62 protein-coding genes, 2 other RNA genes, 1 pseudogene and 1 riboswitch (2 of these 66 cut by a window edge) are annotated in these 57,671 nt (G+C 37.0%); of the genes and pseudogenes, 47 read left to right on the top strand and 18 right to left on the bottom strand.

The genetic code is table 11. From position 1 onward, the window contains the following. From miaB to mutL, 5 genes are all read left to right on the top strand, one after another. Positions 1–1,296: the 3' portion of a tRNA (N6-isopentenyl adenosine(37)-C2)-methylthiotransferase MiaB gene (miaB, locus tag PDT38_RS03670; RefSeq protein ID WP_270799087.1), read on the top strand. It extends 234 nt beyond the left edge of the window; only the last 1,296 of its 1,530 coding nucleotides appear in the window; the start codon falls outside the window, past its left edge; its stop codon occupies positions 1,294–1,296. Between the two features lies 1 nt (position 1,297). Beyond that, positions 1,298–1,729 (top strand): RicAFT regulatory complex protein RicA family protein, encoded by a 432-nt coding sequence (locus tag PDT38_RS03665; RefSeq protein ID WP_270799086.1) that lies wholly within the window; start codon positions 1,298–1,300, stop codon positions 1,727–1,729. A 205-nt stretch (positions 1,730–1,934) separates the two neighbouring features. Further along, a complete protein-coding gene (gene cotE, locus PDT38_RS03660; protein ID WP_172294989.1) occupies positions 1,935–2,483 on the top strand; it encodes an outer spore coat protein CotE in 549 nt (182 codons plus the stop codon). Between the two features lie 93 nt (positions 2,484–2,576). Continuing rightward, a complete protein-coding gene (gene mutS / locus PDT38_RS03655; RefSeq protein ID WP_270799085.1) occupies positions 2,577–5,159 on the top strand; it encodes a DNA mismatch repair protein MutS in 2,583 nt (860 codons plus the stop codon). A 16-nt stretch (positions 5,160–5,175) separates the two neighbouring features. Continuing rightward, positions 5,176–7,041: a DNA mismatch repair endonuclease MutL gene (mutL, locus tag PDT38_RS03650; RefSeq protein ID WP_270799084.1), complete on the top strand. Its 1,866-nt coding sequence runs from the start codon at positions 5,176–5,178 to the stop codon at positions 7,039–7,041. A gap of 436 nt (positions 7,042–7,477) precedes the next feature. Here the strand turns inward: mutL and PDT38_RS03645 are convergent. After that, positions 7,478–8,079: pseudogene (locus PDT38_RS03645) on the bottom strand (T7SS effector LXG polymorphic toxin); the annotation flags it as partial. A 431-nt stretch (positions 8,080–8,510) separates the two neighbouring features. On the opposite strand from PDT38_RS03645, the gene PDT38_RS03640 reads away from it, so the two are divergent. Further along, complete coding sequence (locus tag PDT38_RS03640; protein ID WP_270799083.1) at positions 8,511–9,281, top strand: collagen-like protein; 771 nt, start codon at positions 8,511–8,513, stop codon at positions 9,279–9,281. 19 nt (positions 9,282–9,300) lie between these two features. Next, positions 9,301–9,636 carry a transthyretin-like family protein gene (locus PDT38_RS03635; protein ID WP_270799081.1) on the top strand — a complete coding sequence of 112 codons (336 nt, stop codon included), beginning with the start codon at positions 9,301–9,303 and terminating at the stop codon, positions 9,634–9,636. A 352-nt stretch (positions 9,637–9,988) separates the two neighbouring features. On the opposite strand, the gene PDT38_RS03630 is transcribed toward PDT38_RS03635, so the two are convergent. Beyond that, complete coding sequence (locus PDT38_RS03630; protein ID WP_270800117.1) at positions 9,989–10,840, bottom strand: ferritin family protein; 852 nt, start codon at positions 10,838–10,840, stop codon at positions 9,989–9,991. A gap of 210 nt (positions 10,841–11,050) precedes the next feature. On the opposite strand from PDT38_RS03630, the gene PDT38_RS03625 reads away from it, so the two are divergent. After that, positions 11,051–11,761 carry a DUF421 domain-containing protein gene (locus PDT38_RS03625; protein WP_270799080.1) on the top strand — a complete coding sequence of 237 codons (711 nt, stop codon included), beginning with the start codon at positions 11,051–11,053 and terminating at the stop codon, positions 11,759–11,761. A gap of 260 nt (positions 11,762–12,021) precedes the next feature. Beyond that, positions 12,022–12,693 (top strand): flagellar brake protein, encoded by a 672-nt coding sequence (locus PDT38_RS03620; protein ID WP_270799078.1) that lies wholly within the window; start codon positions 12,022–12,024, stop codon positions 12,691–12,693. A gap of 542 nt (positions 12,694–13,235) precedes the next feature. Here PDT38_RS03620 and PDT38_RS03615 read toward each other — a convergent pair. Beyond that, the gene (locus PDT38_RS03615) at positions 13,236–13,463 is read right to left on the bottom strand and encodes a hypothetical protein (RefSeq protein ID WP_270799077.1); all 228 of its coding nucleotides are present in this window, start codon (positions 13,461–13,463) and stop codon (positions 13,236–13,238) included. A gap of 392 nt (positions 13,464–13,855) precedes the next feature. Here PDT38_RS03615 and PDT38_RS03610 point away from each other — a divergent pair, with 392 nt between their 5' ends. Beyond that, positions 13,856–14,545: a VOC family protein gene (locus tag PDT38_RS03610; RefSeq protein WP_270799075.1), complete on the top strand. Its 690-nt coding sequence runs from the start codon at positions 13,856–13,858 to the stop codon at positions 14,543–14,545. A gap of 145 nt (positions 14,546–14,690) precedes the next feature. Here the strand turns inward: PDT38_RS03610 and PDT38_RS03605 are convergent, their stop codons facing one another. Further along, the gene (locus PDT38_RS03605; RefSeq protein WP_270799073.1) at positions 14,691–15,908 is read right to left on the bottom strand and encodes an ROK family protein; all 1,218 of its coding nucleotides are present in this window, start codon (positions 15,906–15,908) and stop codon (positions 14,691–14,693) included. Between the two features lie 266 nt (positions 15,909–16,174). Between PDT38_RS03605 and PDT38_RS03600 the strand changes: the two genes are divergently transcribed. The 5 genes from PDT38_RS03600 to PDT38_RS03580 all read left to right on the top strand — a co-directional run bounded on the left by PDT38_RS03600 (position 16,175) and on the right by PDT38_RS03580 (position 20,161). Next, positions 16,175–16,993, top strand: a complete 819-nt coding sequence (locus PDT38_RS03600) for a purine-nucleoside phosphorylase (protein WP_270799072.1) — start codon at positions 16,175–16,177, stop codon at positions 16,991–16,993. Between the two features lie 201 nt (positions 16,994–17,194). Continuing rightward, entirely contained in the window at positions 17,195–18,451 is a 1,257-nt protein-coding gene (locus PDT38_RS03595) for a nucleoside permease (RefSeq protein WP_270799071.1), read from the top strand. A gap of 37 nt (positions 18,452–18,488) precedes the next feature. Continuing rightward, positions 18,489–19,415, top strand: a complete 927-nt coding sequence (locus tag PDT38_RS03590; RefSeq protein WP_270799069.1) for an EamA family transporter — start codon at positions 18,489–18,491, stop codon at positions 19,413–19,415. A gap of 183 nt (positions 19,416–19,598) precedes the next feature. Further along, complete coding sequence (locus tag PDT38_RS03585; RefSeq protein WP_270799068.1) at positions 19,599–19,730, top strand: DUF1648 domain-containing protein; 132 nt, start codon at positions 19,599–19,601, stop codon at positions 19,728–19,730. A gap of 206 nt (positions 19,731–19,936) precedes the next feature. Continuing rightward, a complete protein-coding gene (locus PDT38_RS03580; protein WP_317134943.1) occupies positions 19,937–20,161 on the top strand; it encodes an SdpI family protein in 225 nt (74 codons plus the stop codon). A gap of 152 nt (positions 20,162–20,313) precedes the next feature. Here the strand turns inward: PDT38_RS03580 and PDT38_RS03575 are convergent, their stop codons facing one another. Next, positions 20,314–21,447 carry a GGDEF domain-containing protein gene (locus PDT38_RS03575; protein WP_270800114.1) on the bottom strand — a complete coding sequence of 378 codons (1,134 nt, stop codon included), beginning with the start codon at positions 21,445–21,447 and terminating at the stop codon, positions 20,314–20,316. A gap of 342 nt (positions 21,448–21,789) precedes the next feature. Between PDT38_RS03575 and PDT38_RS03570 the strand changes: the two genes are divergently transcribed. The 3 genes from PDT38_RS03570 to PDT38_RS03560 all read left to right on the top strand — a co-directional run bounded on the left by PDT38_RS03570 (position 21,790) and on the right by PDT38_RS03560 (position 24,121). Continuing rightward, the gene (locus PDT38_RS03570) at positions 21,790–22,473 is read left to right on the top strand and encodes a YoaK family protein (protein WP_270800113.1); all 684 of its coding nucleotides are present in this window, start codon (positions 21,790–21,792) and stop codon (positions 22,471–22,473) included. Positions 22,474–22,868: 395 nt separating this feature from the next. Continuing rightward, positions 22,869–23,738 (top strand): alpha/beta fold hydrolase, encoded by an 870-nt coding sequence (locus PDT38_RS03565; protein ID WP_394356212.1) that lies wholly within the window; start codon positions 22,869–22,871, stop codon positions 23,736–23,738. 71 nt (positions 23,739–23,809) lie between these two features. Continuing rightward, positions 23,810–24,121, top strand: coding sequence for a YbjQ family protein (locus PDT38_RS03560; RefSeq protein WP_172295031.1), 312 nt, complete (start codon positions 23,810–23,812; stop codon positions 24,119–24,121). Positions 24,122–24,165: 44 nt separating this feature from the next. Here the strand turns inward: PDT38_RS03560 and PDT38_RS03555 are convergent, their stop codons facing one another. From PDT38_RS03555 to PDT38_RS03525, 7 genes are all read right to left on the bottom strand, one after another. Continuing rightward, on the bottom strand, positions 24,166–24,813 hold the full coding sequence (locus PDT38_RS03555; protein ID WP_270799063.1) for a TVP38/TMEM64 family protein: 648 nt from the start codon (positions 24,811–24,813) through the stop codon (positions 24,166–24,168). A 24-nt stretch (positions 24,814–24,837) separates the two neighbouring features. Beyond that, complete coding sequence (locus tag PDT38_RS03550; RefSeq protein ID WP_270799061.1) at positions 24,838–25,854, bottom strand: serine hydrolase domain-containing protein; 1,017 nt, start codon at positions 25,852–25,854, stop codon at positions 24,838–24,840. Between the two features lie 197 nt (positions 25,855–26,051). Next, positions 26,052–26,351, bottom strand: coding sequence for a spore coat protein (locus PDT38_RS03545; protein ID WP_172295037.1), 300 nt, complete (start codon positions 26,349–26,351; stop codon positions 26,052–26,054). Then, a complete protein-coding gene (locus tag PDT38_RS03540; protein WP_270799059.1) occupies positions 26,348–26,548 on the bottom strand; it encodes a hypothetical protein in 201 nt (66 codons plus the stop codon). Before PDT38_RS03540 ends, PDT38_RS03545 begins: the two co-directional genes overlap by 4 nt. Before the next feature lie 106 nt (positions 26,549–26,654). Then, the gene (locus PDT38_RS03535) at positions 26,655–27,914 is read right to left on the bottom strand and encodes a glycosyl hydrolase family 18 protein (RefSeq protein WP_270799057.1); all 1,260 of its coding nucleotides are present in this window, start codon (positions 27,912–27,914) and stop codon (positions 26,655–26,657) included. Between the two features lie 136 nt (positions 27,915–28,050). Continuing rightward, entirely contained in the window at positions 28,051–28,341 is a 291-nt protein-coding gene (locus tag PDT38_RS03530) for a hypothetical protein (protein ID WP_270799056.1), read from the bottom strand. Between the two features lie 88 nt (positions 28,342–28,429). Then, complete coding sequence (locus PDT38_RS03525; protein WP_270799054.1) at positions 28,430–28,666, bottom strand: hypothetical protein; 237 nt, start codon at positions 28,664–28,666, stop codon at positions 28,430–28,432. Between the two features lie 129 nt (positions 28,667–28,795). On the opposite strand from PDT38_RS03525, the gene PDT38_RS03520 reads away from it, so the two are divergent. The 9 genes from PDT38_RS03520 to PDT38_RS03480 all read left to right on the top strand — a co-directional run bounded on the left by PDT38_RS03520 (position 28,796) and on the right by PDT38_RS03480 (position 35,686). Next, complete coding sequence (locus PDT38_RS03520) at positions 28,796–29,197, top strand: YmaF family protein (RefSeq protein ID WP_270799052.1); 402 nt, start codon at positions 28,796–28,798, stop codon at positions 29,195–29,197. Between the two features lie 90 nt (positions 29,198–29,287). Then, entirely contained in the window at positions 29,288–30,235 is a 948-nt protein-coding gene (gene miaA / locus PDT38_RS03515) for a tRNA (adenosine(37)-N6)-dimethylallyltransferase MiaA (protein WP_270799050.1), read from the top strand. 40 nt (positions 30,236–30,275) lie between these two features. Next, positions 30,276–30,497, top strand: coding sequence for an RNA chaperone Hfq (gene hfq / locus PDT38_RS03510; protein ID WP_006640257.1), 222 nt, complete (start codon positions 30,276–30,278; stop codon positions 30,495–30,497). 168 nt (positions 30,498–30,665) lie between these two features. Then, entirely contained in the window at positions 30,666–30,878 is a 213-nt protein-coding gene (locus tag PDT38_RS03505; RefSeq protein WP_270799048.1) for a hypothetical protein, read from the top strand. A 242-nt stretch (positions 30,879–31,120) separates the two neighbouring features. After that, positions 31,121–31,516, top strand: coding sequence for a class Ib ribonucleoside-diphosphate reductase assembly flavoprotein NrdI (gene nrdI, locus PDT38_RS03500; protein WP_270799047.1), 396 nt, complete (start codon positions 31,121–31,123; stop codon positions 31,514–31,516). Next, a complete protein-coding gene (gene nrdE, locus PDT38_RS03495) occupies positions 31,473–33,575 on the top strand; it encodes a class 1b ribonucleoside-diphosphate reductase subunit alpha (RefSeq protein ID WP_270799045.1) in 2,103 nt (700 codons plus the stop codon). Before nrdI ends, nrdE begins: the two co-directional genes overlap by 44 nt. A gap of 20 nt (positions 33,576–33,595) precedes the next feature. Then, positions 33,596–34,573 carry a class 1b ribonucleoside-diphosphate reductase subunit beta gene (gene nrdF, locus PDT38_RS03490; RefSeq protein ID WP_270799044.1) on the top strand — a complete coding sequence of 326 codons (978 nt, stop codon included), beginning with the start codon at positions 33,596–33,598 and terminating at the stop codon, positions 34,571–34,573. A gap of 86 nt (positions 34,574–34,659) precedes the next feature. Further along, on the top strand, positions 34,660–35,277 hold the full coding sequence (locus tag PDT38_RS03485) for a hypothetical protein (protein WP_270800111.1): 618 nt from the start codon (positions 34,660–34,662) through the stop codon (positions 35,275–35,277). 88 nt (positions 35,278–35,365) lie between these two features. Beyond that, a complete protein-coding gene (locus PDT38_RS03480) occupies positions 35,366–35,686 on the top strand; it encodes a SunI/YnzG family protein (protein ID WP_270799043.1) in 321 nt (106 codons plus the stop codon). A gap of 141 nt (positions 35,687–35,827) precedes the next feature. Here the strand turns inward: PDT38_RS03480 and PDT38_RS03475 are convergent, their stop codons facing one another. Then, the gene (locus tag PDT38_RS03475) at positions 35,828–36,586 is read right to left on the bottom strand and encodes an N-acetylmuramoyl-L-alanine amidase (protein ID WP_270799042.1); all 759 of its coding nucleotides are present in this window, start codon (positions 36,584–36,586) and stop codon (positions 35,828–35,830) included. Positions 36,587–36,702: 116 nt separating this feature from the next. Between PDT38_RS03475 and ssrS the strand changes: the two genes are divergently transcribed. Further along, positions 36,703–36,886: non-coding RNA, 6S RNA (gene ssrS / locus PDT38_RS03470), on the top strand. A gap of 126 nt (positions 36,887–37,012) precedes the next feature. Here ssrS and PDT38_RS03465 read toward each other — a convergent pair. After that, complete coding sequence (locus PDT38_RS03465; protein WP_270799040.1) at positions 37,013–37,465, bottom strand: YrvL family regulatory protein; 453 nt, start codon at positions 37,463–37,465, stop codon at positions 37,013–37,015. 247 nt (positions 37,466–37,712) lie between these two features. Here PDT38_RS03465 and PDT38_RS03460 point away from each other — a divergent pair, with 247 nt between their 5' ends. From PDT38_RS03460 to rnpB, 5 genes are all read left to right on the top strand, one after another. Next, a complete protein-coding gene (locus tag PDT38_RS03460; protein ID WP_270799039.1) occupies positions 37,713–37,856 on the top strand; it encodes a hypothetical protein in 144 nt (47 codons plus the stop codon). A gap of 1,241 nt (positions 37,857–39,097) precedes the next feature. Further along, positions 39,098–39,325 carry a CotD family spore coat protein gene (locus tag PDT38_RS03455; RefSeq protein WP_270799038.1) on the top strand — a complete coding sequence of 76 codons (228 nt, stop codon included), beginning with the start codon at positions 39,098–39,100 and terminating at the stop codon, positions 39,323–39,325. 97 nt (positions 39,326–39,422) lie between these two features. Further along, entirely contained in the window at positions 39,423–39,980 is a 558-nt protein-coding gene (locus PDT38_RS03450) for a DUF1273 domain-containing protein (RefSeq protein ID WP_270799037.1), read from the top strand. Positions 39,981–40,060: 80 nt separating this feature from the next. Further along, a complete protein-coding gene (gene gpsB / locus PDT38_RS03445; protein WP_076763994.1) occupies positions 40,061–40,357 on the top strand; it encodes a cell division regulator GpsB in 297 nt (98 codons plus the stop codon). Between the two features lie 52 nt (positions 40,358–40,409). Then, positions 40,410–40,795, top strand: an RNA gene (rnpB, locus tag PDT38_RS03440) — RNase P RNA component class B. A 2-nt stretch (positions 40,796–40,797) separates the two neighbouring features. Here rnpB and PDT38_RS03435 read toward each other — a convergent pair. Then, positions 40,798–41,085 carry a hypothetical protein gene (locus tag PDT38_RS03435; RefSeq protein WP_270799036.1) on the bottom strand — a complete coding sequence of 96 codons (288 nt, stop codon included), beginning with the start codon at positions 41,083–41,085 and terminating at the stop codon, positions 40,798–40,800. 627 nt (positions 41,086–41,712) lie between these two features. Between PDT38_RS03435 and PDT38_RS03430 the strand changes: the two genes are divergently transcribed. Next, positions 41,713–42,852: a THUMP domain-containing class I SAM-dependent RNA methyltransferase gene (locus tag PDT38_RS03430; protein WP_270799034.1), complete on the top strand. Its 1,140-nt coding sequence runs from the start codon at positions 41,713–41,715 to the stop codon at positions 42,850–42,852. Between the two features lie 94 nt (positions 42,853–42,946). Continuing rightward, complete coding sequence (safA, locus tag PDT38_RS03425) at positions 42,947–43,549, top strand: SafA/ExsA family spore coat assembly protein (protein ID WP_270799032.1); 603 nt, start codon at positions 42,947–42,949, stop codon at positions 43,547–43,549. Positions 43,550–43,596: 47 nt separating this feature from the next. Here safA and PDT38_RS03420 read toward each other — a convergent pair whose 3' ends face one another. Next, positions 43,597–44,190: a hypothetical protein gene (locus PDT38_RS03420; protein WP_270799031.1), complete on the bottom strand. Its 594-nt coding sequence runs from the start codon at positions 44,188–44,190 to the stop codon at positions 43,597–43,599. 186 nt (positions 44,191–44,376) lie between these two features. On the opposite strand from PDT38_RS03420, the gene PDT38_RS03415 reads away from it, so the two are divergent. From PDT38_RS03415 to PDT38_RS03360, 12 genes are all read left to right on the top strand, one after another. Further along, complete coding sequence (locus tag PDT38_RS03415; protein WP_270799029.1) at positions 44,377–44,754, top strand: MFS transporter; 378 nt, start codon at positions 44,377–44,379, stop codon at positions 44,752–44,754. Between the two features lie 550 nt (positions 44,755–45,304). Continuing rightward, a complete protein-coding gene (locus tag PDT38_RS03410) occupies positions 45,305–45,493 on the top strand; it encodes a hypothetical protein (RefSeq protein ID WP_270799027.1) in 189 nt (62 codons plus the stop codon). 154 nt (positions 45,494–45,647) lie between these two features. Next, positions 45,648–45,818, top strand: a complete 171-nt coding sequence (locus PDT38_RS03405; protein ID WP_270799026.1) for a hypothetical protein — start codon at positions 45,648–45,650, stop codon at positions 45,816–45,818. A 101-nt stretch (positions 45,819–45,919) separates the two neighbouring features. Next, positions 45,920–47,851, top strand: coding sequence for an ATP-dependent DNA helicase (locus PDT38_RS03400; RefSeq protein ID WP_270799024.1), 1,932 nt, complete (start codon positions 45,920–45,922; stop codon positions 47,849–47,851). A gap of 135 nt (positions 47,852–47,986) precedes the next feature. Further along, a complete protein-coding gene (locus tag PDT38_RS03395; protein WP_270799022.1) occupies positions 47,987–49,489 on the top strand; it encodes a carboxypeptidase M32 in 1,503 nt (500 codons plus the stop codon). Positions 49,490–49,578: 89 nt separating this feature from the next. Continuing rightward, positions 49,579–49,679: riboswitch (purine riboswitch) on the top strand. A gap of 116 nt (positions 49,680–49,795) precedes the next feature. Beyond that, a complete protein-coding gene (locus PDT38_RS03390; RefSeq protein WP_270799021.1) occupies positions 49,796–50,380 on the top strand; it encodes a xanthine phosphoribosyltransferase in 585 nt (194 codons plus the stop codon). After that, positions 50,377–51,693, top strand: a complete 1,317-nt coding sequence (locus PDT38_RS03385) for a nucleobase:cation symporter-2 family protein (RefSeq protein ID WP_270799020.1) — start codon at positions 50,377–50,379, stop codon at positions 51,691–51,693. Before PDT38_RS03390 ends, PDT38_RS03385 begins: the two co-directional genes overlap by 4 nt. 224 nt (positions 51,694–51,917) lie before the next feature. Then, positions 51,918–52,019 (top strand): Fur-regulated basic protein FbpC, encoded by a 102-nt coding sequence (gene fbpC, locus PDT38_RS03380; protein ID WP_317134942.1) that lies wholly within the window; start codon positions 51,918–51,920, stop codon positions 52,017–52,019. A 132-nt stretch (positions 52,020–52,151) separates the two neighbouring features. After that, complete coding sequence (locus PDT38_RS03375) at positions 52,152–55,706, top strand: dynamin family protein (RefSeq protein WP_270799019.1); 3,555 nt, start codon at positions 52,152–52,154, stop codon at positions 55,704–55,706. Positions 55,707–55,743: 37 nt separating this feature from the next. Continuing rightward, complete coding sequence (locus tag PDT38_RS03370; protein WP_270799018.1) at positions 55,744–56,001, top strand: DUF2533 family protein; 258 nt, start codon at positions 55,744–55,746, stop codon at positions 55,999–56,001. 77 nt (positions 56,002–56,078) lie between these two features. Continuing rightward, complete coding sequence (locus PDT38_RS03365) at positions 56,079–56,225, top strand: hypothetical protein (protein WP_270799017.1); 147 nt, start codon at positions 56,079–56,081, stop codon at positions 56,223–56,225. 295 nt (positions 56,226–56,520) lie between these two features. Then, positions 56,521–57,408 carry a 5'-3' exonuclease gene (locus PDT38_RS03360; protein WP_270799016.1) on the top strand — a complete coding sequence of 296 codons (888 nt, stop codon included), beginning with the start codon at positions 56,521–56,523 and terminating at the stop codon, positions 57,406–57,408. Positions 57,409–57,419: 11 nt separating this feature from the next. On the opposite strand, the gene sspL is transcribed toward PDT38_RS03360, so the two are convergent. Together sspL and PDT38_RS03350 are read right to left on the bottom strand one after the other, a co-directional pair. Further along, positions 57,420–57,557, bottom strand: a complete 138-nt coding sequence (gene sspL / locus PDT38_RS03355; protein ID WP_270799014.1) for a small, acid-soluble spore protein L — start codon at positions 57,555–57,557, stop codon at positions 57,420–57,422. 42 nt (positions 57,558–57,599) lie between these two features. Beyond that, on the bottom strand, positions 57,600–57,671 hold the end of the coding sequence (locus tag PDT38_RS03350; RefSeq protein WP_270799012.1) for a reverse transcriptase-like protein. The gene runs 327 nt beyond the window's last position; only the last 72 of its 399 coding nucleotides appear in the window; its start codon lies off the right edge, out of view; the stop codon is at positions 57,600–57,602.

Genomic DNA, 57,671 nt, shown 5'->3' with positions numbered 1-57,671 from the left:
GAGCACGATACAGAAGTAATGGCTGGAATTTTTATGGCTCTTGGCTATGAACCGACCAACTCGACAGAAGATGCCAATGTCATTTTGTTAAACACATGTGCTATCCGAGAAAATGCGGAAAATAAAGTATTTGGTGAAATCGGTCATTTAAAAGCTCTAAAAAAAGATAATCCCGATTTGATTCTCGGTGTTTGTGGATGTATGTCACAAGAAGAGTCAGTTGTCAACAGAATTTTGAAAAAACATCCATTCATTGACTTGATTTTCGGTACACATAACATTCACCGCCTGCCAGAACTGTTATCAGAAGCTTATCTTTCAAAAGAAATGGTTATTGAAGTATGGTCTAAAGAGGGAGACGTTATTGAAAACCTACCAAAAGTTCGCCATGGTAAAATTAAAGCATGGGTGAACATCATGTACGGATGTGATAAATTCTGTACGTATTGTATTGTACCATACACAAGAGGGAAAGAACGCAGCAGACGTCCTGAAGAAATCATTCAGGAAGTCAGAAGGCTTGCGGCAGAAGGCTATAAAGAAATTACGCTCCTCGGACAAAACGTTAATGCTTATGGAAAAGATTTCGAGAACATAGAATACGGTCTCGGCGATTTGATGGATGAGCTCCATCAAATTGATATTCCTAGAATCCGTTTTACAACAAGCCATCCGCGTGATTTTGATGATCACTTGATCGAGGTGCTTGCAAAAGGCGGCAATCTGTTGGATCATATCCATCTTCCAGTTCAGTCTGGTAGTTCAGCAGTATTGAAGTTAATGGCGCGTAAATATGACCGTGAACGTTATCTTGAATTAGTCGCTAAGATCAAAAAAGCGATACCAAACGCTTCTTTAACAACCGATATCATTGTAGGTTTCCCTAATGAAACAGAAGAACAGTTTGAAGAAACACTTTCCTTGTATCGAGAGGTTGAGTTTGACAGTGCTTATACGTTTATTTATTCACCTCGTGAAGGTACACCGGCAGCAAAGATGAAAGATAATGTTCCAATGAGGGTTAAGAAAGAACGTCTTCAACGCTTAAATGAACTGGTCAATGAAATTTCTGCCAAGAAAATGAAGGAATATGAGGGTCAAGTTGTCGAAGTATTAGTAGAAGGTGAAAGTAAGAACAACCCTGATATTCTCGCAGGTTACACTCGAAAAAACAAGCTTGTCAACTTTAAGGGGCCAAAAGAAGCAATTGGTCAGCTTGTTCAGGTGAAAATTGATCAGGCGAAAACATGGTCGCTTGACGGAAAAATGGTAGGAGAAGCAACCGAGGTGAAATAAAATGACTCTTTACACAAAAAAAGATATTGTCACAAAGGCACGCGAACTTGCTAAAATGATGGCAGAAACAGAAGAAGTTGACTTCTTTAAAAAGGCTGAAGAACAGATTAATGAAAATAGTAAGATTACAAATATTATCAATCAAATCAAAGCCTTACAAAAGCAAGCAGTCAACTTTAAACATTATGAAAAACATGAAGCGTTAAAACAAACAGAAGCAAAAATCGATGCGCTTCAGGAAGAGCTTGATGGGATTCCGATTATCCAAGAATTTAGACAATCTCAAATGGAAGTTAACGATCTTCTTCAACTCGTTGCTCATACAATATCAAACCAAGTGACAAATGAGATCATTCAATCGACCGGAGGGAATCTTTTAACAGGAGAAACCGGTTCAAAAGTTAAAAACTCACAACCTAGCTGCTCATTGTAATTCAGCGCCTTTTAAAAGGTGCTGTTTTTTTGTGTAAATGGTATGTCTTTTTCTTTTCGCATTTTAAGTCAAGTTTATCCGCTTTTGTGCATACACTTAAACAGATTCATAATATAAGACTCTCTTTTTCATTTCTTAGGATTTAGCACATGAGACAAATGCCCAGCATAAAATAACATGATCAAAAACAAGGAGGCATGACTGAATGTCTGAATACAGGGAAATTATTACAAAAGCGGTGGTTGCGAAAGGCCGGAAATTCACCCAGTGTACTCATACAATCTCCCCTTCACAAAAGCCAACCAGTATTTTAGGGGGATGGATTATCAATCATAAGTATGACGCTGAAAAAGTCGGCAAAACGGTTGAAATTGAAGGGACCTATGATATTAATGTGTGGTATTCATATGCTGACAACACAAAAACAGAGGTTGTCACAGAACGCGTTTCATATGTTGATGTGATCAAACTCAGATATCGTGACAAAAACTACTTAGATGATGAACATGAAGTCATTGCAAAAGTGCTTCAGCAACCAAATTGTTTGGAAGTAACGATTTCTCCAAATGGAAACAAAGTCGTTGTTCAGGCAGAACGAGAGTTTTTATCTGAAGTGGTGGGTGAAACAAAAGTTGTCGTTGAAGTTAACTCTAATTGGACAGAAAGCGATGAAGAAGATGCATGGGAAGAAGAACTAGATGAAGAACTGGAGGATATCAATCCCGAGTTTTTAGTAGGAGATCCAGAAGAATAAAAGGAAGCTAGGGAAACACCGCCCTAGTTTCTTTTTTGTGTTATAATCTATTTTGGAATAAATAGAACGTAAAATACATAGTGGGGGATTTTTATGGCAGGTTACACGCCGATGATACAGCAATATTTAAAGATTAAGGCAGATTATCAGGATGCCTTTTTATTTTTTCGTCTTGGCGATTTTTACGAGATGTTTTTTGAGGATGCAAAAAAAGCATCTCAGGAACTCGAAATCACTTTAACGAGCAGAGATGGAGGAACAGATGAACGAATCCCAATGTGCGGAGTTCCTTATCATGCTTGTTCATCCTATATTGAACAGTTGATCAAAAAAGGTTATAAAGTAGCGATCTGTGAACAAGTGGAAGACCCTAAGACTGCAAAAGGAGTCGTGAAAAGGGAAGTTGTTCAGTTAATTACACCGGGAACTGTCATGGACGGTAAGGGTATCCATGAAAATGAAAACAATTTTATCGCATCGATCAGTGTGAAGCAGCACACATACGGCCTTGCGTTTTCAGATTTAACGACAGGTGAGAATCTAGTAACAACCATTGAAAATTTTGATGATGTCGTGTCAGAAATATATTCTGTCGGAGCACGGGAAATCGTTGTGGCCAGTAGCTTTAGTGATAAAAGCATCGCCATGTTAAAAGATCGCTTAGGAGCAACCATTTCTTTTGAAGACGAAATGGAAAAATCAGCTGATATTGTCAACGACTTACCAGATGATGATATGAGGCAAACTTTTCTCAGACTTTACACATATTTAAAACGCACGCAAAAAAGAAGTCTTGACCATCTTCAGAAAGTACAGCCATATCAATTGGAAGAAGCGATGAAAATCGATCTGTATTCTAAGCGCAATTTAGAATTGACTGAAACGATCCGTTCAAAAAATAAAAAAGGCTCACTTCTCTGGCTATTGGATGAGACGAAAACAGCGATGGGCAGCCGCCTTTTAAAACAATGGATTGACCGGCCATTGGTTCGGAAAAGCCAGATTGAAGAACGGCAGGAAATCGTTGAAACATTAATCACTCACTTGTTTGAACGCGAGGATTTGCGCGAACGGCTGAAAGAAGTATACGATCTTGAGCGGCTTGCTGGTCGTGTGGCTTATGGAAATGTGAATGCTAGAGATTTGATTCAATTGAAGGAATCACTAAAACAAGTTCCGGCAATCAAGCAGCTTGTCACTTCTCTTAATCATCCGAAAGCAAAAGAACGTGCAGGAAAAATTGATCCATGTAATGACTTGTTAGAGCTTTTAGAAGAAGCTCTTCATGAGGAACCACCGCTTTCTTTAAAAGAAGGAAACTTAATAAAAGACGGCTTTCACTTAAAACTTGATGAATATAGAGATGCAAGTAAAAATGGGAAGGACTGGATCGCTCAACTTGAGCAAAAGGAACGGCAATCCACTGGGATTCGCTCCTTAAAGGTCGGATTTAACAAGGTGTTTGGCTACTATATTGAAGTCACAAAAGCAAACATTCATCTTCTGGAAGAAGGACGTTATGAACGAAAACAAACGTTAACAAATGCTGAGCGTTATATTACTCCGGAATTGAAAGAAAAAGAAGCTTTGATTCTAGAAGCGGAAAACAATATTTGTGAACTGGAATATAAGCTGTTTTCCGAGCTTCGCGAGCAGGTGAAGCAATATATCCCTCGCCTGCAAACACTTGCCAAAATGATGAGTGAACTTGATGTTTTACAGTGCTTTGCAACAATTAGCGAGAATCGCCATTACGTAAAGCCGATATTTTCTGAGGACAATGTTCAAGTTGTTGATGGACGTCATCCGGTCGTTGAAAAAGTAATGGATAGCCAGTCATATGTGCCGAACAGCTGTGAAATGGGAAAAGGAAGACAAATGCTATTAATTACAGGGCCAAACATGTCGGGAAAAAGCACATATATGAGACAGATGGCTTTAATTTCAATTTTGGCGCAAATCGGCTGTTTTGTCCCTGCTAAAAAAGCAAACTTACCGATTTTTGATCAGATTTTCACGAGAATAGGTGCAGCCGATGACTTAATTTCTGGTCAAAGTACTTTTATGGTGGAGATGCTTGAAGCCAAAAATGCGATGATCCATGCAACAAAAAACAGCTTGATTTTATTTGATGAAATCGGTCGAGGTACATCAACATATGATGGAATGGCGCTCGCTCAGGCGATCATCGAATACGTTCATCACCATATCGGTGCAAAAACATTATTCTCCACCCATTATCACGAACTGACAGCACTTGAAGACAAGCTTCCAGATCTGAAAAATGTTCACGTTCGTGCAGAAGAATATGAAGGAAAAGTGGTTTTTCTCCATCAAATAAAAGAAGGAGCCGCAGACAAAAGCTATGGGATCCATGTCGCGCAACTTGCTGAACTGCCGGCCGATTTAATCAGTCGAGCCAAAACAATCTTAGCAGAGCTTGAAGCTGGTGCAAAGGAATCGACACCAGCAACAAAAGAAACTCCGACAGCAGTAGCCGAGGAAAAGCCTGCCCAGTTATCTTTCTTTGAAACGAATCAGCCTCAAAAAATGAAAGCAAAGCTGTCTAATAAAGAACAGGGCATTCTCGAGGAATTTAAAGCGATGAACCTATTGGATATGACCCCTTTACAAGTGATGAATGAATTGTACAAGCTGCAAAAAAAATTAAGATAAAGAGAGGTGAACCAACTTGGCAAAAATAGTCCAGCTTCCTGATGATTTATCAAATAAAATCGCGGCGGGTGAAGTTGTGGAAAGACCGGCATCAGTCGTGAAAGAGCTGGTCGAGAATGCAATTGATGCAAACAGTTCAGTTATTGAAATCGATGTTGAAGAGGCAGGACTTTCATCTATTCAAGTTGTTGACAATGGTGAAGGGATGGATGCGGAAGACTGCAAAACCGCATTTTTACGTCATGCAACAAGCAAAATCAAAGATGAAAACGATCTGTTCCGTGTCCGAACACTCGGATTCCGTGGAGAAGCTTTGCCAAGTATTGCATCTGTCTCACACTTAACCATCAAAACAAGCACTGGCGAAGGAGCAGGAACTCATCTCACACTTCAAGGAGGAAAAATCATTTCCGAGCAAAAATCGTCTAGCCGGAGAGGAACAGAAATTACGGTAGCCAATTTATTTTTTAATACACCGGCACGACTAAAATATATGAAAACGATCCATACTGAGCTCGGTAATATTACAGATGTTGTCAACAGAATCGCCTTGGCCCATCCAGAAGTATCTATTAGACTGCGTCACCAAGGAAAAACCTTGTTGCAAACAAATGGGAACGGGGATGTTCGCCATGTACTGGCAGCAATTTATGGAACAGCGGTTGCTAAAAAAATGCTTCCGCTTCATGCTAGTTCCCTTGATTTTGAAGTGAAGGGCTATATAGCGCTTCCTGAAATCACCCGAGCATCACGAAATTATATGTCATCTGTTGTGAATGGTAGATATATTAAAAATTTCCCCCTTGTAAAGGCCATTCACGAAGGCTACCATACATTATTGCCGATCGGACGGCACCCGATCACTTTTATTGAAATCAATATGGATCCGCTCCTTGTCGATGTCAATGTACATCCGTCTAAACTTGAAGTGCGGTTGAGCAAGGAGACCGAGCTCCACGAATTAATTCGCGATGCAATCAAAAATGTATTCAAACAGCAGCAACTCATCCCAAGTGTGCAAACGCCGAAACCTCCAGCGCCTTCATTTGTGAAGCCTGAACAGCAAAAAATGAATTTTGACAATGCTCCTGATCGAAAAGTTGAACTAGAACAAGCTTCATCACCTTCTTTTTCGGGAATTGTAAAGGAGGCGCCACCTTCACAGGAGAAAGTGGGAAATCTTCCTCGGCAAGATGTAAGGTCTGAACCAGAGGTCATTGAAGACATGGTGGAAGATCCATATGAAGCACCATCGGACAATAAGTTTGAGCATGACGAAGAAACAGTGACAGCAAAAGAACGTGTTCCGATCATGTACCCGATTGGTCAAATGCACGGCACCTACATCCTGGCGCAAAACGAAAACGGACTGTACATTATTGACCAACATGCTGCACAGGAGCGAATTAAATATGAATATTTTCGGGAAAAAGTTGGAGAAATCGAACCAGAAGTTCAGGATCTGCTTGTACCGCTGACTTTCCATTATTCAAAAAATGAAGCAATGATCATTGAAGACCATTTCGAAGACTTGGCTAAAGTTGGCGTTTTTCTCGAATCATTCGGCGCCGGCAGCTATATCGTCCGAAGTCATCCGACGTGGTTTCCGATGGGTGAGGAAGCGATGATTATTGAAGATATCATTCAACAGGTTCTCGATAACCGAAACATCGATATCAAAAAACTTCGCGAAGAAGCGGCCATTATGATGAGCTGTAAAGGCTCAATCAAAGCGAACCGCCATTTGCGTGATGATGAAATCAGCGCTCTGCTCGACGAGCTGCGCCGAACAACCGACCCTTTCACATGCCCGCATGGCCGCCCAATTATCATTCATTATTCGACTTATGAGATGGAGAAGATGTTTAAACGCGTGATGTAGCAAGGATTAAAAGGGTGGGTGAATGGTCTTGCCCACCCTTTTTGTATTTTTCAACACGCAAGACACTTTCTGTTTTATGTTTTGATTGTGGTGTGCAAAGACGTAAATAAAAATTGAGGCGCTATGGAGGTAATAAAGGAGGCGCTTTCTGTGTAAAGAGGGCAGATATCAATTTTAATTTTGAAATTTAATAACTGATTTTATATGTTTAGTTAAGTTTGGAATATCTTCAATACCTTTTTTCACAAAGTGACCTGTACTCTTCTTCTGTAAAATAATCTTTCTCAGTACTTCCTCTGTTTTGTTCAAAAAACTGTTTTTGCATTTCAAATATTTTTTTGGAGCTATCACATAATTTTTCACTTTTTTTGCTATGAAGCTCTGAAATAAGGTCCATTCTAGATTGCCTTTAAAAGATTCAATACACTATTTTTTTAGTCTGCATTTTCTTCAAACCTATGATAGTACATTGGATACACTTCATCAATATGTAAAAAAGATCGTTTGCGGCTGTCTTCAACTCGTTTGTTTGCTCTCTGTCGAATGTGTTAATTTTTTCAAGTGTGTCGTGTTCATCTTCTTTCAGGGCTTGTTTCTGATGCTTATCAAACTCACTATCGTCCAGCTCGGGTAAATCGACAATATGTTTGACTTTTTTGATGACGTCATTCGTTGAGGAAACTATGCTTTTTGTTTCCCTGTCACCTTCATTTAAACCGTCTTCAAGGTCGTTCTCAAGAAATTGTTGTGAGATTAATCCATCATCATGAGATTCTAGTAATTCTAACGATTTTTTGATTTTCTTGAGTGAAGATGTGTATTCTTCGATAAACAAATCATAGAAACGCAAAAAAGGGGTGTGACACTCCTCGTAAAAATTGCGAATCGCCTCACCGCCTTTTCCCTTTAAAGTGTCATCTAAAGATACAATACCGTCAACGCTTTTTTTAATTTTGGCGATTTCTTTAGATTGAACTTTTAATCGTCAAGCGTTTTATCAATTCCTTCACGCAACGCTTTAACATCAAGAGTTTTTATTCCATTCTTCTCATCTTTAAAGTAAGTAACTAATATAAAAGTTTACCACTCTTTTTATAAATGTTGTGGGATGAAGAGACATATGTAAGCAAATAAGTCTTTTGGATTGGGATATTATTCCTTTTATCATCGGTTGAAATTTTAGAGATTTCTAACGTATTATCATCAAGTAATGACGAGTGTTCATGTGGAAAAATAAAAAGAGGAGAAATACATGGATTCAATGCTAAATCATTCATTAATAGGATCTATATGAGTAGAGACGGTCGAATTTCAAAAACAAAAAGATGAATCATTGTTTATCAAATCAAAGAACGTTTTCCAATTACATACTATGATAAAACATTTTATAAACTCCCATTTTAGTCCAGTCAGAAATTATCAAATGATTATAAAATAGATAGACAATAAAAGAAAAGGGAGACTGTTATATGTATCGAGATATAAAATGTCCTTATTGTGGTGTATGTTTTAGTGTATGTTGTTGTGTTAAAACAATAGGCGTTCCTGGAAGAAGGGGGAGAAGAGGACCAACAGGGCCAACAGGGCCAACAGGACCAACAGGACCAACAGGACCACCTGCGCAGGCATGCTGTCCGTGTAATAATTTACTTGCCAATCCAGGTTTTGACTTATCTCCTGTTGGTGCTCCCCCAGTATCTTGGACGTCAAATTTTGCAGAAGTTGTTAATTTTCCAGATTCCCATAGTGGTCGTTTTGTTGGTAGCCCAACAACTCCAACCGTACAATCAGTTAGAATTCTTGGACTAAACCCTAATCCTCCTGTGGGGGAAGTGGCAACACCGGGATTTATAAATCAAGTGGTGCCAGTTTCAGAAGGGTGTTGTTATACGCTAACTTTTGCAGGAAATGCAAGGGCACAGGGAATTCTTGTTGCATCGGTTTCTTTTCCGCCTCAGCCATGTCCACCTTTAATTACAGTAACAGGGACTGCAGGAGGACCAGTTACAACTAATCCTATTTTCACAAACGATATACCGCACATTATTGCACAATCAAACCAACCACAAAGTGTTTTTCAAAATTATGAATTAGTTGTTTGTGCCCCTCCAGGAGCCACAACTGCTTGTATCACTTTTCAAAATATAGGTAATCCCGCGGCAGGTTCAGCAGTGCTTGTTGACAATGTTGTATTTAATCCAACAGGTGGTCCATGCCCAACATGTACACAGAACTTTTAATATATAAAGGAAGTTGGAAATGAATAAGAAAAAATGTGGTTGCGGTAGATCTATTTTAAGAGAAGACTGGGAAAATAAGTGTCCTGGAATTGTACTAGACAGTCCAAAAATTCGACGAAATAATACAGTAATTGGTAAAGTAACATGCAATGGAGTACCTTTAAAAGATGTAAGAGTTGCATTAAACAGTTCCTTAAATAAAGATATTTTTAGTTCTAATCATGTAATTACAAATGAAGTTGGGATATTTTCAACAAAAATCTTAGGGTTACCTGATAATAAAAAAAATATTAAAATTAGCGCAACAATTAAATCAAATGGATCAACAATCACAGTATCACAGTTTATAACTTAAGGAGTAGAGGGTATCTTACTCCTTTTTCTTGCTTTCAGAGTGGAATGAAATACCGGTTTTATTGTCAAATCCACATCCTTTCAAATGATGAGAGTTTTTTTATTGCCGAAAGACGGGCATTTTGAAATTAACCATAAATAGTTCAAGTCCATAATAATTTCTGAGCATAATGCATTTCCAATTTGTTCAAAAACAGTGATGCTTACTCATACAATTTTCAGTTGTCTCTCCGTAATTATTTGAAAATCAAAAGAAAGACGACATATGATGAAACAAAGGTCTCTTTCCAGCAGGCTAAAATCCCCTTAAGTTCTATCTCTATAAAATAAATTCTTCTTCCAATTTCACAGGTTCAATTTCTCTCAAGACCTCTTTTGAAAGCCTCTAAATGATTTAGTGATGCGTTGCGTAATTGAGTAAAAATTGTTCTTGCATCTGCTGGAATATCAAAAGTTAGAAACTTGTTATACATGGCGATATTATCAATTTCCCCTTGTACTCCAGAAGCATATGCATCCTTAAGGGTTACTGGTGTAGTGACATATAATTGAGAGGTGTCTTTAGGTATTTGTACCTGGTATCGTTCAAAAAAAGCAAGTAATGCATTGATATGCCGTAATTCGGCTTCTTTAATTTGGACAAAGGTTCGAATATTCCCGAAGTTTCTTAGAATTTCATTGTATCTTGCTTGAGCTAAGTACTCATCCTGAATGGCAAAGGTAAGCATTTGAGATAAGGTGAGCCTATCGGCATTTAAAGCACCTTTTGCCCCATAATTAACTTGACGTGTTTGTTGTGTAGACGATGTATTTAAAAAAAATAAGAACCATACAGCATGATTTTGTTCATCAGCTGCTGCACGTTGAAAAATCTTTTTAATTGACTGATTTTGTATTCGGTCTGCTAAATCCAAATAAAAATCGACTGTCTCCTGCTCATCTTTAAAAGCAGACTCTAGGCTGGTTCTATACTTTTTAGGACATCCTTCTGTGATTATGGGGATTGGCTTTTTACCTGTCAGGTTAGTGAAAATTGTGCTAAACTCTTCAAAATGTCGTTGCTCATCTTGTCTAATTTCATGTATTTGTTTTCTTATATCTTCTGTGGGGGCATTTTCGGCTATTTGCTTATAGCAGAGAATGGCGCTATGCTCTCCGTTAATTGCCTTGTGGATGTCATTAATTAGTTTTCTGTCAGGCGGCATACGAAAAGCATCACTTCTATTGCTTATATAAGGATTATAAACAGGATAAGGGTACACCAATTTCACCGTCCTATTTGCGGTATTTAGTAATGTAGCATATGCCTAATACAACAATGAGTGCATGTATATGTGTCTAACCATTATTCCAGTATATATAAGATCTCTTTTGTCTATGATGTTTTTAGACGATACAATAAGTTGGTGAAATCTATGAGTGAACATATTGAAGTAATCCTTCGATCGATTCTTGCCTTTTGTATTTTATTGGTAGGATCAAGATTGTTGGGGAAACAAACAATTTCACAAATGAATATCTTTGATTTTATTGCATCAATTACATTAGGCGCTATTACTGCAAATCTGGCTTTTAATACCTCTCTTAAAATTCATCACATGGTACTGGCTTTTTTTATCTTTGTTTTTGTGATCTTAGCTACTGCGTATATATCTCTTTGGAGTCAAAAAGGCCGCAAATTTTTTGCCGGTGATCCAACTGTTGTGATTCAAAATGGAAAAGTTCTTGAACACAACATGCGAAAAATGCGTTATACAATTGATTATTTGAATCAACAACTTAGAGAAAAGAATGTATTCAAAATCGAAGAAGTACTCTATGCCATTGTGGAAACAAATGGAACCTTAACAGTATTAAAAAAACCACAATTCAGAAATGTGACAAAAAAGGATTTGTGGGTTGCCACTACGACAGAAGGAAAGCTCCCGATTGAATTAATCATGGATGGAAAAATAAAGAATGAAAACTTGAAAGATAATCAACTTTCTCAGGCATGGTTACAATCTGGGTTGAAAAAGCGTGGTCTATCCACAGATGAAGTGTTTTATGCAGTATTATCACCTGATGGAAATATCTATATAGATACATATGAAGATCATATACATTCTTCTTTTGATAAAGAATAAGTGAATTCAGCATTCTATAAATGCAAAATCTTTTTCGATAAGTGACAACATGCCACTGCCAACAAGCAAAGTTTCATTGAGAAAATATTAGGAGTGAAATTTAATAGCCCATGAATAAAAGGGAATCAGAATCGAATATATTTATTTCAGAAGGCATCGTCTGCATGGCAGTTTGGAAGAACCTATGATATTTCTTTTCTTTAATTTGCATGTCTTAGTACCGATATAATGATTAAGTAGAATTGAAAGAGTGATGCCAATTGTTATCCTTAGGAGATATCATAATAATAGAATTCGAAAACGAAAATCAAGAAGATGTCATTGCGAAAAGCAAAGTGTCATCCATTGAAGAAAATGTTTTAAGAGTACAATATCCTGTTAATGAAGAAACGGGAAGGACTGTTATTATTCCAACAAATACAATTGCCACGATTCATTTTGTAAATAAAAAACGAGTCCCGTATAAGTTTACTAGTGTCATACAAGGACGAGAGATCCATTCCAATATCCATGTTTTAACTATGTATTTACCTGAAGAAGATCAAATGACAAAAATTCAAAGGCGGCAATTTTTTAGAGTAAATGCAACGCTTCCTGTCACTGTTCGTCCACATGGATCTGGCTCAATATTTAAAACATATACAGCAAATATTAGCGCTGGAGGTGCTGCATTATTCATTGAAGACACACAAAAACACGAACCAGAAAAAGACTTGAATTTAAGTATCTCTCTACCAAATGAGGAGCATGATGAAACTATGATTAGCGTTCATGCCCAAGTCAAACGCACTTATCTTGATCGTAGAACAAACAAACAGATCATGACAGTTGAATTTATCATGATGAATGAGCATGATAAACAAATATTTGTTCAATATTGCATAAAATGCCAATTGTTAGAAAAAAGAAAGCTTAAATCTGAATCTGAATGAAATGTTATTTTTGCTATTGTCTAGATGGGATAGCCTACGGTGTCTTTGTTCAAGATAGAGAATGTTAACCCTCCAAAGATTGAGGAAGACGGTGATCTGTCACAGATCCTCTTATGTCAATGGAGGGTCTTTCTTTACCATAATATGGAGTTATATGAAGGCATGACTACAATAGAAGTGCAGATTTTTTGACCTTTCAAAATGCTAGATCGAAAGGGAATGAATGTTCAAGAAGGGTTTTTAATTTATTGAGAATGAAACAGGATGTAATTCTTTGACGAAATAAAATCTTATAGTGTTGAAGAGATCTTCTTTATCTCAATGGATGGTGTGAGTGGCTTAGCCACACTTTTCAATATTTCCGCATATAGCAGATCAAGGACCAGCATTTCAATGGTAATGTTACCATTGAAAGTGCTGGCCAGTTATGTAAATGATGATTGAGGAAGAAAGGCGTCGTCAACTGTCATGTAAGCCGGTTTTGAACAGAAGTAAAAAGAGATCGCTCATGAGTAAAACGATAAGAGCAGGCAATAGTGGTGCTAAACAAATCCACTGATGAATAAGTACACAAAACTGAATAAAAAAATCAAGATCCCTATCAGAACATTATACTTTTGAAGCGAGTTCTTATCGTCATTTTTTGAGATAAGAATGAACCCAACTGATAAATAGATAATAAACATACCAATTTCAAACTTAAACAAAAGAGCAATAACAGCTCCAAATACAAGTGCCACTCCAAGGAAAATCTTCAAAAGTGGATTCAAAATATACCTCCTCTTTAGTAAATTCAGTTATAAATTTACAAAAAAACGCATCACTTCCAGTATAGCGCAAAGAAAACGCCATTGCTTCCTCTAGCCAATCATTATTCAAGATATTCTTCTGTTATAAACTTCTGAAAGGTGAACCTGGATAACAATCATTTCAAGGCAAATGAACGCCAACTCTTTTACGAGGAGGCTGGTCATTCAAGCCTATTAGAAGCCTTAACAAACTGTGAAAAAGTAGCCATTGGCGAATTGTTGACCAACTTTGCTGACACCAAAAAGAGGTTTCTGACAATATACTAAAAAAGCACCAACTAATCATGTTTTAGTTATTTGTAAATTTGTATTATACTGTAATTAAAAATGAGTGAATAAAGGGGTGTTTACATATGGAAGTAAAATCGGTGACTTTACAAACGAAATGTATCAAAGAGATGAGAAAGTTTTATGTAGAAAAATTCGGATTTCCTTTACTTAAAGCAGATAAAGATAGCATTCAAATTGTAATTGGTTCAAGTACGTTAAAGTTTACATCAGAAAATATAGAAGGTAAGCCTTATTACCATTTTGCTTTTAACATTCCAGCTAATCAATTTGCTGAAGCAAAATCATGGGTTAAGGAAAAAGTTAGCTTAAATATTGAAGATGGAGATGATGAAATATATTTCTCAGGTTCAGATGCACACTCACTTTATTTTTATGATCCTGCAGGTAATATAGTTGAGTTCATTTCTAGACATTCTATCTCTAGAAAAAGAATGGAACCTTTCTCTATTGAGTCCGTTCTAAATATTAGTGAAATAGGTCTGATTGTTGATGATGCAATAGATGTAGGTAAAAGGCTAATGGATATCGGAATTTATGAACGAGAAAATCAGCCTTTAAGCCCAACCTCACTTCATTTTATGGGAGATGCTTCAAAAGGGATATTCATTTTACTTACTCAACCAGGAAGAAGGTGGATTTTTTCTGATAAAGTATCTGCTATATATCCTCTGGAGATTATAACGATCAATAACAATAGAATTATAATGAACTCAAATAAACAGTTAGAGGTGTACAAGACAAGCTATAAGTAAGGACTTTGTCCTGCATGTTGTCTTCGCATCACTTTGGACAATCTATTTGACCTAAACCATCAAACTGAACCTTTTGAAATGTCCGAGGACAATTATACACCTCTACTAAATAGAAATTGTTTCGGTCACAAATACGAATAGCTTCCTATGGTATAACCTCTTCAGTGAAATAATCCAGTATCATACATCCCGCTCCCTGTGCTACGATATTGTAAGCTGCAGTTGACTTAATAATCTGAACATGACGATTTGGAAATTGCATGAGTCGCTTTTGTGCTGTTTCAGAGGCTACTTCATAAAAAAGAGGTTTTGGAACTAAGGTTCCTCCACAGATCACAATATCTGGGCGCAAAAGGAAGATCAAATTACTAAGACCGATACCAAAAAAATAAGCTGCTTCCTCAACGACTTCAAGACAAAGAGGGTCTTCTTTCTCTATTGCATTTAAAATATGGTGAAAATCTATATCTTCTACATCCTGAATGTTATCTTCAAGTAATGAAACGTGACCACGCTTCATCCGCCGAACGACTTCATCGCGAATAGCTGGCAAACTGCTATAGGCCTGTAGACAACCATATGACCCGCATGAGCAACGTCGGCCATGCAGATCAATTATGGTGTGTCCAAAGGCATCACCCGTTTCATTTTTGTTATGAACCAATCTGCCTTGAAAAATTGTACTGTAACGAATCCCCATATCACTAGAGACAAAAACTACATTATCTGTTTCTTTCCAATAGTTATTACGGTATTCTGCTAATGCTGCCAAATTTGTTCCATTATCAAGCAGTACAAGGGTATTATTTTTCTGTCTTAAATAGTCGACAATATTTAAGTTATCCCATCCCTCTGCAGGAAAAGAATGAGGATTTGTGATGACTTCCCGTTCTTGGTCAATAGGATTCAAAACGCCGATACCAATTCCTAGCAATTTCTCCCTTTGAATGTTGTGTTTCGCTAATAATTCATCGATGCATTGGGATACAAAATTTAACGTGTACTCTCCTGTACATGTTGAATCCATTTTTAATTTTTCAACGGCTAAAATATTTAATTTCAGATCGAGAAGCAATACTGTCGTGTATAAATTGGTCATTTCCACGCCAACTAAATAATAAGTGTTAGGATTGATCACGTACATCAATGGTTTCCTTCCGCCACTTGATTCCCCAATCCCACTATCATAGATCAGTCCTTCTTCTACAAGTTCATCGAGTAGACGTGCACAAGTCACATGTTTGTAGCCAGTTAGTTCAGTAAGTGTGTTAATCCTTACAGGCCCAAACTTGCGAACCAAGCTATATAAAAGTTTTAGTTTTTTTGTCTTTGGCGATGTTAGCCCCACAAATTCGTTTAGCATGATATTTCCTCCGAAGGCTCTTCATTTCATTATATTTATTTTATCTGATTTATTTAAAAAGATGAAGCCAAATTATCCTGATCTTTTATTTATTTATAAAAAAAGTTAACCATTTAAAGAGGTTTATTTTGTTTATCACTTGTTAATTATACATACTTTTTATAAAAATGAAATTTAGTTATTTACAATCATCTGTTTTGCCTGTTAAACTAGTCTTAACAAATTGTTATGAATTTCGCAGTTTGTCTAATTAAGGAGGAGTTAGAATGCACAAATACCAAGAAATTTTAGAAGCTAGAGATTTTATAATGAATAAGACTGCTCATCGTCCAACGATTGGAATGATTTTAGGATCAGGTTTAGGACCTCTTGCTGAAGAAATTGTAAGCCCTTTCAAGATTCCTTATCATGAGATTCCGCACTTTGCGAAGTCTGAAGCAATTGGACATGCAAACGAATTAGTCATAGGAGAATTAAAGGGAAAAACGGTAGTGGTGATGAAAGGGCGTTTTCATTATTATGAAGGCTTTACCTTGGATGAAGTAACTTTTCCAGTACGTGTGATGAAGGCACTGGGTGTAGAGAATTTGATTATTACTAATGCATGCGGTGCTATTAATACAAGTTTTAATCCAGGAGATTTAATGTTAATTACTGATCATCTTAATTTAGTTGCTACAAATCCATTGATTGGTCCTAATGATGATAAATTGGGAACCCGTTTCCCAGACGTTTCTGAAGTTTATCATCACGGTTTACGAAATATTGCCTCTACTGTAGCGAAAGAACAAAATATCACATTACAACAGGGTGTATATGCTTGGTGGAGCGGACCGACATACGAAACCCCAGCTGAGATTCGGATGATTCGCACATTCGGAGCGGATGCTGTTGGTATGTCAACAGTCCCAGAGGCAATTGTTGCTGTTCATGGAGGTATGAAAGTTCTTGGTATTTCCTGTTTAACTAATATGGCATGCGGGATTCTTGATCAACCATTAAGTCATGATGAAGTAATTGAGGTAGCTGCTACAGTAAGAGAGAAATTTATTAAATTAGTAAAAGAATCTATTGCAAGAATGTAAGATAAGATGAGGTCTCAGGCGATTGACACCTTGTTGGCTGTTGCAAATCCATAATGTGCGATCCGTTTCCAGAGAGAGCTCACGTGTTGACAATCGTCATTTGTTACAGTTACATGTTTCAATTACATTATCCTAACTGTTTAAGTCTCTGATTTTTATGATCGACAAATCCACTATTATGCTAAAGATCAGGAGGAAGAAATGAATACAAAATTACGTCTTCGAATTATGTTTTTTCTTCAGTTTTTCATTTGGGGATCTTGGCTTGTAACAATTGGATCTTATATGATCAACACGTTGCATTTTACTGGAGCACAAGTCGGGCTTGTTTTTAGCTCAAAAGGAATTGCTGCAATTCTTATGCCAAGTATGACAGGGATTATTGCGGATCGCTGGATAAAAGCAAATCAATTATACGGGATTTGCCACTTTTTTGGAGCTGTCGCATTATTTGTAGCTGCACAGATTTCAGATCCTATCATCATGTTTTGGGTTATGCTTTTTAATGCAATCGTTTACATGCCAACAATTGCTTTATCTAATGTCATCTCTTACGTTTCTTTAGAAAAAACAGGGCTTGATACAGAAAAAGACTTCCCGCCTGTTCGTGTTTTTGGAACAGTTGGTTTTATTCTTGCTATGTGGACGATTAGTTTTTTGAAGCTTGAATTGAGCAACGTTCAGTTATATGTTGCTTCTGGTGCTTCACTCTTACTTGCATTGTATTCATTGACACTTCAAGATTGTCCAACATCAAAAGCGAAGAAAGATAAGTCACTCGTTAGTCTTTTAGGCATTGATGCTTTTATATTATTTAAACAAAAGAAAATGGCGATCTTTTTCCTTTTTGCGATGCTGTTAGGAGCTGCACTCCAGATTACGAATACTTTTGGAAATCCATTTCTACATGATTTTGCATTGGATCCACAATATAAAGATAGTCTTGTTGTTAAATATCCGGCTGTTTTATTATCAATATCACAGATTTCAGAAGTATTCTTTATCCTTGCCATCCCATTTTTCTTACGTAAATTCGGAATAAAAAAGGTCATGTTGATCAGTATGGTGGCATGGACTTTACGTTTTACATTCTTCGCTTATGGAAACCCGTCTAGTGGGGGATTTATTTTATTATTATTATCAATGATAGTGTACGGTTGTGCATTTGACTTTTTTAATATTTCTGGGGCGATTTTTGTAGAAAAGGAAGTGGATCATCGAATACGTGCGAGTGCACAAGGTTTATTCATGACAATGGTTAATGGAATAGGTGCCTATGTAGGTGCTATTATGAGTGGGAAGGTCGTGGATTATTTCACTGTAGACGGTGTGAAGGATTGGCAAAGTATTTGGTTAGTATTTGGAGCATATACGCTCATTCTCGCCGTTGTTTTTGCAGTAAGTTTTAAATATAAACATGATCATAATGAAATGAAGAAAGTAACAATAGGTCATTGAAAACTAGAAGTAGTAAGGAGAAAGATCAGGTGGGATTATGAAAGGGATTATATATATCATCTTAGGAGCTTGTAGCTATGGAGTTTTATCTACGATTGTAAAATTAGCTTATAAAGCTGGGTTTATCGTGAATGATGTTGTTGGAATTCAAATGTTCTTGGGGGCGTTTATGTTGTGGGGAGGGGTGCTTTTTAGTCATAAAAAGCGTTTAATCACAAATAAGTATGTAAAGCCGACCAAAAAAGAAATTTTTCTGTTAACTGTGGTTGGATCTACAACAGGATTAACAGGAATGTTTTATTACCTTTCCCTTCAATACATTTCTGCGTCATTAGCAATTGTCCTTCTATTTCAATTTACATGGATGGGCGTGTTCATTGAGGCGCTTATCAATCGAAGGATTCCAGAGAAAGGGAAGTTACTCTCGTTAATTCCTTTATTTATCGGAACACTCTGTGCGACCAATATCTTTTCAACAGGTGTAAGACATGTGCATTTGTTAGGGTTTTTATTTGGACTCTTGGCAGCCATGTCATATACGATCTTTATTCTACTCAGTGGAAAGGTTGCCGTTCAAGTAAATCCTATGATAAAAACAGCACTTATGATTTCCGGTGGCTTTACAGTCTGTACAATCATTTTACCTCCTACATTCTTTGCTAATGGAAAACTATTAGTAGAATTGTCTCTACAATTTGGAATTTACTTAGCTTTTTTTGGTCCTTTTCTTTCAACATTGCTGTTTTCTAAAGGTGTTCCACTAGTTGGTTCTGGTTTGGCATCTATTTTGGGAGCATTAGAGCTTCCTACAGCGGTTATAATGTCTATGTTTGTGCTAAAAGAACATGTAGGTGCTTCCCAATTTGTAGGTATACTTCTCATTTTAGTAGGTATTTGTCTTCCTAGATTATTGAAAAAGAAAATTTTGATTGAGAATGCAAGTACAGCGAATAAAAATTTTTAAATATTTTAAGTTTTGGGGTCCTATTCTTGACTATTCATTTTGAAACACCATAGATATTCCTTCTATGGTGTTTTACTTGTTTAAAGCCTTATGGATAATATTTCTCATGATTATTTGTTTTTGAGAATAGAAGATCCCTTTGTTGCTAAACTCCAAATTCACAACATGGAGGAGTGAAGTGAAATGAACAAAAGCTTCTTACCGATTGGTATTATTTTAGTAAGTCTTATCGTCATGATTATTGCGTTTCCGAATTTGCCACATGAATTACCTATTCACTGGTCAAACGCTGAACCTGATCAATATGTTGATTAAACATGGGCTATCTTGTTAATGCCTTTTCTTATGTTCGTTTCGCATATGTTATTCCATAAAAATAACATGACCATATTAAATAAAATCAATATGATGATGCTAAGTTTTTTATTTATTATACACTTGGTCATTATAGCTTTTGGCTTTGGTACTTGGATTTTTTATCATCATTGTGGGTCATCCTATGAAAAAAACAAAACCTAATCATGCGTATGGACCTGAGGACACCGTGGACATTAAAAGATGAAAGAGTGTGGAAACAGGCAAACCGTTTTGGAACAAAGTTGTTTGTTGTCTTGGGCTATTTCATAACAGGGTTATCTATTGTTATACCTGAGTATATAACAATTGTTATCATTGGTTTGCTATTGGTGGGCGCATTAACAGCAGTTTATGCTTCATATACAATCTATAAGAAACTAAATAGTTAATGAATGCAACTAGGGAAAATAGGCACAGATGAGATGAGTCGCTGTTTCAGAGCATGTGGAGGAGCAGCACGACCTGAATTGATTATATTGATTACAAAAAGAAGCCAACTTGAAGGCTTCTTTTTGCAACTTTACCAGCTATTTTAGTTTTGTCAAAATGATGAGTAGGAAGGATCAACAAGTCGATTAGTGTCCTTATCATTCAGGTTTTCAGGACAATTTTTCACAACAGCCGACTTGGATTGAGGTGCAACACAAACTTTATTACGTCCAGTCCTTTTTGCTTGATATAAAGCCTTATCGGCCATTTCAACTAACGTAGAAGAATTGTTTGCAGTATCACTAGTGCAAGCAACACCGATGGAGACTGTAATCGGAATTTTTTCTCCGTAACTAAGTGGAAATACATGGTTTTCAACAGAAGACCTGATTCGTTCACTAATTTCAAGGGCTCGGTTTAAGGGACAATCTAAGAGCAACACCGTGAACTCTTCTCCACCATTTCGACTCACAATATCAAATGATCTAATCGTATATTTAAGAATATGTCCAAGTTCTTTTAAAACGATATCACCTTGTTTATGTCCATAAGTATCATTTACTTTTTTGAAAAAGTCGATATCAATATAGAGTAAACATAGCTTTTCACCCTTGTTTTCTAAGTTTTCCCATTGAGAATTTAAAATTTCATTAAATCTTCTAACATTATTTAATCCGGTTAGTCCATCTGTAAATGACTCTATTTTATATTGATTAAATAGTTTTTGAGTTTTTCTTAAATACTCCAACATATAAAATGAAAAGAAGCCTGATAGGTATGAAATGACCCAATATGAAGGGAGTAAGTGACTTAATAGTTTTATATCTTTCAATAGGAACGAAAAAACAACCGATAATATGATGTTTGCTAGTGTCAGTGTCGTAAATATTTTCATTCTTTTTGAAAAGTTCACGTTTGCAATCCATATAGAAACAAATGTACTTAATAATAAATAAATAACAGCGGCAAATGAAGATCCATTGACACTAAATAACAAGCGACCTAGCATGATAAAAATCATGGCTATCAACGCGGGAAGACTACCGCCATAAAATGCAAGTAAAACGATTGGGATATGTCTAAGATCAACCATCGTTTCATCGATATGAATACTATATTGCATTAAAATATTCCCCAATAATCCTCCTAACAACCCTAAAAATAGACGTGTTTTAAATGGGGAATTCCGATTAATTGGCGATGTATTCGTAAATTGAGTATACAAAAAAATACAGGAACAAAGCATGGCTAAGTTAATTATCAAATCTTTTATGAACATTATCATATTTATCACCATTTTTCACAATAACACAAAATCTTTTCAAATGTAACCATTATATTTTTCTATAAAACGTGGATGAAATGGAACGACCACTGTAGGGATCAAAATTAATAAATCTAATTGTTTGTTAAACTTATCGAACAATTAGAGTGGAGAATATACGGAATTTAAAATAATTATGCTATAATTTTCTTTGTCAAAAAGCATATCGGGAAATTTTTCCTCACAGTTACATTGCTTGCCTTAAAAAGGAGGCCGAACACAAGAAAGGATTGGATCGCATTGAAAGATGCTTATCGAAACATCATGGTTTTACTTCTCTGTTTGACGGCAGGAATAGTAGATGTGATTGGTTATTTAAGTATAGGTCATGTATTTACCGCAAATATGACTGGGAATATCATTTTTTTAGGATTAGCGATCGGTCATTCACTCCAAAAAAGAGTGATGTACTCACTTACTGCATTATTGAGCTTTATCATCGGTGTAGTGATCGCAGCGATTATTGTTTGGAAGCAAGAAAAATCATTGTGGCCTTTTGCCATAACCAAAACACTTGCTGTTGAAGGGTTTGTTTTGCTGCTCTTTGCCTGTCTGTCCCTATTCCATCCTTCCCCACATCTTTTAATCATGTTGCTTAGTATTGCAATGGGTCTTCAAACTATTGTTGCAAGAAAGCTCAATATTGCGGGTATTTCCACTACTGTTTTGACTGGAACGCTTGCTTCTTTTTTCGAAGATATTATGAAGCGTTTTTGTAGCAATACGAACCAAAAAAACTTTCAATTAGATGCATGGTTACGTGCTTTTGCGATTGTGTTGTATTGTCTTGGCGCCATTATCGCTGCATTTACTAAACCCGCTTATCCATTTGTAGCAATTTGGCTCCCGATTTTGATCATTTTTGGGATGATTATTATCACTGAAATCATGTTTCAAGTTGAAAAAAAGCATGAAAAAAAACATTTTTTTAAGTCTAAATCTATGTAGTGTAAAAACGGATCATAACGATGGAAAAAAACCCCGGTCTTAGGGGACCGGGGTGACAAAAATTGTCTAATAGATTCAGTTAAGATGTTAGTAATGCTTTTTAAAATCGAAATACTTACAATAGTAATACTTCTTGTCATGATCATAATCATAATATTTTTTATCGTAATCATAATCATAGTCATAGTGTTTTTTGCAAGGATCGAAATACACCTTTTTACACTTGAAGTAATAATAATCATCATGTTTTTTATGGTGGTCATAATAGTATTCCATAAAACTTTCCCTCCTTATATTTTAGTCAATTTCATAGTATGTAATTTAAATGAAACAGTTTGTATGATTGTTACGTATATGAAAAAGAGGCGATTTACTAGAGTTCACATGGGGGGAGGATGATGGCCACGGATCGAAAAGTTGATATTTTTCAGTTCAATGGATTGACAATTGAATATTCAGTGCTAGGCGATGGTGAACCTGTACTTGTGATGCATGGTGGACATTCAAATTGCTATGAAGAGTTTGGCTATCAAGCGCTATATGAAAAAGGTTTTTTATTGATTACGCCTTCGCGAGCGGGCTATGGCCAGACATCTAAAGAAATCGGGGACACTTTGCGGAGTGCTTGTCATTATTATTTGGCATTACTGGATCACTTAAAAATAGACAAAGTTCATGTGCTGGCCATGTCAGCAGGAGGACCAAGTGCTATTTATTTCGCTTCAACATATCCAGCCAGAGTAAAATCATTGATTTTACAAAGTGCTGTGACAAAAAAATGGCTAACAAAGGAAGACATTGAATATAAGATCGGAAAAAGCTTGTTTCATCCGTTTGCTGAAAAGGTCGTTTGGAAATTGATTTCATTACTAAGCAATCGATATCCAAAATGGATGTTTAAAAAAATGATCCCTTCATTTAGCAGTCTGCCTCTTGAACAAGTGATGGTTAAAGTGAAAAATAAAGATATTGAAGAGTTACGAAAAATGAATAATAGACAGCGCTCAGGCCATGGCTTTTTAATTGATTTAAAAAGCATTGCTGAGCTATCAGTTCATCACTTAAAGTCGATTTCTTGCCCTGTTTTGATTATGCACTGTCCTCACGATCGAGTGGTTCCGCTTGACCATGCTAATCATGCCAATCAATATCTACCTAATTCTAAGATTTATCAGGTAGATGCATGGGGACATTTGATATGGCTAGGAACTGGAGCTAACTCAGTTGCAGATAAGGTGATCAGCTTTTTTAATTCGCTAAAATAAATTTATTTTGTAGTATGATAATGTTTTCAGGTGGTAGGGTAACTTATATACTAAAATAAGGAGGACAACGCATGCTTATCGTTACAACAGATGCAATAGTAGGAAAAAACATTCAAGAAGTAAAAGGACTCGTTACAGGAAGTATTGTACAGTCCCGAAACATCGGAAAAGATATCCTTTCAGGATTCAAATCGGTGATTGGTGGGGAATTAAAAAGTTATACAGGTATGCTTGAAGACTCAAAGAAAATGGTGAAGGAACGTTTAATTGAACAAGCAGAAGCTGCTGGCGCAAATGCCATCGTTGGACTAAGGTTCGAGCTTTCAGCAGGCCAAGGTACTTCTGAATTAATTGGATATGGAACGGCCGTCATCGTCGATTAATCACAACTCCCCCATACAATACCTATGGGGGAGTATTCATTAAATCATTTTGGCTCTGACTGTTCTGCCTGATTATTCTTATTAATGAAGTGAGGGTATTTCTTATAGATGATCACCATAATGATCAGCATGTACACACCGTAGATTGCAAATGATATCAGTTTATGTTCATTGAAATTAGCACCAGCAATGGAGATAACGAACACATTCGGAATTTTTCCCAGTGTTGAAGCAACAAAAAAGATGAGCCACTTGACTTTGCTTAATCCACAGACAATGTTCATGACAACGGAAGGAATAACAGGGATCAGCCTTCCTAAAAGTACGGCTGTGAAAGCATTTTGATTAAAATAGCCTTCATATTCATTCATTTTAGGATATTTCAGCATTTTTTTCTCTGCCCAATCTCTAAACCCATAACGAGCAAGAAAAAATAGCATCATCGTTCCTAGCATTGATCCTGATAAAGTGATCAATGCCCCATTGATGATTCCAAAGACAGCTCCATTTAATCCAGCAATCACGGCAAACGGAACAATGGGAAAAAACACGCAGACCGCCACAATCAGGCAGCTAAATATGATAGAATATATGCCTCCCGTTCTGACTAATTCTAGCCATGACTCTTTTTGAGAAAAACCGATCACAATGATCATAATGACCGAAAGAATGCTTAACCATTTTTTTGTCATAGTTGCTGTTTCTGCCTTTCTTTTTTAAATGTTTAGCAATGTGTTTTCTAAATAGGTGAAAATCTCGTCAGTTTTTGATAAATTGCAATTACTAAGGATAATGAGTACCTTCTTTTGATTGATATATCTGTTGATCGTGCTGTAAAAACCGTGGATTTCGCCTTCATGCCATAATTTATATGTGTTTTGTTTATTAATAAACCATCCATACCCGATCGAATTGTTTTGTATAAGGTTTAACACAGGGCCTTGTTTTTGATAAGCTGACCTTTTGAGACAGGTGTAAAGGGTGTCTCTCAGTACGCTTTTCGTTAACAGTTTTTCAGTATAAAGAGCGCGATCCCATAAATACAAATCCTCGACTGTTGAGAAGAGCCCACTTTCTCCATGACCGTATATAGTAGGTGCTTTAATGACTGCCTGATTCATACATATGTACCCAACAGTTGGAGCAATATCTGCCGGTGAAGTGAAAAAACCGGAATTATTCATGCCTAACGGTTTAAATATTAACTTTTGAATGACATTTGGGTAAGAGTCTTTAGTAACAATTTCCAATATTTTGGAAAGAAGGATGTAGCCCGAATTGCTATAATTAAATTTCTCGCCAGGATTGAACTCGAGTGGCTTGTCAATAAAACGCGTAATGAGTTGATCAATCGGTGTAAGCTCTAATTCAATATCGAGCAACTCTTCTGTTAAAAAATCAGGAATACCTGAAGTGTGGCTTAACAAGTGTTTGATCAGGATCTTGTCCCCATTTGGATAGTCATTTAAATATATTTCAAGGGGGTCAGATATGTCAATCAGACCTTTTTCATGAAGTTGCATAATAGCCATTGCTGTAAACTGTTTTGTTAATGAAGCAATTTGAAAGCGAGTATCCGCTTTATTTTTGACTTTATCCTTGTAATTAGAGTATCCATAGCCTTTGGATAAAATAATGCCACTTTGATCAGCTAAAAGAATACTACCATGAAAACAATGGTTGGACGCCCGTTTCTCCAGATAGGTATCCAGCTGTTCTGTTGTGTATGTCAATAGAACCAGTCCTCTCAGAATCTACCTAGAATATAATGAAAAAGGAAATGAAATAAAATCATAACAACATAACTTTATAAAAGTTTTTTTATGTTTACTATAAAACGGGCTATAATTTAAGCTAATTTTAAAAAACAAAGCCAGTGAAGTATTTTTCTTCACTGGCTTTGTATCATGTTCAAACCTTTAACAACCCTCTAAATTTGTGGTAGATCTTTAGCTTTTTCCGCGGCTTGTAGATCCATACGAATTTGTTCCGAGAGGTTGGTCGGATGATAATAACCTTTAGAAATCATATAATTGGTAATTTGTTCATGGGTGTCAATGGCGTCATTTAAATATTGTTTTAATGTTTCACGTACTTCTGGAGAGGAAGTTTCGGTAATGGCAACAGCGATATTTTTTACCCCTGACTTGGCAGAGATGAGAAAATCAGTTGCGACTACTTGTTCGGTCAATGCTCCCATCCCTGTCATGTTTTGGATGAAATCATTCACAGTGTTTCACTCCTAACCGTTAAAAGACCTTGTAAATGTTCAATCTGTTGTTTTGTTTGAGATGCATCCCGCTGTAAAATATCTCTAAGCTCTTGATCTTTTACCAGACCACTCATCGTTGCAGACTTTGTCAAGCAAAGATTTTTAAACATTAACAGCTCATGAAGTTCCAGGGTTTCATGAATAGCATTGTTCAAGCATCAACACTCCTGTTCATATAGTTTTCTTCTGTTTCATTCATATTTTCATGATTTCAAGCTAGATTTATTCAATTGATTTATTGGAACAATTAGCAAATACCCATTAAACTTTACGAATACGGAAAAATTTAGTTAATAGCCATGTGCCTTGTGGGAAACTTAATGTCAACTGCCAGACACCTCCACCATCAAGGTCATACTCTTGCATAAGTTTCATTTTCCTACCAATACTTTGTGCATCTTCAAACCAAACCATATGCTTGTTACCTAGTTCATCTACATATTGAAAGAATGGTGATTCAAATTCTTTTGCATATTGAACAGGAACTTGATATTTCATTGCAAGCTGAATGGCATGTTGGTTTGAGATTCCTGGATAGACCACACCTTTTTGATAAGGAAGTGTCCAGTTATACCCATAAAGCGGGAAACCGAGAATCATTTTATGTTTTGGAACATGATTGAGGGCAAATTGAATGGTTTGTCTTACTTTTTCAATTGGTGCAATTGGTCCAGGCTCACTTGTTCCATGGTGCCAGTCATAAGCCATAATAAACATGTAGTCGCTAAAAGAGGCAATAGCTGAATAATCATAACCATGTAACCATGTGATATGATCACTTGTTTTTGGTGGGACAGCAACAGTCAAAACATAACCGGATGGATGAAGGCGCTCTTTAAGTTCATTTAGAAAGGCAGGAAATAAATCCTTGTCTTTAGCTGAGACATTTTCAAAATCAATATTAACTCCTGCATAACCCTTTGTTTGAATGGTACGAAAAATGTTTTCAATTAAGTTTCGTCTAATAGCTGGCTGATGTAATACTTGATGAATCAGGTTTGAACTAAATCCTGTTTTTGTTAAATTGGTAACCGTCATAATGGGAGAGACATGGTTTTTCCATCCTGTTTTAATCGCTGTCAAATCATTGAGTTGACTTAAAGATCCTTCACTTGAAAAGTGATATTCAAAAAGCGCTAAGTATGTGGTGTAGGGAGCAAAATTTTTGATCAGTCCCTGATCTAACAAGGGATTTCTTAATGTGTAGTAACCTAAACCCGTTATGTATTTTTTTGAAGTTTTGGGGATTGTCAATTTTATTCCCGGGTGTAAGAGGTTCGGGGTTATCTCTGGATTTGCCTTTTTCAAGCTATTTACACTTACAAATGTCTTATTTGCAATCGAATCAAAAGTGTCTCCATATTGAACAGTGTATGTATAAAGAGGAATAAAAAGAGTTTGACCTGGAACTATATTTGTTTCGATTAGTCCGTTTGTTAAGCGGATCTGATCCAACGAAATTCCTAATTTCGCACCAATGGAAAATAAAGAGTCTCCAGGCCGAACGGTATAGATGAACAACAAATCCACTTCCTTTTTTCATGACTTGTGAAACTCTTAAATATTCATATGTTGGAGGTGATCTATTCATGCTGTTTTAAAAAAACAAGAGGAAGACCCTAGGGATAGCTAGGATTTTCCTGAAGGTCATTTACATTTAAAACATTTCATTAATTTCCCAAGATTCTACTGTTTGATAAGCGGTTTGTGGATCCATTCCACGCCCCAGTAAATATGCCATCGCAGCCACTTCTGTCATGGCATGTTGATAAGAAGTGCCCTTTGCTTCCTTTAAACCATAAGAAACAAAAGGAGCGATCGTATTTAATGTCATGGATTTGAGTTGTGGATATAAAGGGGTTTTCATCGTATGGGCTGCCTTTTCTGATTGTGGATATTGCGGAAACTGTCCACTTTGCATTGAATACATATGATTCGTGTAATCCATTATTCTCTTCCTTTCTTGTCTTTGATGAATTCGATTATAGCTTATGCTCCGCTCATGCCCTATGTGTTAGGCGTGTTCCCATCTAAACCTAGTACGGAAAGAAAGGATAGCCGTAGCCGCCGTAGCCACCGTAGCCACCGTAGCCACCGTATGGACCTAGCAGTGCCCCTGCTGTAAGACCTCCTAAAAATCCACCGAAAAACGGACCGGGACCGTAAAAGAATGGTCCGCCAAAGGGTCTTCCGAAAAAGGGCCTTCCATAAAAAGGTCTTCCGATAATTCGATCATCACCGTGAGAAAAATGATCATGTCCGATTAGGTTCATAAAAAAATCCCTCCAATAATATAATGATACTTGACTACAATAATGTATTCTGCCTAACTGTTTTTGCTTGGGCAGACGGCTATAGGTCGTCAGAATTTCTATGGCACCGTCTTAAAAGGAGAGAGCAAAATGGGATTATATCGGTCAGATTGGGCTCAGGCCCCCGCCCATGCTCATGCGTACCGGGCCAGAACATCTGAATTTGCGGGGCATGTTCATTTAATTGAGGGATTTTCACAGCCGGCTAATGGAAGTAATACAGACGATCATATCCATTTTTATTCAGGAGTTACCTCATTTGAAAATGGTCATTACCATAGATATTACGGGATTACTGGACCGGCCATTTTGAGAAGGGATGGGACCCACTATCATGAGATAGGAGGGACGACTTATTTTGCCTACACAGAGTCTCCCTCTATTCAGTATGGGGGGATTGTTTATGTAAGCGGGGGCCGTAAAGAAAGGCATAGACATTCATACCGCGGTGTGACGAGAGAAGTGGTCGGGAATGAACCGCTCGGATGGTAATGTTTATATGTGGTATAAATTGGATAAAATGAAATTTAAAAGCTAAAAAGGTATAATGGGAGGAGATTGTATAAAAGAGAGTGATCAATAATGAATAAAAACAAACCATCTGTCATTGTCATGATCGGTCCGACTGCGGTTGGTAAGACACAATTGAGTGTAATGTTGGCTGACAGTTTAAACGCAGAGATTATTAGCGGAGATTCGATGCAAATTTACAGAAAAATGGACATTGGCACAGCAAAAATTAAAGCTGAAGAAATGAATGGAGTACGACATCATCTTCTTGATATTAAAGATGCTGCAGAACCTTTCTCAGTTGCAGAGTATCAGCAGATTGTGAGAGAAAAAATTGCTGAGATTGAAGACCGTGGCAAATTGCCGATGATTGTCGGGGGAACGGGGCTTTACATTCAGTCGGTTCTTTATGACTACTCATTCACAGAAGAAGCAGGAGATTCTAAGTTTCGAGCAGAAATGGAGAGACTTGCAGTTGAAAAAGGGAATGAATATGTGCACTCTTTACTAAAAGAACGCGACGCTAAAGCGGCAGAAGCGATTCATCAAAATAATGTTCGCAGGGTCATTAGAGCGCTTGAGATTTTACATACCTCTAGGAAAACAATGTCCCAACATATCGAAGATCAACAAAAAGAACTTTTATATAACACAGCACTTGTCGGTTTGACAATGGACCGCCAAGTGCTTTATGACAGAATCAACAAACGGGTTGATCAAATGATGGATGAAGGACTTTTGCAAGAAGCAAGGCAATTTTTTGAAGATGAAAAAGTGAGACACTCGCAGTCTGTGCAAGCGATCGGTTATAAAGAACTATTTGCATATTTCGAAGGTAGGGAGACACTGTCAGCGGCTGTCGAAACGCTAAAGCGAAATTCAAGACGCTATGCTAAACGGCAGCTGACATGGTTTAGAAATAAAATGGATGTCACATGGTTCGATATGACACCACCGGTTAAAATCGAGCAGAAAAAGCAGGAAATTTTCACATATATAGCAGGAAAGATCGAATTTTAAGCGAAACAATATGTATAGAGAAATGAGGAGGATCAAGAACATGAAATCGATAAATATTCAAGACCAGTTTTTGAATCAGATTCGTAAAGAAAATACATTTGTCACAGTCTTTTTACTAAATGGGTTTCAACTCCGAGGTCAAGTAAAAGGGTTTGACAATTTCACAGTATTGCTTGAAACGGAAGGGAAACAGCAACTTATTTACAAGCATGCGATTTCTACTTTTGCACCGCAAAAAAATGTTCAGCTTGAGCTCGAATAACCATCTTTTCAAAATGAACCATGTCGTCGGCCGGCATGGTTCTTTGCATTTTCTAACATCCGAAGTTCGAGGGGGAAATCCAATCCAATGCTTTCAAATTTACAAACTGTCTACTAATCGATAAACTATAAACTAAACCGTTTTTTCGCAGGAGGAATGAACAGAATCATGAAACCGAATATTGTCATCAACCATTGGGAAGAAACATGTGAAAATGATTCTTGTTATGAATATGGCACAAGCATCATTGTGAATGGAAAAGAACTGGTTAGGGAAGCCTCGATCTTAACCGCTGTTCAATCCATTCTTAAAGAACTTGGAATCGAAGCCGATATTAAAGAGGTATGTGAGAACAAGTGTTGTGATACTTACAAAAAATAAGTGAAAAAGTCTAGTCTACTATCTTATTTTTTTTCATGTTATGATAATTTCAGTTTATGAGTAGAGTGAGCATACAGCTCTTATTCTACTCATATTTCTTTGCCTTTGCAGCTTGTTATGCTGATACATAAATGTGAACTTTTTTTCGTCTCGAATCAATATGTTGTGTTTTGATGAGTGATAGTATACCATATATTGTGCAAGGTCAAATTTAGAAACAATTTTAATAGGTTGTGATAATGTTGATTCAAATTGTATTTGATTCAAAGACGGGGAATGTTCAGCGCTTTGTGGATAAAACACCATTTCGGAATATAAAGAAAGCCAACACAGAGGAATACTTAGATGAACCGTTTATCTTAGTCACCTATACAACAGGATTTGGGGAAGTTCCGAAAACAACTGAGATGTTTCTAGAAAAAAATGCTCATCTGTTAAGAGGAGTTGCTGCAAGCGGGAACAGAGTGTGGGGAGAGTATTTTGCAAAAAGTGCAGAAAAAATATCGAAACAGTATCAGGTTCCGATTCTCCACCAATTTGAACTCAGTGGGACGATCAAAGATGTTGAACGATTTACTCAGGAGGTAGAAAGAATTGTCACAAAATCAAGTGCCAAAATGGATCCAGTTAAACAATGAGATCATGATCCAGAAAGATGGAAAATTTCAGTTTGATAAAGATAAAGAAGCTGTACATAGTTATTTTGTAGACTATGTCAACCAAAATACGGTTTTTTTTCATGATCTGAAAGAGAAAATCGATTATTTAATCAAAAATCAATACTATGAAGAAGAATTTTTAAGCAAGTACACTTTTGAAGAAATCAAAGAAGTGTTTAAACTAGCTTATGCTAAAAAATTTAGATTTCCGTCATTTATGAGCGCGTTTAAGTTTTATAACGATTATGCGTTGAAGACAAATGACAAGAAAAAAATACTTGAACGCTATGAAGACCGGATCTCAATTGTCGCTTTATTTTTTGCAAATGGTGATAAAGAGAAGGCACTAGAATTTGTCAAGGTGATGATCAATCAGGAATATCAGCCAAGCACACCAACCTTTTTAAATGCTGGACGCAAGCGTCGTGGTGAACTTGTTAGCTGTTTTCTTCTAGAAGTGAATGATTCATTAAATGACATTTCTCGGGCCGTGGATATTTCGATGCAGCTTTCCAAGCTTGGTGGAGGCGTTTCTCTGAATCTTTCAAAATTGCGAGCCAAAGGTGAAGCAATAAAAGACGTTGAAAATGCCACAAAAGGGGTTGTCGGCGTAATGAAGCTTCTTGATAACGCGTTTCGCTATGCCGACCAGATGGGGCAGAGACAAGGTTCAGGTGCAGCATATTTAAACATTTTTCACCGTGACATTAATGATTTCTTAGATACGAAGAAAATCTCTGCAGATGAAGATGTCAGGGTAAAAACTCTGTCTATCGGTGTTGTCATTCCTGATAAGTTTATTGAACTTGCAAGAGAAGATAAAGCGGCATATATATTCTATCCTCACACTGTTTATAAAGCATACGGTGAGCATTTGGACGAAATGAATATGGACGAGATGTACGATCAGTTAGTGGAAGATCCAAGGGTGAAAAAAGAAAAGATAAATCCCCGTAAACTGCTAGAGAAACTTGCGATGTTAAGATCGGAATCTGGGTATCCATACATCATGTTCCAAGACAATGTCAATAAAGTCCATGCATTGAATCATGTGTCAAAGGTGAAGTTTTCTAACCTTTGTTCAGAGGTTCTTCAGGCTTCCCAAGTTTCGTCCTATACTGACTATGGTAAAGAAGATGAGATCGGTCTCGATATTTCCTGCAACCTTGGTTCTTTAAATATCCTGAATGTGATGAAAAACCAATCACTTGAACAAACGGTCAAACTTGCGACAGATTCATTGACACATGTTTCAGAAACGACAAACATTACGAACGCACCCGCTGTCAGAAAAGCGAACAAAGCCATGAAATCAATCGGTCTTGGGGCGATGAATCTTCACGGATATTTGGCGCAACATGGTATCGCATATGAAAGTGAAGAGGCTAGAGATTTTGCAAATACTTTCTTCATGATGATGAATTTTTATTCGATTGAGCGATCAGCAGAAATTGCCAAACAAAAAGGTGAAACATTCTATCAATATGAAGGTTCTGCTTATGCGACTGGAGAATACTTTGAAAAGTATGTGACACAAGACTTCACACCAAAGTTGGACAAGGTTGCACATCTTTTTGAAGGTATGCATATTCCGACAAAAGAAGACTGGGAACGGTTGAAAGAATTTGTAAGAGAGCATGGTTTGTATCACAGCTATAGACTGTGTATCGCACCGACAGGCTCAATTTCATATGTGCAGTCAAGTACTGCGTCGGTTATGCCGATTATGGAACGAATTGAAGAAAGGACATATGGCAATTCGAAAACCTACTATCCAATGCCAGGACTTGCACCAAGCAACTGGTTTTTCTATAAAGAAGCATACGATATGGATATGTTCAGAGTTGTTGATATGATTGCAACGATTCAACAGCATGTTGACCAAGGGATCAGTTTTACATTATTCCTAAAAGATACAATGACGACACGCGATCTGAATCGGATCGACCTTTATGCCCATCATAAAGGAATTAAAACACTTTACTATGCAAGAACGAAAGATACAGGGCAAGAAGGCTGCCTTTCTTGTGTCGTTTGATTAAAGGAGAGTATGCAAAAGTGACGAAAATATATGATGCAGCAAACTGGTCAAAGCATGAAGATGATTTTACCCAAATGTTTTATAACCAAAACGTAAAGCAGTTTTGGCTCCCGGAAGAAATCGCATTGAATGGCGATCTTCTTACGTGGAAATATTTGGGTTCTGATGAGCAGGACACTTACATGAAAGTACTCGCTGGGTTGACGCTTCTCGATACAGAGCAAGGAAACACCGGTATGCCTCTTGTCGCAGAACATGTTGAAGGCCATCAGCGTAAAGCAGTTCTGAATTTCATGGCGATGATGGAAAATGCTGTTCACGCTAAATCCTATTCAAACATTTTTATGACACTTGCACCAACAGAGACAATTAATGAAGTGTTTGAATGGGTGAAACAAAATAAATATCTGCAAAAAAAAGCACGAATCATTGTCGGACTTTATGAAAAAATCCGCCATGGCGACAAAATATCGTTATTTAAAGCGATGGTCGCATCCGTTTACTTGGAAAGCTTTCTATTTTACAGTGGCTTTTACTATCCTCTCTATTTTTATGGACAGGGAAAACTGATGCAAAGCGGTGAAATCATAAATTTGATCCTGCGTGATGAAGCAATCCACGGTGTATATGTTGGACTGCTTGCTCAGGAAATTTACAACATGCAGACTCCTGACAAGCAACAAGAATTATATACGTTTGCGATCGATCTCCTCAAAGAGCTTTATGAAAACGAACTTGAGTATACAGAAGATCTGTACGATCAAGTTGGTCTTTCACATGATGTGAAAAAATTCATTCGTTATAATGCAAACAAAGCGCTCATGAACCTTGGATTTGAGGCTTATTTTGAAGAAGAAGAGATCAACCCGATCGTATTGAACGGTTTAAATACAAAGACGAAGTCACATGACTTTTTCTCTATGAAAGGAAACGGTTATAAAAAAGCAACCGTTGAACCTTTAAAAGATGACGATTTTTATTTTGACGAACAATAAAATTTGATGTTCATGGCGGGTTTTATATCGCCGGGCAAAAGAGCAGAACCCCTCTGCTCTTTTATTCTGAGGAGGAAACGATGACAATGGGAAAAATGGATGAAATGATTCTCGTGGCACCACGAGCGCATGTATTTGCAAATGAAGCCTTGACATTTCAAGGTGTGAATAGCGATCAAGAGACAATCGGAAAGATTATGAAACATATTGAAGATAATTTTAAGGAAATGAGAAGAGGGGATGCTGAGGAAAACCCTTCTTATAAACAGCCAATTCCATATGTCGTGATTAAAAGGGAAGATGAGATATTCGTTTATGAACGGCTTGAGGGAGGTGGTGAAGCCCGGCTTCACAACAAACTTTCCCTTGGCTTTGGCGGCCATATGAACTTTGTGGCTGACTTAGCGTTCTCTGACATTTTAAAATTAAATACAGACAGGGAACTTGACGAGGAATTAATGATTGAGGAAGAATCCAAAGTTAAAATGAGCACGCTTGGACTGATTAATGATGATGAAAACAATGTTGGTAAAGTGCATATCGGTATCCTCTCTGCACTTGAATTAAAACCGGGTGCACATGTTGAAGTAAAAGAAAAGGACCAGATTGCCGGCCGTTGGATGAGGGCTTCTGATTTGAAAGAGAAAAGTGTATATGACAGACTTGAGTCATGGTCACAGTTTGTCGTTGATATACTAGTTTGAATTGAAATCTAAGAAAATTTGCTTTTGTAGCAGATTTTCTTAGATTTTTTTGTTAAAATTTTATTTAAAAAGGAAGAGAGGGATAAAAATGTTTTTTATTCTAACAGTTCTTTTGGTTGTTTTCGGAGTTTTCTTCTTTACAATATTTCTAAACACTAGATATTTTATTAAAGAGAATTGTCTAGTCTTAAAATTTGGTCTATCTAAAACAGAAATACCTCTTGTCGACATTGTTGCGATTAAAGAATCGGATCAGTACGGAACAGCAGAGCGTGTTGACCATAGGATCGGTATACCGTATGGTCAGCCGGATAGAGTAGTGATAAAAACCAAAACAAACAATTATCTCATTTTTTTAAATGGTTCACATCTTCTGATGAACAAATTTAAAGATGCTAAGATATCATAATAGTGTTAAGAAAGGGGCTGTCCAATGAGTCGAGTTTTGACTATTGGACGCCCTTTTCATGTTTAACAAACGCTCATATAGTCAGCAATTTTGATCGATAACTTTTAACAATTCTACTTTTTTCGGGCAAGTCTTTTTACTCTATTCTTGATCAATAAAAACATCAAAACCGCTATTCTTTGCTTTCTGAGCAAGTGTTTCAGCATTGTCTTTTTTAGAAAAAGCACCGATCTGTACTTTAAATAAGCGGTCTCTATTCATGACGGCCGTTTCAAATCCTTTTGCTTTTGCCTTGTGGGCAAGAGAATCTGCATTTCGTTTTTCTTTAAAGGCACCGATCTGTACTTTATAGAGCGGTCTCTTTTTGGTTAGTTTAAAAGCATTGGCTAGTCCATTTGCATGGCCCTTGACAATGGAATCGATAAAAAATTCTGATTTCAATTTATTGGCATCATCGACATTGTCAACAAAACCGTTTTCTGTTAATAAAGCCGGCATCATCGTTTCTCGAAGTACATGAAAATTTGCGGTTTTTTGACTGCGATCTGGAAAATTGACAACTTTTAAAATTTCTTCATGAAGGAAATCCTGATAAGTGGTAGTCGGTATACCGACATCAGGAAAAATATAACTTTCAAATCCACTTCCCCCTCCAGCGTTCACATGAATAGAGAGAAAAAAGTCAGCCTCCCAGTTGTTTGCTGTATCTGTTCTTTGCATAAGGCTGACAGTCTCGTCATTTCTTCTGCTTAACTGAACCAACACATTTTCATATTCATTTAATAAAAAACTTTCAAGAGTTAAGGCGATGTCTAGTGTCAAATTTTTTTCCTGTAAACCATTACCGATTGCACCTGGATCAATACCACCATGGCCCGGATCAATAAAAATTTTCACCATTTCATTCACCTCAACCTATTTTATGAAAAACAGATGATCATGGGTTGTACTATTGTCATTGATCTCTAAAATAACAGAAAAAAGTTGTTTTTTTGTTTGGTTTATACTATAATTTAAGTACGCTGCATTGTACGTAATGTTAATTAAGTTTTAACCTTTATGCTGTAATAGGGAGTTTTATATTGAAACTGGAATGCCAAGCCTTCCAAGAGAGGACGGCAAGAATGTTTCTGCAGACACCCACTTTGAGGAGTGTGGTTTAAAACTTTCTTACTTGCATACGGCAAATGCGGCACTTAAGTCATTTTGAAAAATGGCTTTTTTATTTGCGTTCATTTAATTATACATAAAAATATGATGTTAACAAAAAATCGATAGACCGATCCCTGACATTATAGGGGAGAGGTCTATTTTCTTTTTATGCGCTTAATCTGTCTGATTAGCATGTTTCATATCAAATACAGCTTCTATAATCGAGAAGAAGATTGCAGCAATCAGAAGGGTATTTGAAGGGACAAAAACATCATCAACGAATTGATCCGCAATATGAAATGTGAGCAAATTCATGATAAGATCGATCACAAACTTTAAACAAAAATATAAAGTAACATGTTCTATTGATATGGAGGCGATCGTAATTAAAATCTTGCCAATCACCTCAAAAACTCCCCCAACTAAAAAACAAACAAAAATAAAAAGCGAAATGGATGTATATGATGCATAAGACACCTCAAAAATCCTAAAAAACCCAATGGCACCAAAGAAAACCGCAAACAAAAAGATAGAGAGACCGATAAAAAAAATCATGCCGAGAGAAATGATTATAGTTAATTTAGATTTTAAGTTTAAATGTTTAAAAGGCACATCATTTTTGCGCATGAATCGATTGTACTCCTCCCCAAAAACTATTCAATGTCGAGAAAATGTCAGAACCCCGATCTGTGAATGCTATGTTTTAATATTTATATATTTTAACAAAAAAACCAATTGAAAAGAATAGGGTCGAGTGTCACCATTTTTAATGAAATGTATGACATAACAGGAAAAACATTCATGCTTTCTTGGTTTCTTTCAAAAAATTCACAATAGAGAGAGGACAGTATGATAAATTTAGAATAAAAAGCCATTGAAGAATTTAAATCAAAAATGGCTGGAAGTGAACAGCTCCAAGAAACAATATTTGACTTATGATGAGTGTGCAGTGGGATTTTCTGGAGTGATCGGAATTGCCACTTCAATTAAAGGCGTTCTTGCTTACAATTATAATTAACTGCTATTTTATTGAGAAGTGTTTAAAAAAGTACCTATATCATTTCAGATACCATCTGACCAAATTGTTAAAATAAAAGAAAAAAACAACCATTCGCACTATTCAAATCAATCCCTTCATTTGTGGTGTTTCATCAAAATATGAGGAGACCAATGTGGTGTTTCATCAAAATATGAGGAGACCAAGAAGAGTTTAATAAGTTAAAATTGTTTTTTGATCATGTTCCAATCGACGATAATTTTATTATGTTAACAGAATGGTTTAACAAGGTGATAAAACAAACCACTGTTTATTTTTCGGCACACTTTTGATGAGAGCAGTTATAATGACTGTTTTTTTTATTTAGGAGCCAATCTTAAAGACGGTGTAACGCTAAACAACTTTTACTTACATTTTTAAACCTTGCTAACTGAGTGATTAGCTTTCATTCAAAAAGGGGCTTGTAAGTGGATTTAAATACTGATTTTGCATGTCTTGAGAGTGTCAGAACCACTTGTGAAACGTGTCATGGTAAACGATTTTCATCAGTATAAATTAAGTGATAAATCTATATCAGATGTTTTAGACATGTCAGTCATAAAGGCACTTCGTTTTTTCGGAGCGAAGAAGTAGCTCACACGGTGAATGTCAAAGGTGAAATGAGCCAATCAGTTATATCGATCGGGAAACATTTCCTTGCTTGATGAGCCAACAATAAGACTTCATATGGCAGATTGACGGAGATGGTAAGAGCGAGTTATTGCGGGCTTGGTATCATAACTTTGCCGATGCTGAAAAAACGAAACGTTTAGATTGAGTGATGGCAAAAGAAGAAACATGCATCAGTGTGAAACAGCTGATCCACCAAATTACAATTTCGGTCTGAAGCAAGTCAGCTTATAACCGTTGTGTTTGCAAGTGGCTTGGTTCGGGAAAAACGGTGGAGAAGAGGGAAGCAATATTTCCTGGGTAAGCGCAAATTACGACGTTCTTCATCATTCAAATATTTAACACATGTTATCAATTGTAGAACAAGAGAAATTCTTGTAAAATAACGTTAGACATAATGAAGGGAGCGTCGATATGTATAAGGGATTGTTTTATTTGTTCTTTGTTTTGATACTGTTTGTGATCTTTATTTTGACTAATTTCAAGGAAAGCTTTATTGCTTACTTTTAAAATAGGTTTTTATATTAGTACATGTTCACCCCCTGCTTCATAGTTTAATAGTGTATATAGAAGCTACAGAAAGGGGATTTAACATGCACTGTAAAAATGTGATGCCACCGATTTGTCATCCTACTCAATGCTGTTACAATCATTGCTATGGAGAAACTGTCGTACCACATATCCATCCACAGCATACAACCAATATGAATCATCAGCATTTTCAGCACGTTCACTACTTTCCGCAAACCCAATCAACGGTTGGGCAAACGACACATCAGCATTTTGTTAGTCCTGGACCGGGACCTGGCATCGGTTACTAACAGGACTTCAACAGGATGAATCAAGGCATATTCAATTTAAACAAATCTGTAAAAATGGGGCGAATTCAGGCCCCATTTTTAAAATTAGGTGATGCAAATGAAAGTATTGGCGGTCACTGGCTACAAACCATATGAAATCGGTATTTTTAAACAAGATGATCAAGCTTTGTTTTACATAAAAAAGGCACTTGAAAACCGAATTCTCACTTTGCTCGATGAAGGACTGGAATGGATTCTCATCTCAGGCCAGCTAGGAACAGAAATATGGGCTGCGGAAACCGTTTTTTCTCTTCAAGAAGAACATCCGGAGCTAAAAGTGGCAGTGATTACCCCTTTTACTTGCCAAGAGAAGAATTGGAATGAAGTAAATAAAGAGCGGTACCATGCCGTATTGGCACAAAGTGATTATACGGAAAGCCTGACAAATAGGCCATATGAAAGCCCGTTACAATTTAAGCAAAAAAATCGATTTTTCATCGAAAAATCTAATGCTCTGTTAATTCTTTATGATGAAGAAATTGAAGGGTCGCCTATATATATGATGAATGAAGCAAAAAAAGCTCAGGAAAAACGCGACTATCCTATTTTCACCATCACAATGGATGATCTGCGAATGACGGTTGAAGATGTCGGTTTTTCTGGCGAATCAGAATAAAATGACGAAGAGAAAATTTGACATCAGAAACGATTTCTGAAAAAATATAATATGATGATTCACGATATGAGGTGAAAAAGATGCTTGCTGATAAAGTGAAGCTTTCTGCTAAAGAAATTTTGGAAAAAGAGTTTAAAACAGGAGTTAGAGGCTATAAACAGGAAGATGTTGACAAATTTTTGGATATGGTCATTAAAGATTATGAAGCATTCCATCAAGAAATTGAAGAACTACAGCAGGAAAACCTGCACTTGAAAAAACAGCTGGAAGAAGCCAGCAAACGACAGCCAGCTCAATCAAATACAACCAATTTTGATATTTTGAAACGGTTATCTAATTTGGAAAAACATGTATTTGGAAGTAAATTATACGATTGAGGAAAAACCATTGTCTTTTAAAGTGTTGTAGGATATAATGATATATGTCTTAACGTTCGGGTAATCGCTGCAGATTGTAAAGATCTGTAGAGGAAAGTCCATGCTCGCACAGGCTGAGATGCCTGTAGTGTTCGTGCCTAGCGAAGTCATAAGCTAGGGCAGTCTATTTTTTAGGCTGACGGCAGGAGAAAAGCCTAAGTCTTTGAGATATGGTTTAGTATCCTTGAAAGTGCCACAGTGACGAAGTCTCATTAGAAATGATGAGAGTGGAACGAGGTAAACCCCTCGAGCGAGAAACCCAAATTTTGGTAGGGGAACCTTCTGGACGGAAATGAACGGAAGGAAGGACAGAGATGACTCTGTAGATAGATGATTACCACCTGAGTACGAGGCTGATTGCCATTTGCAGTACGAAGGAACAAAACATGGCTTACAGAACGTTATAGATCAGTCATTAAGATTACAATGGTAAAACATAAAAGCTGATGAACTGTCAAAGACGGTTTATCGGCTTTTTTTGTGGGAAGAAAACGGCTGTACAAAATAACTCCCTCAAGTTCGTCAACCAAAATATGAGCATACAGAGTAGTTTTAATTGTCATACTTGATAAAGTGGCATATGTCCCTTTTTCGGCTATTATGAACATTGCCAATGGATGAGGATGCCAGATTGGTGCACCGCGCTCATTCATAGCGTTCACAGGGAAGTAGTACATAAAGCGAACCATTCAGAAGCCCCTTAAGTTGAGGTCAGTAATAAATGGCTTTTCTATGGGAGTAATGCAGTTGAACTAAGCTCAAATATCCTTGTCGTAGAGGAAAAGGCCAGCATCTGAACATTTTTTAGAAATAGTAGATCAATTTTGGATTGGAAAAAACTTTTACAGTCTTACACTTACTATATGTTGTGTGTTCATCTTGAATATTTTATTTACTACTTGGCTTTCAGGTATTCAATGTTGATCGGAATGATTGAGGGTATGCTACGTGTAGGTGCTTGTTTAGGAGCTGCTGCCACGGGCCTTTTCTATTAAGTCAGCTCAAATCAGGTCATCTGCTGGTTTTTTCCATAACATTAATGCATATATGGATGTTTTTGGTTATAGATTCTTTGTATTTTTGGGGTTTAGATCGACTGATAACCAAGTAGCAGAGTTTCTGTTCAGGATTGGAACAAAAAGTGTTTGATATCATTACAAATGAAACAAAATATGATATATTTGAGAACATATATTTGTATATAAAGATAACAGTTGCGAAATGCTCAGGCAAAACGATTCAAAAAAGAAGAGGTTCCCTAGGTTTTGGGACGCCTCTTCATATGAAAGACATACATATAAAAGAAGGTGTTATAGATGAAATATAAAATAATTGCAACTGCACCGATGGGAATTGAAGCGATTGTTGCAAAAGAGGTGCGCGAATTAGGATACGATTGTATTGTTGATAATGGAAAGATCATTTTTGAAGGTGATGCACTGGCAATTTGCAGAGCAAACCTGTGGTTGAGAACGGCCGACAGAATCAAAATTCAAGTTGCGGAATTTACTGCGAAAACATTTGATGAATTATTTGAACAAACAAAAGCAATTGATTGGCAGTCCTTTATACCTGAGAATGCGAATTTTCCTGTTATCGGAAAATCGGTCAAATCTGTACTTGCCAGTGTGCCTGATTGTCAACGTATTGTTAAAAAAGCGATAGCTGAAAAGCTGAAAGCACAATATCAAAAGGGGAGCGAATGGCTTGAAGAAACAGGTCCTGAGTATAAAGTCGAGATCTCTCTTTTAAAGGATAGGGCGATGATCACACTTGATTCCTCTGGAATAGGACTCCATAAAAGAGGATATCGTGTCGGTCAGGGAGAAGCACCTTTAAAAGAAACGCTTGCTGCTGCCCTTATTCTGTTAACAAACTGGACACCGGACAGACCGTTTGTTGATCCGTTTTGCGGCTCTGGAACGATTCCAATTGAAGCGGCCTTAATTGGACAAAATATTGCACCAGGTTTTAACAGAGGATTTGTTTCAGAAGAATGGGAATGGATCGGGAAAGAGGCCTGGGATAAAGCGCGGCTAGAGGTTGAAGAAAAAGCCAATTATGATCAACCATTGTCAATTTACGGATATGATTTGGATCATCGCATGATTGAAATCGCGAAGACGAATACCGAAGAAGCCGGTTTGGCTGATATTATTCAATATAAGCAGATGCAAGTAAAAGACTTCACGACAAAAGCGGAGTATGGAGTGATCGTCGGAAATCCGCCGTATGGTGAACGTCTTGGTGAAAAGCATGCTGTTGAAAATATGTATCGGGATATGGGAAAAACTTTCGCTGGACTTGATACATGGTCAATCTATATCCTCACCTCAAACGAACAGTTTGAAGAGTGTTACGGAAAAAAAGCGACGAAAAAACGAAAGCTCTTTAACGGTTTTATTAAAACAGACTATTATCAATATTGGGGGAAAAGACCGCCAAGAAATAAATAACTCACATGTGAACTGTCGACACTGTCGGCAGTTTTTTCATTTGGGTATCAATTAAACATAATGGGTTAAATTATGTGGGAAAGGAAAGGTGAACATGAAAAAAATATGTTTAACAAGTATATTAGCGCTATTCCTTTTTCCTGTGGTTGCTCTTGGAGCCACAACATATACAGTCCAACCAGGGGATAGCTTATGGAAAATAGCCGTCAAATATCAGGTTGGGATTAAGGAACTCATCGGGGCCAACCCGCAAATTCCACGTCCCGATTTAATTTATCCGAATCAAAAAGTAAATATCCCAACCATTACGGAAAAATCTGTAGAGAAGCAAGTCATTCAACTTGTCAACCAAGAAAGAGCAAAAGCAGGTTTAAAGCCGCTAGTAGAGGATTGGGAGTTATCAAGGGTGGCAAGATACAAAAGTATGGATATGAGAGATAAAAACTATTTTTCACATCAAAGCCCAACATATGGAAGCCCTTTTCAAATGATTAAAGCTTTTGGTATTAGTTATAAGACTGCTGGTGAAAATATTGCAAAAGGTCAGTCAACACCGCAGACTGTTATGCAATCGTGGATGAACAGTTCTGGTCACAGAGCGAATATTTTAAGTGCTCAATATACCCATATAGGTGTAGGTTATGCCGCTGGGGGTACAGGAAGACATTATTGGACACAACAATTTATTAGCAAATAAGGGAGGACTCTTACCTCCCTATTTTAGTTGTTTTCCTAAAGCAGTTTTTACATAATCCAGGATTCATTTTTCTTTTTATATGAGTGACGTTTTTTGTCATGTCTAGAGCAGTGTTTTTTACATGGGCTATGATGTCTCTTACAAGGCCTATGACAGTCTTTCCTATAAGGTTCATGTTCGTAATATTTTCCGCAAGGCTCATAATAGCCTTTCTTGTCATGTTCATGATAGTGCTCATGCTTCCCGCAAGGCTCATAAAAATCTTTATGATAGTGCTCATGCTTCCCACAAGGCTCATAAAAATCTTTATGATAGTGCTCATGCTTCCCACAAGGCTCATAAAAATCTTTATGATAATGCTCATGGTAATAGATATCTTCTTTTCCATCATACTCATGATACTTCTCGCTAGGTTTATAAAAGTCTTTTTCGTAATGGTGACAAGGTTTATCATAACCATACTCGTGGCATTTTCCACAAGGTTCATCATAATGGTGATGATATTTTCCACAAGGCTCATAGCCATCTTTCATACAAGGTGTATCATAAAATTTCATATCATGCTCTTTTTTATAGGGATCATAATCGTGATATTCATGATAATCCCAGTCATCTTTCTGATACGGCCCGTAATAATACATAAGTCTCCACCTCAGTCTATTAATTTTTGAATTCTCTACAAGATATGATAAAAGAATGGAATAGTTTGGGTAGATGATATAGATATTTAGCACATTGTCTTTCATTTCTTGTGCAAATTTCTAGTGTTCCCATTTTTAAGATGTTACGATTTGAAATGTAAAAAATATGTAAGTGAGGGATATAAAGTGAGGCGGGATCAGGGTAAATATAAATGGATCGCATTAATGATCGCAACCTTTGCACAGGGATGCGCTACTTTTGTAACCTATGGAACAGGTCCTTTAGCGACTTTTTATCAACAATCATTGCATTTATCTCATTTTGAAACAGGAATCATCGTTTCTGTTATTAACATTGGGCCTATTTTCTCAATGATCTGTTTAGGTGACTTGATGGATCGTTATGGAAAGCGCTGGAGTATTGGATTGGGAGCTATTTTATTAGGATTAAATATTTCCCTTGCTTACTTTGCACAAAGTTTTTTTAGTTTACTGATTATTTTACGATTTACTGGTGTTTGGTATGGTACCGCTCAACCAGGAGGGAGAGTGGTTTCCACGTAAAAATAGAGGTGGATCAGACAAACAGGTATTCCACTAGGTGGAGCAGTCGCTATGGGTTAAATGAAGCCATTTTAGTACAAGGTTGGTTGCCTTTATCGGAGGTGTCCTCTTTTTAATCTTTTATAGGGATGTCAAAGGTTGTGCTATAAAAAGCAAAGATCAGATGACATTGAAAGAAAAGGTGAACCTGATAAAAAAAGATACGTATCTATATCCGATTTTTTTAATTGGCTGTAGCATGATTTCAGTTCAACTAATTATTGTCTCTCATTTATGAGTTATTTAAATCACGGTCTCCATAAATCCCTTTCAGAATCAGGTATGTTGTTAAGTGTAGCATTAGTCGGGGGAATGTGTGGAAGAATGATACTTTTTTGGGTGAGTAATACATTGTTTGATGGTAACCGAATCAAACCTTTAATAATAACGATTTGGTCAACTGCTGTTTTGATGATCTTTCTGGCGATACCTCATCAGTCAAACGATCTTTTGCTTTTAAGCTTATCCTTCACGTTTGGTTTTCTCGGTATGGGTTGGTTCAGTTTATTTATTGTTCTCCTACCTGAAAGCTAAATCAGAGGCTGTTGCGACAACAGTAAGTGTAGGTTTGACCATCAATCAGCTGTTTATTGTGTTTGCACCTGCAGCATTCGGTTATGCAGTCTACTGTTTTAAAAGTTATACCGTTCCATTTGTTGTTTTGGCTTGTTTTATTCTGATTGGTCCATACTGGTTGTAGAAGGCGGAAAAGCAGTTAACAGTTTCAGAAACGAGATATCATGATGGTTAACAGCAGAAAAATAAGTTGTGACGTTTTAAAGTCATCAACTTGTATAAAACAAAATAAACCTGCATATACTCGGGATTATTGAAATAAATCATGAGGTGAATTTATGAACAGCGAGCATATTCAAATGATTCAAAAAGCGCTAGAGGGATTATCTAGTTTGGATGGTTCGGCTAAAGTGCAACTTACATATGCAAAAGAAAACCTTGCTCATGCAATCAGCCACCTGCAATCAACTGATCATCCGTTTTTACCGTATTCAATTGATTGGAAATAAGCTTTAAGCGCCCCTCTCGTAAAACGGTTTCTTGTTGAATTTCTAAATCGAAAGTGATAGGATAAAAGTTCTGAAATCTTGATAGTTAGGGGTTGGAACAGGTGACAGCATCTCGTCTGCCTTTTTCTTTAACAAAAACAAAAAATTTTTATGAAGAACTGAATAATTGGATTGGTGATGTATTTTACGATATTCTTCCTGAAAAAGGCTTTGATTTGCGGGACGAGCAAATATTTATGGCTTTTCAATTGGAACGGGCATTTAAAGAAAAGAAGGTCATGTTTGCAGAAGCTGGTGTCGGAACAGGAAAAACGCTTGTTTATCTTCTCTATGCTGTCAGTTATGCTAGGTACACAGGGAAACCGGCGATTATTGCTTGTGCGGATGAAACATTGATTGAACAGCTTGTCAAAAAAGAAGGTGATATTTATAAAATTTCTGAGCACCTTGGTTTGAAGATTGACACAAGGCTTAGTAAATCCCATGATCAATATCTTTGTTTGAAAAAACTTGAGAAAACGATGCAAGGTTCTGATGATGAAAAATGGCTTGACCTTTATGAAGCTTTGCCATCATTTGTCCATGAGTCTCAAGGTATGCAATCATTTTACCCATATGGTGGAAGAAAAGAATATTCGTCATTATCAAATGATGAGTGGAATGAGATCGGGTATGATTCGTTTCAAGATTGTCTTACTTGTGATATGAGACACCGCTGTGGACTTACTTTATCAAGGGATTATTACCGTAAATCAACCGATTTCATTATTTGTTCCCATGATTTCTACATGGAGCATGTTTGGACAGAAGAAGCAAGAAAACGAGAAGGTCAACTTCCGCTTTTGCCTGAGCATAGTTCGGTTGTGTTTGATGAAGGGCATCTCTTAGAATTTGCAGCACAAAAAGCGCTAACATACAGAGTAAAACAAACGACATTAGAAATGTTTCTTGAACGTCTACTCGGTAATAACAACAGAGAAGAGTTTGCCGAACTTGTTGAAGAGGCGCTCCATGTCAATGACCAATTTTTTCAACTGCTTTCAAGCCATGCTGAGAAAGCAAAAGGGTCAGAGCGCTTGCGCATCAAAGACGACCAGAGCGTAAAAGAAGCAGCGGACACTCTATATCGTTTACTAGAAAAAATCGGTGAAGCACTTGTTTTGGAAAGTCAACTATATACGATGGATCAGTACGCTTTAGCTGTTGTCGAAGAATATCTCGAGCAAATGGCGTACTCACTTTCTCTCTATCAAAAGCAAGCGATTTCCTGGCTTGAACAAAAAGAACAGGATGCAACTTTTGTCGTTATGCCAAGAACGGTTTCTGAAGTGCTTGGAGAAAAAGTGTTTGCTAAACAAATGCCATATATTTTTTCGTCAGCAACATTGTCGGAAAGTGGTTCTTTTGATTATTTGGCAAAAAGTCTTGGCATTCGCGATTATTTATCCCTTACAGTTGACTCTCCTTATGACTACGAAGAGCAAATGAAAGTATATATCCATCGCCTAACGGAAGGAAATGTAACGGAAAAAGGAGATCAGACGTTCAAAAGCATGAAAGCCTTGAATGGACGAACACTCATCCTATTTCCATCTTTTGAGGAACTTGATGTCTTCAAACAACAAGTCACACACCAGAATCTTCCGTTTCCTGTCTATTTCGAAGGTGATGAAGAAATCAGTACGATCGTTGAAAAATTTCAAAACATTGAAGAGTCAGCTCTTTGTGCAGTTCACCTGTGGGAAGGACTTGATATTCCAGGTGAATCTTTGCAAAATGTGGTGATTTGGTCATTGCCTTTTCCACCGCAAGACCCTGTTTTTGAGGCAAAACGAAGCGGTGTAAAAGATGCCTTTCATGAGGTCGATCTCCCGTATATGCTGTTAAGACTTCGGCAAGGAATTGGTAGACTTATTCGTACCAATGAAGATCGGGGGATGATTCATATCTTTGTTGCGACTGATCAAGAATTGAGTGTTATCGATCAAGTAGAAGCAGTTCTTCCTGTTCAACCTGTTTATTTAGACAAATAATAAATGAGGCTAGTGATTTGGATTTTATAACTCCAATTCACTAGCCTTTTTAATATTGCAGAAAAGTTGACTTTCTTAAATATTTCCATTAGTCTGATTACATTCGCATGTATTCAGAAAGATAGGGGGAGCGATATGAGTTTACTTGCTTATGAAGAAGAATTTTTAGAAACATTACAGAAAATTAGTAAATATGAACAAGCGTACAAGTTAATGTATTGGGATATGAGAACTGGTACACCGAAAAAAGCGAGAGAAGAACGATTTGAAGCGATTGGGCAATTATCGGCTGATATTTATCAAATGAAAACATCCGCACGAATGAATGAACTTTTAACGGTTTTGTTTGAACAAAAAGAGCAATTACCAGAGGATACACTAAGAGCGCTTGAAGAAGCAAAAAAAGAGTATGAACGTAATAAAACGATTCCTGAACATGAATTTAAAGAATATATGATCCTGAAATCCAAAGCAGAATCGGTTTGGGAAGAGGCAAAAAAAGCATCAGATTTTTCACTGTTTTCCCCATACTTAGAAAAGTTAATTGAATATAACAAGCGTTTTATTACATATTGGGGTTATGATGGGCATCCTTATAATGCGCTTTTAGATCTATATGAACCAGGTGTAACAGTCGATACATTAGATCAATTATTTGCTGAATTAAGGAAGTCCATCGTTCCGCTCGTCCAAAAAATTGCTGACAGTCCAAATAAACCTGATACAAGTTTTGTTTATAAACATTTTCCGAAAGAACGCCAACGTGAACTATGTCATTTCTTCTTAGAGAAACTTGGTTATGACTTTGATGCTGGCCGTCTTGATGAGAGTGTTCACCCTTTCCAAATCACAATCAACAGTGGGGATGCCCGGGTCACTACTTCGTTTAACGAAAGCGATTTTCGTTCGGCTATTTTTGGAACGATCCATGAATGTGGGCATGCTATTTACGAACAGAACGTAGATAAAGCTTTAAGCGGAACAAATTTATTTGACGGTGCTTCAATGGGGATTCACGAGTCCCAGTCTTTATTTTATGAAAACTTTATTGCCAGACATCGCGGCTTTTGGAAACAATATTTTTATAAAATGAAAGAAGCCTCTCCCCAACAATTTGAACAGGTGACAGCTGATGCATTTTACAGGGCAGTTAATGAGTCTAAACCTTCATTGATTCGAACTGAAGCAGATGAACTGACTTATCCGCTACATATTATGGTTCGCTATGAAATCGAAAAAGCCATTTACAGTGATGAAGTATCAGTAGAAGAATTACCAAGTCTGTGGAATGAAAAATATGAAGCATACTTGGGAATTACACCTCCTAATGATGCTGAAGGCATTTTACAAGATGTACACTGGTCAGACGGTAGTTTTGGTTATTTTCCTTCCTATGCACTCGGCTATATGTATGCAGCTCAACTGAGAGAAAAGCTGCTTGAAGAACTTCCTGAATTTGATCAGTTCATTGAAAAAGGCAATTTTCAGCCGATTAGAAAGTGGCTTACAGAACGAGTCCATATTCATGGGAAAAGAAAAAAACCGCTTGATATGATAAAGACTGCAACAGGTGAAGAGTTAAATATCCGTTATTTGATTCATTATTTAGAAGAAAAGTATACAACATTGTATCTATAGGTGAAATTCCCTCCAAATGTCGGAGGGTTTTTTTGTAGGATAAACTCTTTTTTGAATTTTATCTTTCCATTCCAACAGAAAGTTGTTATAATTTGATACATTATATCACTCATATAATCGTGTGAATATGGCACACAAGTTTCTACCGGGCACCGTAAATGTTCCGACTATGAGTGGGCTTGATGTAAAAACGTCTGTATGGAAACAGCCGATTTTTTCTGTTTAGCACTGCCCGCTCGATTAATTTAACGAGTGGGCAGTGCTTTTTTTTGATAAGGGGTATCTCATTACTGGAGGTTATATAATATGGAACTGCTTAAACAAAAAATTATTGAAGAAGGAACCGTTTTGTCTGATGAAGTCTTAAAGGTGGATGCCTTTTTAAATCATCAAATCGATCCAGAATTAATGATGGCGATCGGTAACGAGTTCGCTTCTCTTTTTCAGAATGAAGGAATTACAAAGATTGTTACGATTGAATCTTCGGGTATTGCACCTGCTGTGATGACTGGTTTGAAACTTGGTGTACCGGTCATTTTTGCCAGAAAACGGCAATCGCTTACTTTGACAGAGAATTTACTGACTGCTTCTATTTACTCGTTTACAAAGAAAACGGAAAGTACGATCGCTGTATCAGCCACTCACATATCAAAAAATGATAGAGTGCTAGTCATTGACGACTTTTTAGCGAATGGACAAGCGGCTAAAGGGCTTGTTTCCATCATCGAACAAGCCGGTGCAAACGTGAGTGGCATTGGAATTGTCATTGAAAAATCATTCCAAAACGGCAGAAGTGAGCTTGACGAACTAGGACACAAAGTTGAGTCCCTTGCCAGAATTCAATCACTTACAGGCGGACAAGTAACCTTTTTAGAGGAGGTTCACTCATGAAACTCTCAGCCGGTAAAACCGTTTCTTTAAGTATCCAGCATGTTCTTGCCATGTATGCGGGGGCCGTTATGGTTCCTCTTATCGTTGGAGACGCTCTTGGATTAACAACAGAGCAACTGACTTATCTTGTATCTGCCGATATTCTAATGTGCGGAATTGCTACACTTCTGCAAGTCTGGAAAAATCGTTTTTTCGGAATCGGTTTACCTGTTGTTTTAGGATGTACGTTTACAGCTGTATCTCCAATGATTACAATTGCATCAAAATACGGAATTCCGGCGATTTACGGAAGTATCATAGCCGGCGGCCTGATCATCATCTTATTTTCTTTTTTCTTCGGAAAACTTGTCCGCTTTTTTCCGCCTGTTGTCACTGGATCTGTTGTAACAGTGATTGGGATTACACTGATCCCTACAGCAATGAATAATATGGCAGGTGGTCAAGGAAGCCGTGATTTCGGATCGCTTTCAAACCTTGCATTAGCGTTTTCAGTTCTTTTGGCTATTATTCTTCTAAACCGGTTTACAAAGGGTTTCTTGAAATCAATCTCGATTTTAGTCGGGTTATTGGCTGGAACTGTTGCGGCAAGTCTAATGGGAAAAGTCGATTTTACTGATGTAGCAAATGCGGGGTGGATGCAGATGATACACCCGTTTTACTTCGGGACTCCAGTGTTTGAAGTCACTCCGATTATTACAATGACGCTTGTCTTGATCGTCAGCTTGGTGGAATCTACAGGTGTGTATTTTGCACTAGGTGATTTAGCCGATCGGTCACTGACAGAGAAAGATTTAGCGAAAGGGTATCGGGCAGAAGGCATCGCTGTTTTATTCGGTGGCATTTTCAACGCTTTTCCATATACAGCTTATTCACAAAACGTTGGTCTTGTCCAATTAACGGGAGTCAAAAAAAATAGTGTCATTGCTCTTGCTGGGGTATTTCTCATTATATTAGGATTATTTCCGAAAGCGGCCGCTCTCACAACAGTTATTCCCAAGCCGGTTTTAGGTGGTGCGATGGTGGCTATGTTTGGTATGGTCATTGCTTACGGAATTAAAATGCTCAGTAGGGTAGACTTTGCTGAACAAGAAAATCTGTTAATTGTCGCCTGTTCAGTAGGAATTGGACTTGGTGTAACGGTTGTTCCTCAAATGTTTCAACAGCTCCCAGATGCTGTTAAGCTGTTAACGGAAAATGGGATTGTTGCTGGAAGCTTAACCGCTATTATATTGAATGCCATTTTTCATATTCATCCATTTTCGCGACCGTCTGAACATCCAGACCGTGTAGCAACTGAAAAGTCAGCAGTTTAAAACCTCACGATTTGTGGGGTTTTTTTACGATCTGATTGAATAGGGATTTAGATTGATAAAATCACCATGAACAGAAAAAAGTCTGTGAATATGAAACTTAATCGAGTTTATAACATCAACTCAACTTATTTAATCAAGAAATTGAATGGGTAACATCTGCTAATTAACATTGAAAACGATTCTCATTTCATTTATAATAAATTGTGAAAAACATTCTCATTAGGATGGTGAGAAAGATGACTGCGTTTTTTCTGTTTGCAACTGTATGTACATACAGCTTAATGATTGGATTTGTCTTAAAAGGAATATCAAAGCGGTCCGCATAAATAAATTGGAACCCTAGGCCTAGCCTAGGGTTTTCTTTTTTTGTGTCTCTTAAAGCAAATATGAGAAATGTTGTGTAAAATAGGGGTAAGGGATGAATGACAACAATGTTTTAAAAGGGGAAGAAAATAATCATGTATGTAAACAGAGAAGACAGTTTGAAGACTAAAGCAGGTGTTATTTACAAACAATTGAAGAAAAACGGAGACGAAAAACGGGCTGCTCAGCTTGCAGCGATTATTAGAAAATGGGTTCAGAATGAAGTGTATATCGCATTGACCGGCCACTATTCAGCAGGAAAATCTTCATTGTTAAATACACTTCTTCAAGAAGACGTTTTACCGACAAGCCCGATTCCAACGAGCGCAAATCTTGTCCTGATTCGCCAAGGGGAACCCAAAACCGTAATCCATACACAAGATGGGAAAATGGGATTCATTTCAGGCTCCTTTGATAAACAAACCGTACAAGCCTATTGTAAAGATGGTAGTCAAATTGAAATGATTGAAATTGAAGGAGCTTTTCATCGGATTGCTCCGCATAGTGTCTTGATCGATACACCTGGAATTGATTCAACTGATGATGCTCATCTTCTTTCGACATCATCGATTCTATATCAAGCTGATGCCTTGTTTTATGTCATGCACTATAACCATGTTCACTCTGAAGAAAATATAAATTTTTTACGGTCAATTAAAGGGAAAATCCCGAATATATACTGCATTATCAACCAAGTTGACCGTCATGATGAAAGTGAGACAGATTTTCAAGTCTACAAAAAACAGGTTGTTGATATGCTACTTAAAGAAGGGATCACGGCTGATCAGCTTTTTTTTACTTCTGCCACAGACATAAATCATCAGCTGAATGATTTAAAACAACTTCAGGAAATATTGACTCACCTCCAAACTCAAGCTGAACAACAGCTCTTGACAAATACGGAACAAAAAGTGTCTGACATATTGAATGAACATATTGAAATGCTTATTCATAATACAGATGATGAACTGCTTGAGAAAATGGCGGCTTTAACAAAAAAATTGGCGGCTTTAGAGGTTCAGTTAAAAGATAAGGAAGCGATTAAGAAAACCGTAGAATCACATATCAATAAAGAAATAAAATCCATTATCGATAATGCAAATTTAACACCGTTTGAGATGAGAGAATATGCCAAAGCTTTTTTAGAGGCTAATGAAAAAAGCTTTAAAAAAGGCTTTCTCTTTTCTAAAACAAAAACACGTGAAGAAAAACAAAAACGACAAGATACCCTTCTTCAAGATGTCCAGAAAAGAGTTCAAGCTGAGATCGACTGGCATATCATTGAGACATTTAAAACATTTGCACAACAGTATGAAATGAAAAATGGCGATTTTTTGACGAATCTGCTGAATTTTAGTACAAAAATGACTGAAGACGATTTAGTGAAGCCACTAAAGAAAGGGGCAACTTTTTCTCCAGAGTATGTCTTAAATTATACAAAAGAATTGGCAGACAACATAAGGAGAACTGTGAAAATCAATGCTCAAGTTTTTATCGAACGATTTTATCAACTTGTGAATGAGAAAGAAGGACAAAAAACGACTATTCTCAAAAAAGAATATGAACATGAAAAAGGAAAGCTTATCGTCCTCAAAGAGCAGCTACAGTTGCATGAAAAGGCAGCTCATCTGAAAAAGATCTGGAAAGCCGATGTAAGCGGAGAGACCGTTGCTGCCGACTGGTTTATCCTAAAAAAAGACAGCTTGCAAGATCCGCTTGAAATAAAACGAACTGATTCTACTGCGTTCTATCAGGAACCAATCCATACAGAAAAAGGATCTATCGAGATAAAGAGTATGTCCGAATATATCAGCTTGTTTATTGAATTTACACAACAATTACAAGATATTCCGATTTTAAAAAAACAAAGAGAGGAGTTTCTTGAAAAAATTGAACGATTTCAATCAAGGAAGTTTACATTGGCTCTTTTTGGAGCCTTTAGTTCGGGCAAATCTTCATTTGTCAATGCACTTTGCGGAAAAAAAGTGCTCCCATCTTCACCAACACCGACGACTGCAACAATTAATAAAGTCACCAAACCATCAGCTACGAAAAGGGATGGTACGGCTGATGTTGTCTTTAAAACAGAAACCGAGTTGATGACAGAATTGAATCAGCTTTTAGATGGAAAAATGGTGAAAGCAAAAGGACGAACGTTTTCTGAACAGCTTCAACACCTCTTAAGAAAAGGTAGGCTTGATCGAGAACAGCATCTACTTACAGAACATATGCTTGAAGCATACAGCCGTTTTCAAGACGATATCATCAATCAGAATACACTGACAATACCTGTCGATCAACTCCAACAATACGCTGTTGATGAAAAGACAGCTTGTGCCGTTCGTGAAGTGATTGTTTATTTACAAACACCAATGACAAACAAAGGGATTACAATTGTTGATACACCAGGCGCAGGAAGTATGAATAAGCGCCATTCGGAAGTGGCTTTTCAATATATGAACGAAGCTGATGCCCTTCTTTATTTAACATATTACCAGCACGCTTTTTCAAAAGCGGATCGCTCCTTTTTACATAAACTTGGATTGATCAAAGATGCTTTCAGCATGGATAAAATGTTTTTTGTTTTAAATGCGACGGACTTAGCGAAAAGTTCTGATGAATTAGCAACAGTTGAAGAATATGTTAAGGGCGAACTTTTAAAACAGGGTATTCAACATCCGCAAATCTACCATGTCTCAAGCAAACAAGAGCTAACCGGAACAACTGTGCCTTATAATGATTTCAGCCGATTGCGTCATGACCTGTCATGTTTTATTGAAAAAGGGTTAACAAAAGCCGCTCTCGATCAGCTCATTTATGAAGGAAAAAAACTATGTGAAACGATTTTTCATTTACATCGCTCTTTACATCGCTCTGTTCAAGAGGCAGACGAAGAAAAAAAACAAATTGAAAAAGCTTATGAAGCTGCCAGGTCAGCTATATTAGCGGCCAAATTAGACGATTTTGTTTTTTTAATGACGGAAAAGGACATAAAAGAACAATGTTATTATATTCAGCAACGCCTTTTCTTTTATGCTCATGACTTGTTTAAAGCTGAGATCCACCCGGGACTACAAAATGGTCATTGGCAGGCTAATCTACAACATACTGTAAAAAACTGTTTGAAAGAGTACGAATTCGAATTCATTCAAGAATTAAAAGCTCTTGATATCCGAGTCGCAAACATGATGATCAAATATGCTGATGAACAATGGATAAGTGTCACAGAACAACAAAACGATAATCGTTACTTTTCGTTCCATCTCACAATTGAATCACAGGATAAAGAAGATGAGGAACAAGCGGAAGTTTCGATCGGAATTGAGACATTTGCAGACGAACTAAAAAAATACCGAACAGGAAAAGCGTTTTTTCAACAAAACGGAAAAGCTGTGTTGATTGATGCACTTACAGCAAGACTTAAAAAAATGACAGACGATTGGTTCAAATCTGAAAGGCAGGTGCTGTTAGACCGCTGCAAACAAAGAGCTGAGAACTTACAACAGATGGTCACTCAAACAGCGATGGCACAAATTGCGAAGCAAAAAGAAAGTTATTTTCTTGAGCCATTAAACAGTGATGAAGGAGAAAAAATTGAAAAAGCATACATAGCAGCAAAAGAATATCAAGAACAGCTGATAAAGGTATGATAGACTAAATAAAAAAGAAGGGGTTTAAGAAGCGAAGATGACAAACGTTCATGAAGCGATTACTGCACATTCGAAAAAACAGCACCAACATATTCAAGAGTTTCTCAAGTTGGAAGAGGCGAGAGAAGCTGCAATTGAAGAAGTTGTAGCAAAGTGTAAAAGAAATGAATTATTTACAACAGACGGAATCAATCACATTACACAGAAGATGAATGAGCTAGCTGCAAAAGGAATTGTCCCAAAGCGGCGGCTTGTTACTAAAGAAATGGTGATCGAATATGTCAACCGAGTCTAGCTGGTTGATCCTTCCGTGAGTCATTTCAGGGTTTTATGTAAAAAATATGCCTGACCCCCCATAGGAGGTGAAGGATAATGGGAAGAACGAAACTTGGTAATGCAAATGCTCAGCGAAATAATAATGCTAAACAGAAAAATGGTTTTAACACGGAGTTTTCCACTGAATCCTATGCACAAATGGAAGCAGCGAAAATGATCTCAAGTAAGAAAAAACAACAATAAAAAACAGCTTGTTGACAAAGTCATAAACCTGGCTTTGATCGACAAGCTGTTTATCTTTTTATGAATTTGTGCAATATGGTTATCGATACTTGAGACTGACTTAAAATAAATGACCCTGGTATTAGCGGACTACACCGCTTTAGAATTAGTCGATCAACTCGATTGAATAAGGTTCGTTTAGAAGCTGATCTTGGAGAGCAGGGGGGAAGCGTGTGTCTGTTTCGCTATTTTCATCATTTTTTACCTGTGATACAATAGGTGCATTGTATGGATGAGATGAAAGGAAGTTTCTTAGATGAAAAAGAATTTGCTACTAGTTGACGGGATGGCTCTACTGTTCCGCTCGTTTTACGCGACGGCAGTGCACCGCAATTTTATGATTAATGATCAAGGGGTTCCCACAAATGGGGTTCACGGTTTTATGAAACATTTGCTGACTGCCATCACCGTTTTTGAACCAAGTCATATTGTATGTTGTTGGGATATGGGTAAAAAGACCTATCGTAATGATCTATATCAGAATTATAAAGCAAACCGTGGCGAGCCACCACTTGAATTAATTCCTCAATTTGATCTTGCGAAAAAAGCTGCATCAGAGTTAGGTATTACGAATATTGGGATGACTGGATTTGAGGCGGATGATTGTATCGGTACGCTTGCATTATTATGTAAAGATGAAGCGGACATTACAGTCGTTACCGGTGATAAAGATTTACTTCAACTTTTGACTGATGCTGTTCAAGTTGCACTGATGCAAAAAGGGATCGGCAATTATAAGCTGTATACAAAGGAAATATTTACAGAAGAAACAGGAATCCAGCCAGCAGCCTTAATTGATGTGAAAGCATTAATGGGGGATACGAGCGATAATTATCCAGGTGTTAAAGGAATTGGTGAAAAAACAGCCTATAAACTGATCAAAGAATATTCAACGATTGAACAGCTGCTTGAGAATATTGATCAGTTAACAAAAGCTCAACAAAAGAAAATCACCGAAAACCTTGAAGATTTAAAACTATCTAGAATACTCGCTGAAATCAAATGTGATGTTCCAGTTTCTTTTTCATTGGAAGAGGCGCTTTTTGAATTATCACATGACAGGGCTGGAAAAATGTTAAAACTGCATCAGATCAGAGGAATTGAACCACTGCTATTGCAAATGAAAAGAAGAGAGATCGGCTAATATCGATCTCTCTAACGTTTTGTATTGCTTTTTTTGGCTCGGTTTTCAAGTTCGGTTTTCGGATCTTTATGTTCGTTCATGTATATTTCTCCCTGTGGTGTCACACCGCCGGTCAGACGACCTTTGCCAGTAGGTTGTTGTTTTTCCACATGTATCACCTCATACTTTATCATGAACCAATCAGGGTAACTTTACTCTGGATGATTTAGTAAAATTGCTTTTTTAGCCAACTTATCGGCTACTTGGTTTTCTTTTGAGGGAAT

The organism is Bacillus changyiensis (assembly GCF_027706145.1).
Lineage (GTDB): Bacteria > Bacillota > Bacilli > Bacillales > Bacillaceae > Bacillus > Bacillus changyiensis.
The sequence above is the reverse complement of the archived record's forward strand: the minus strand, read 5'-3'. Positions and strand labels throughout refer to the sequence as shown.

Bases quoted from the DNA above. Each gene is read 5' to 3' on its own strand.
- PDT38_RS03665 (WP_270799086.1), top strand. From the start codon at position 1,298: ATGACTCTTTACACAAAAAAAGATATTGTCACAAAGGCACGCGAACTT.
- cotE (WP_172294989.1), top strand. From the start codon at position 1,935: ATGTCTGAATACAGGGAAATTATTACAAAAGCGGTGGTTGCGAAAGGC.
- mutS (WP_270799085.1), top strand. From the start codon at position 2,577: ATGGCAGGTTACACGCCGATGATACAGCAATATTTAAAGATTAAGGCA.
- PDT38_RS03640 (WP_270799083.1), top strand. From the start codon at position 8,511: ATGTATCGAGATATAAAATGTCCTTATTGTGGTGTATGTTTTAGTGTA.
- PDT38_RS03635 (WP_270799081.1), top strand. From the start codon at position 9,301: ATGAATAAGAAAAAATGTGGTTGCGGTAGATCTATTTTAAGAGAAGAC.
- PDT38_RS03630 (WP_270800117.1), bottom strand. From the start codon at position 10,840: ATGCCGCCTGACAGAAAACTAATTAATGACATCCACAAGGCAATTAAC.
- PDT38_RS03625 (WP_270799080.1), top strand. From the start codon at position 11,051: ATGAGTGAACATATTGAAGTAATCCTTCGATCGATTCTTGCCTTTTGT.
- PDT38_RS03610 (WP_270799075.1), top strand. From the start codon at position 13,856: ATGGAAGTAAAATCGGTGACTTTACAAACGAAATGTATCAAAGAGATG.
- PDT38_RS03605 (WP_270799073.1), bottom strand. From the start codon at position 15,908: ATGCTAAACGAATTTGTGGGGCTAACATCGCCAAAGACAAAAAAACTA.
- PDT38_RS03600 (WP_270799072.1), top strand. From the start codon at position 16,175: ATGCACAAATACCAAGAAATTTTAGAAGCTAGAGATTTTATAATGAAT.
- PDT38_RS03595 (WP_270799071.1), top strand. From the start codon at position 17,195: ATGAATACAAAATTACGTCTTCGAATTATGTTTTTTCTTCAGTTTTTC.
- PDT38_RS03590 (WP_270799069.1), top strand. From the start codon at position 18,489: ATGAAAGGGATTATATATATCATCTTAGGAGCTTGTAGCTATGGAGTT.
- PDT38_RS03585 (WP_270799068.1), top strand. From the start codon at position 19,599: ATGAACAAAAGCTTCTTACCGATTGGTATTATTTTAGTAAGTCTTATC.
- PDT38_RS03580 (WP_317134943.1), top strand. From the start codon at position 19,937: ATGCGTATGGACCTGAGGACACCGTGGACATTAAAAGATGAAAGAGTG.
- PDT38_RS03575 (WP_270800114.1), bottom strand. From the start codon at position 21,447: ATGCTTTGTTCCTGTATTTTTTTGTATACTCAATTTACGAATACATCG.
- PDT38_RS03570 (WP_270800113.1), top strand. From the start codon at position 21,790: ATGGTTTTACTTCTCTGTTTGACGGCAGGAATAGTAGATGTGATTGGT.
- PDT38_RS03565 (WP_394356212.1), top strand. From the start codon at position 22,869: ATGATGGCCACGGATCGAAAAGTTGATATTTTTCAGTTCAATGGATTG.
- PDT38_RS03560 (WP_172295031.1), top strand. From the start codon at position 23,810: ATGCTTATCGTTACAACAGATGCAATAGTAGGAAAAAACATTCAAGAA.
- PDT38_RS03555 (WP_270799063.1), bottom strand. From the start codon at position 24,813: ATGACAAAAAAATGGTTAAGCATTCTTTCGGTCATTATGATCATTGTG.
- PDT38_RS03530 (WP_270799056.1), bottom strand. From the start codon at position 28,341: ATGGATTACACGAATCATATGTATTCAATGCAAAGTGGACAGTTTCCG.
- PDT38_RS03525 (WP_270799054.1), bottom strand. From the start codon at position 28,666: ATGAACCTAATCGGACATGATCATTTTTCTCACGGTGATGATCGAATT.
- PDT38_RS03520 (WP_270799052.1), top strand. From the start codon at position 28,796: ATGGGATTATATCGGTCAGATTGGGCTCAGGCCCCCGCCCATGCTCAT.
- miaA (WP_270799050.1), top strand. From the start codon at position 29,288: ATGAATAAAAACAAACCATCTGTCATTGTCATGATCGGTCCGACTGCG.
- hfq (WP_006640257.1), top strand. From the start codon at position 30,276: ATGAAATCGATAAATATTCAAGACCAGTTTTTGAATCAGATTCGTAAA.
- PDT38_RS03505 (WP_270799048.1), top strand. From the start codon at position 30,666: ATGAAACCGAATATTGTCATCAACCATTGGGAAGAAACATGTGAAAAT.
- PDT38_RS03485 (WP_270800111.1), top strand. From the start codon at position 34,660: ATGGGAAAAATGGATGAAATGATTCTCGTGGCACCACGAGCGCATGTA.
- PDT38_RS03480 (WP_270799043.1), top strand. From the start codon at position 35,366: ATGTTTTTTATTCTAACAGTTCTTTTGGTTGTTTTCGGAGTTTTCTTC.
- PDT38_RS03475 (WP_270799042.1), bottom strand. From the start codon at position 36,586: ATGGTGAAAATTTTTATTGATCCGGGCCATGGTGGTATTGATCCAGGT.
- PDT38_RS03465 (WP_270799040.1), bottom strand. From the start codon at position 37,465: ATGCGCAAAAATGATGTGCCTTTTAAACATTTAAACTTAAAATCTAAA.
- PDT38_RS03455 (WP_270799038.1), top strand. From the start codon at position 39,098: ATGCACTGTAAAAATGTGATGCCACCGATTTGTCATCCTACTCAATGC.
- PDT38_RS03450 (WP_270799037.1), top strand. From the start codon at position 39,423: ATGAAAGTATTGGCGGTCACTGGCTACAAACCATATGAAATCGGTATT.
- gpsB (WP_076763994.1), top strand. From the start codon at position 40,061: ATGCTTGCTGATAAAGTGAAGCTTTCTGCTAAAGAAATTTTGGAAAAA.
- PDT38_RS03435 (WP_270799036.1), bottom strand. From the start codon at position 41,085: ATGGTTCGCTTTATGTACTACTTCCCTGTGAACGCTATGAATGAGCGC.
- PDT38_RS03430 (WP_270799034.1), top strand. From the start codon at position 41,713: ATGAAATATAAAATAATTGCAACTGCACCGATGGGAATTGAAGCGATT.
- safA (WP_270799032.1), top strand. From the start codon at position 42,947: ATGAAAAAAATATGTTTAACAAGTATATTAGCGCTATTCCTTTTTCCT.
- PDT38_RS03420 (WP_270799031.1), bottom strand. From the start codon at position 44,190: ATGTATTATTACGGGCCGTATCAGAAAGATGACTGGGATTATCATGAA.
- PDT38_RS03405 (WP_270799026.1), top strand. From the start codon at position 45,648: ATGAACAGCGAGCATATTCAAATGATTCAAAAAGCGCTAGAGGGATTA.
- PDT38_RS03395 (WP_270799022.1), top strand. From the start codon at position 47,987: ATGAGTTTACTTGCTTATGAAGAAGAATTTTTAGAAACATTACAGAAA.
- PDT38_RS03390 (WP_270799021.1), top strand. From the start codon at position 49,796: ATGGAACTGCTTAAACAAAAAATTATTGAAGAAGGAACCGTTTTGTCT.
- PDT38_RS03385 (WP_270799020.1), top strand. From the start codon at position 50,377: ATGAAACTCTCAGCCGGTAAAACCGTTTCTTTAAGTATCCAGCATGTT.
- fbpC (WP_317134942.1), top strand. From the start codon at position 51,918: ATGGTGAGAAAGATGACTGCGTTTTTTCTGTTTGCAACTGTATGTACA.
- PDT38_RS03375 (WP_270799019.1), top strand. From the start codon at position 52,152: ATGTATGTAAACAGAGAAGACAGTTTGAAGACTAAAGCAGGTGTTATT.
- PDT38_RS03370 (WP_270799018.1), top strand. From the start codon at position 55,744: ATGACAAACGTTCATGAAGCGATTACTGCACATTCGAAAAAACAGCAC.
- PDT38_RS03365 (WP_270799017.1), top strand. From the start codon at position 56,079: ATGGGAAGAACGAAACTTGGTAATGCAAATGCTCAGCGAAATAATAAT.
- PDT38_RS03360 (WP_270799016.1), top strand. From the start codon at position 56,521: ATGAAAAAGAATTTGCTACTAGTTGACGGGATGGCTCTACTGTTCCGC.